This is a genomic window from Thermococcus sp. MAR1 (genome assembly GCF_012027305.1).
Lineage (GTDB): Archaea > Methanobacteriota_B > Thermococci > Thermococcales > Thermococcaceae > Thermococcus.
On sequence record NZ_SNUF01000001.1, the window covers coordinates 985,227 to 1,039,563 of the forward strand.

At 54.0% G+C, this 54,337-nt stretch carries 64 protein-coding genes, 1 tRNA gene and 1 riboswitch (2 of these 66 only partly in view); of the genes, 26 read left to right on the forward strand and 39 right to left on the reverse strand.

The window, feature by feature from the left end; genetic code table 11:
• Positions 1–159, reverse strand: the 5' portion of a protein-coding gene (locus E3E25_RS05615; protein ID WP_167892711.1) for a hypothetical protein. The gene continues 177 nt to the left of window position 1, outside the view; only the first 159 of its 336 coding nucleotides appear in the window; the start codon lies at positions 157–159; its stop codon lies beyond the left edge, outside the window.
• Between the two features lie 125 nt (positions 160–284).
• Between E3E25_RS05615 and E3E25_RS05620 the strand changes: the two genes are divergently transcribed.
• Positions 285–1,124 (forward strand): class I SAM-dependent methyltransferase family protein, encoded by an 840-nt coding sequence (locus tag E3E25_RS05620; RefSeq protein ID WP_167892171.1) that lies wholly within the window; start codon positions 285–287, stop codon positions 1,122–1,124.
• Between the two features lie 315 nt (positions 1,125–1,439).
• The gene (locus E3E25_RS05625; protein ID WP_167892172.1) at positions 1,440–3,341 is read left to right on the forward strand and encodes an aldehyde ferredoxin oxidoreductase family protein; all 1,902 of its coding nucleotides are present in this window, start codon (positions 1,440–1,442) and stop codon (positions 3,339–3,341) included.
• A 294-nt stretch (positions 3,342–3,635) separates the two neighbouring features.
• Here the strand turns inward: E3E25_RS05625 and E3E25_RS05630 are convergent.
• The 23 genes from E3E25_RS05630 to eif1A form a co-directional block, all read right to left on the reverse strand.
• Positions 3,636–3,722: transfer RNA gene (locus E3E25_RS05630), tRNA-Ser, on the reverse strand.
• A 16-nt stretch (positions 3,723–3,738) separates the two neighbouring features.
• A complete protein-coding gene (rpsJ, locus tag E3E25_RS05635) occupies positions 3,739–4,047 on the reverse strand; it encodes a 30S ribosomal protein S10 (RefSeq protein WP_055429342.1) in 309 nt (102 codons plus the stop codon).
• Between the two features lie 51 nt (positions 4,048–4,098).
• Positions 4,099–5,385, reverse strand: a complete 1,287-nt coding sequence (tuf, locus tag E3E25_RS05640; RefSeq protein ID WP_167892173.1) for a translation elongation factor EF-1 subunit alpha — start codon at positions 5,383–5,385, stop codon at positions 4,099–4,101.
• Positions 5,386–5,570: 185 nt separating this feature from the next.
• Positions 5,571–6,092 (reverse strand): hypothetical protein, encoded by a 522-nt coding sequence (locus E3E25_RS05645; protein WP_167892174.1) that lies wholly within the window; start codon positions 6,090–6,092, stop codon positions 5,571–5,573.
• Between the two features lie 117 nt (positions 6,093–6,209).
• Positions 6,210–8,408 (reverse strand): elongation factor EF-2, encoded by a 2,199-nt coding sequence (locus E3E25_RS05650; RefSeq protein WP_167892175.1) that lies wholly within the window; start codon positions 8,406–8,408, stop codon positions 6,210–6,212.
• A 135-nt stretch (positions 8,409–8,543) separates the two neighbouring features.
• Positions 8,544–9,620 (reverse strand): HD domain-containing protein, encoded by a 1,077-nt coding sequence (locus tag E3E25_RS05655; protein WP_167892176.1) that lies wholly within the window; start codon positions 9,618–9,620, stop codon positions 8,544–8,546.
• A 58-nt stretch (positions 9,621–9,678) separates the two neighbouring features.
• Positions 9,679–10,455, reverse strand: a complete 777-nt coding sequence (locus tag E3E25_RS05660; protein WP_167892712.1) for an ABC transporter ATP-binding protein — start codon at positions 10,453–10,455, stop codon at positions 9,679–9,681.
• A complete protein-coding gene (locus E3E25_RS05665; RefSeq protein WP_167892177.1) occupies positions 10,455–10,916 on the reverse strand; it encodes a hypothetical protein in 462 nt (153 codons plus the stop codon). The genes E3E25_RS05660 and E3E25_RS05665 overlap by 1 nt, the downstream gene beginning before the upstream one ends.
• Positions 10,913–11,680 carry an MYXO-CTERM sorting domain-containing protein gene (locus E3E25_RS05670; RefSeq protein ID WP_167892178.1) on the reverse strand — a complete coding sequence of 256 codons (768 nt, stop codon included), beginning with the start codon at positions 11,678–11,680 and terminating at the stop codon, positions 10,913–10,915. Before E3E25_RS05670 ends, E3E25_RS05665 begins: the two co-directional genes overlap by 4 nt.
• Before the next feature lie 4 nt (positions 11,681–11,684).
• On the reverse strand, positions 11,685–12,770 hold the full coding sequence (locus E3E25_RS05675; RefSeq protein WP_167892179.1) for a hypothetical protein: 1,086 nt from the start codon (positions 12,768–12,770) through the stop codon (positions 11,685–11,687).
• 4 nt (positions 12,771–12,774) lie between these two features.
• Positions 12,775–13,839, reverse strand: coding sequence for a hypothetical protein (locus E3E25_RS05680; RefSeq protein WP_167892180.1), 1,065 nt, complete (start codon positions 13,837–13,839; stop codon positions 12,775–12,777).
• Between the two features lie 52 nt (positions 13,840–13,891).
• Positions 13,892–14,215 (reverse strand): hypothetical protein, encoded by a 324-nt coding sequence (locus E3E25_RS05685; RefSeq protein ID WP_167892181.1) that lies wholly within the window; start codon positions 14,213–14,215, stop codon positions 13,892–13,894.
• A gap of 322 nt (positions 14,216–14,537) precedes the next feature.
• The gene (locus E3E25_RS05690; protein ID WP_167892182.1) at positions 14,538–14,804 is read right to left on the reverse strand and encodes a type II toxin-antitoxin system RelE/ParE family toxin; all 267 of its coding nucleotides are present in this window, start codon (positions 14,802–14,804) and stop codon (positions 14,538–14,540) included.
• On the reverse strand, positions 14,794–14,979 hold the full coding sequence (locus E3E25_RS05695; protein ID WP_167892183.1) for a hypothetical protein: 186 nt from the start codon (positions 14,977–14,979) through the stop codon (positions 14,794–14,796). The genes E3E25_RS05690 and E3E25_RS05695 overlap by 11 nt, the downstream gene beginning before the upstream one ends.
• Before the next feature lie 52 nt (positions 14,980–15,031).
• Entirely contained in the window at positions 15,032–15,835 is an 804-nt protein-coding gene (locus tag E3E25_RS05700) for a GTP cyclohydrolase IV (protein ID WP_167892713.1), read from the reverse strand.
• A gap of 51 nt (positions 15,836–15,886) precedes the next feature.
• The gene (locus E3E25_RS05705) at positions 15,887–16,660 is read right to left on the reverse strand and encodes a DUF4129 domain-containing protein (protein ID WP_167892184.1); all 774 of its coding nucleotides are present in this window, start codon (positions 16,658–16,660) and stop codon (positions 15,887–15,889) included.
• On the reverse strand, positions 16,648–17,058 hold the full coding sequence (locus E3E25_RS05710; protein WP_167892185.1) for a DUF1699 family protein: 411 nt from the start codon (positions 17,056–17,058) through the stop codon (positions 16,648–16,650). The genes E3E25_RS05705 and E3E25_RS05710 overlap by 13 nt, the downstream gene beginning before the upstream one ends.
• A gap of 4 nt (positions 17,059–17,062) precedes the next feature.
• The gene (locus E3E25_RS05715) at positions 17,063–18,310 is read right to left on the reverse strand and encodes a DUF530 family protein (RefSeq protein ID WP_167892186.1); all 1,248 of its coding nucleotides are present in this window, start codon (positions 18,308–18,310) and stop codon (positions 17,063–17,065) included.
• Positions 18,307–19,464 carry a DNA topoisomerase IV subunit A gene (locus E3E25_RS05720; RefSeq protein WP_167892187.1) on the reverse strand — a complete coding sequence of 386 codons (1,158 nt, stop codon included), beginning with the start codon at positions 19,462–19,464 and terminating at the stop codon, positions 18,307–18,309. The genes E3E25_RS05715 and E3E25_RS05720 overlap by 4 nt, the downstream gene beginning before the upstream one ends.
• A complete protein-coding gene (gene top6B / locus E3E25_RS05725) occupies positions 19,457–21,151 on the reverse strand; it encodes a DNA topoisomerase VI subunit B (protein ID WP_167892714.1) in 1,695 nt (564 codons plus the stop codon). Before top6B ends, E3E25_RS05720 begins: the two co-directional genes overlap by 8 nt.
• A 2-nt stretch (positions 21,152–21,153) precedes the next feature.
• Positions 21,154–21,852: a KH domain-containing protein gene (locus E3E25_RS05730; RefSeq protein ID WP_167892188.1), complete on the reverse strand. Its 699-nt coding sequence runs from the start codon at positions 21,850–21,852 to the stop codon at positions 21,154–21,156.
• Between the two features lie 11 nt (positions 21,853–21,863).
• Positions 21,864–22,640 carry a serine protein kinase RIO gene (locus E3E25_RS05735; RefSeq protein ID WP_167892189.1) on the reverse strand — a complete coding sequence of 259 codons (777 nt, stop codon included), beginning with the start codon at positions 22,638–22,640 and terminating at the stop codon, positions 21,864–21,866.
• Between the two features lie 21 nt (positions 22,641–22,661).
• On the reverse strand, positions 22,662–23,027 hold the full coding sequence (eif1A, locus tag E3E25_RS05740; protein ID WP_167892715.1) for a translation initiation factor eIF-1A: 366 nt from the start codon (positions 23,025–23,027) through the stop codon (positions 22,662–22,664).
• A 188-nt stretch (positions 23,028–23,215) separates the two neighbouring features.
• On the opposite strand from eif1A, the gene E3E25_RS05745 reads away from it, so the two are divergent.
• The 5 genes from E3E25_RS05745 to E3E25_RS05765 are packed head-to-tail and all read left to right on the forward strand — an operon-like array spanning position 23,216 to position 26,273.
• Positions 23,216–24,010 (forward strand): metal ABC transporter ATP-binding protein, encoded by a 795-nt coding sequence (locus E3E25_RS05745; RefSeq protein WP_167892716.1) that lies wholly within the window; start codon positions 23,216–23,218, stop codon positions 24,008–24,010.
• Positions 24,007–24,828: a metal ABC transporter permease gene (locus E3E25_RS05750; RefSeq protein WP_167892190.1), complete on the forward strand. Its 822-nt coding sequence runs from the start codon at positions 24,007–24,009 to the stop codon at positions 24,826–24,828. Before E3E25_RS05745 ends, E3E25_RS05750 begins: the two co-directional genes overlap by 4 nt.
• Position 24,829: 1 nt before the next feature.
• Positions 24,830–25,540, forward strand: a complete 711-nt coding sequence (rnhB, locus tag E3E25_RS05755) for a ribonuclease HII (RefSeq protein WP_167892191.1) — start codon at positions 24,830–24,832, stop codon at positions 25,538–25,540.
• Positions 25,541–25,584: 44 nt separating this feature from the next.
• On the forward strand, positions 25,585–25,890 hold the full coding sequence (locus E3E25_RS05760) for a nucleotidyltransferase domain-containing protein (RefSeq protein WP_167892192.1): 306 nt from the start codon (positions 25,585–25,587) through the stop codon (positions 25,888–25,890).
• Positions 25,887–26,273 carry a HEPN domain-containing protein gene (locus E3E25_RS05765; RefSeq protein WP_167892193.1) on the forward strand — a complete coding sequence of 129 codons (387 nt, stop codon included), beginning with the start codon at positions 25,887–25,889 and terminating at the stop codon, positions 26,271–26,273. Before E3E25_RS05760 ends, E3E25_RS05765 begins: the two co-directional genes overlap by 4 nt.
• On the opposite strand, the gene E3E25_RS05770 is transcribed toward E3E25_RS05765, so the two are convergent.
• Complete coding sequence (locus E3E25_RS05770; protein WP_167892194.1) at positions 26,253–26,699, reverse strand: hypothetical protein; 447 nt, start codon at positions 26,697–26,699, stop codon at positions 26,253–26,255. The genes E3E25_RS05765 and E3E25_RS05770 overlap by 21 nt on opposite strands.
• 240 nt (positions 26,700–26,939) lie before the next feature.
• Complete coding sequence (locus tag E3E25_RS05775) at positions 26,940–28,325, reverse strand: dolichyl-phosphate-mannose--protein mannosyltransferase (protein ID WP_167892195.1); 1,386 nt, start codon at positions 28,323–28,325, stop codon at positions 26,940–26,942.
• 59 nt (positions 28,326–28,384) lie between these two features.
• Here E3E25_RS05775 and E3E25_RS05780 point away from each other — a divergent pair, with 59 nt between their 5' ends.
• Positions 28,385–29,536: a methyltransferase domain-containing protein gene (locus tag E3E25_RS05780; protein ID WP_167892196.1), complete on the forward strand. Its 1,152-nt coding sequence runs from the start codon at positions 28,385–28,387 to the stop codon at positions 29,534–29,536.
• On the opposite strand, the gene E3E25_RS05785 is transcribed toward E3E25_RS05780, so the two are convergent.
• Complete coding sequence (locus tag E3E25_RS05785; RefSeq protein ID WP_055429317.1) at positions 29,531–29,734, reverse strand: PCNA-inhibitor; 204 nt, start codon at positions 29,732–29,734, stop codon at positions 29,531–29,533. The genes E3E25_RS05780 and E3E25_RS05785 overlap by 6 nt on opposite strands.
• Positions 29,735–29,895: 161 nt before the next feature.
• On the opposite strand from E3E25_RS05785, the gene glmS reads away from it, so the two are divergent.
• Both glmS and E3E25_RS05795 read left to right on the forward strand, forming a co-directional pair.
• The gene (glmS, locus tag E3E25_RS05790) at positions 29,896–31,704 is read left to right on the forward strand and encodes a glutamine--fructose-6-phosphate transaminase (isomerizing) (RefSeq protein WP_167892197.1); all 1,809 of its coding nucleotides are present in this window, start codon (positions 29,896–29,898) and stop codon (positions 31,702–31,704) included.
• Between the two features lie 10 nt (positions 31,705–31,714).
• Complete coding sequence (locus tag E3E25_RS05795) at positions 31,715–34,579, forward strand: STT3 domain-containing protein (protein WP_167892198.1); 2,865 nt, start codon at positions 31,715–31,717, stop codon at positions 34,577–34,579.
• On the opposite strand, the gene E3E25_RS05800 is transcribed toward E3E25_RS05795, so the two are convergent.
• The 4 genes from E3E25_RS05800 to E3E25_RS05815 are packed head-to-tail and all read right to left on the reverse strand — an operon-like array spanning position 34,576 to position 36,212.
• On the reverse strand, positions 34,576–34,980 hold the full coding sequence (locus E3E25_RS05800; protein WP_167892199.1) for a ParB/RepB/Spo0J family partition protein: 405 nt from the start codon (positions 34,978–34,980) through the stop codon (positions 34,576–34,578). The genes E3E25_RS05795 and E3E25_RS05800 overlap by 4 nt on opposite strands.
• Positions 34,977–35,648 carry a class I SAM-dependent methyltransferase gene (locus E3E25_RS05805; RefSeq protein ID WP_167892200.1) on the reverse strand — a complete coding sequence of 224 codons (672 nt, stop codon included), beginning with the start codon at positions 35,646–35,648 and terminating at the stop codon, positions 34,977–34,979. Before E3E25_RS05805 ends, E3E25_RS05800 begins: the two co-directional genes overlap by 4 nt.
• Before the next feature lies 1 nt (position 35,649).
• A complete protein-coding gene (locus tag E3E25_RS05810) occupies positions 35,650–35,931 on the reverse strand; it encodes an MTH1187 family thiamine-binding protein (protein ID WP_167892201.1) in 282 nt (93 codons plus the stop codon).
• Positions 35,931–36,212: a ubiquitin-like small modifier protein 1 gene (locus tag E3E25_RS05815; RefSeq protein ID WP_167892202.1), complete on the reverse strand. Its 282-nt coding sequence runs from the start codon at positions 36,210–36,212 to the stop codon at positions 35,931–35,933. The genes E3E25_RS05810 and E3E25_RS05815 overlap by 1 nt, the downstream gene beginning before the upstream one ends.
• 66 nt (positions 36,213–36,278) lie before the next feature.
• Here E3E25_RS05815 and E3E25_RS05820 point away from each other — a divergent pair, with 66 nt between their 5' ends.
• On the forward strand, positions 36,279–37,034 hold the full coding sequence (locus E3E25_RS05820; RefSeq protein WP_167892203.1) for a hypothetical protein: 756 nt from the start codon (positions 36,279–36,281) through the stop codon (positions 37,032–37,034).
• On the opposite strand, the gene E3E25_RS05825 is transcribed toward E3E25_RS05820, so the two are convergent.
• Positions 36,988–37,671, reverse strand: a complete 684-nt coding sequence (locus E3E25_RS05825; protein ID WP_167892717.1) for an adenylate kinase — start codon at positions 37,669–37,671, stop codon at positions 36,988–36,990. The two genes, E3E25_RS05820 and E3E25_RS05825, sit on opposite strands and share 47 nt — an antisense overlap.
• Positions 37,672–37,727: 56 nt before the next feature.
• Between E3E25_RS05825 and E3E25_RS05830 the strand changes: the two genes are divergently transcribed.
• Positions 37,728–38,174, forward strand: coding sequence for a single- stranded DNA-binding family protein (locus tag E3E25_RS05830; protein ID WP_167892204.1), 447 nt, complete (start codon positions 37,728–37,730; stop codon positions 38,172–38,174).
• Here the strand turns inward: E3E25_RS05830 and trmY are convergent.
• Both trmY and pyk read right to left on the reverse strand, forming a co-directional pair.
• Positions 38,158–38,769 (reverse strand): tRNA (pseudouridine(54)-N(1))-methyltransferase TrmY, encoded by a 612-nt coding sequence (gene trmY / locus E3E25_RS05835; protein ID WP_167892205.1) that lies wholly within the window; start codon positions 38,767–38,769, stop codon positions 38,158–38,160. The two genes, E3E25_RS05830 and trmY, sit on opposite strands and share 17 nt — an antisense overlap.
• Before the next feature lie 27 nt (positions 38,770–38,796).
• Positions 38,797–40,233 (reverse strand): pyruvate kinase, encoded by a 1,437-nt coding sequence (gene pyk / locus E3E25_RS05840; protein ID WP_167892206.1) that lies wholly within the window; start codon positions 40,231–40,233, stop codon positions 38,797–38,799.
• Positions 40,234–40,330: 97 nt separating this feature from the next.
• On the opposite strand from pyk, the gene E3E25_RS05845 reads away from it, so the two are divergent.
• On the forward strand, positions 40,331–40,792 hold the full coding sequence (locus tag E3E25_RS05845; protein WP_167892207.1) for a peroxiredoxin: 462 nt from the start codon (positions 40,331–40,333) through the stop codon (positions 40,790–40,792).
• A gap of 45 nt (positions 40,793–40,837) precedes the next feature.
• Here the strand turns inward: E3E25_RS05845 and E3E25_RS05850 are convergent, their stop codons facing one another.
• The 3 genes from E3E25_RS05850 to E3E25_RS05860 form a co-directional block, all read right to left on the reverse strand.
• Positions 40,838–41,296 (reverse strand): hypothetical protein, encoded by a 459-nt coding sequence (locus E3E25_RS05850; RefSeq protein ID WP_167892208.1) that lies wholly within the window; start codon positions 41,294–41,296, stop codon positions 40,838–40,840.
• A gap of 298 nt (positions 41,297–41,594) precedes the next feature.
• Entirely contained in the window at positions 41,595–42,641 is a 1,047-nt protein-coding gene (locus E3E25_RS05855) for a radical SAM protein (protein ID WP_167892209.1), read from the reverse strand.
• 45 nt (positions 42,642–42,686) lie between these two features.
• On the reverse strand, positions 42,687–43,376 hold the full coding sequence (locus E3E25_RS05860) for a peptidase M54 (RefSeq protein ID WP_167892210.1): 690 nt from the start codon (positions 43,374–43,376) through the stop codon (positions 42,687–42,689).
• 93 nt (positions 43,377–43,469) lie between these two features.
• Positions 43,470–43,544, forward strand: a riboswitch (Fluoride riboswitch).
• 24 nt (positions 43,545–43,568) lie between these two features.
• Between E3E25_RS05860 and E3E25_RS05865 the strand changes: the two genes are divergently transcribed.
• From E3E25_RS05865 to E3E25_RS05915, 11 genes are all read left to right on the forward strand, one after another.
• On the forward strand, positions 43,569–44,435 hold the full coding sequence (locus tag E3E25_RS05865; protein WP_167892211.1) for a hypothetical protein: 867 nt from the start codon (positions 43,569–43,571) through the stop codon (positions 44,433–44,435).
• Positions 44,436–44,444: 9 nt separating this feature from the next.
• Entirely contained in the window at positions 44,445–45,134 is a 690-nt protein-coding gene (locus tag E3E25_RS05870; RefSeq protein WP_167892718.1) for a DUF6062 family protein, read from the forward strand.
• Positions 45,125–45,427 carry a hypothetical protein gene (locus E3E25_RS05875; RefSeq protein WP_167892212.1) on the forward strand — a complete coding sequence of 101 codons (303 nt, stop codon included), beginning with the start codon at positions 45,125–45,127 and terminating at the stop codon, positions 45,425–45,427. The genes E3E25_RS05870 and E3E25_RS05875 overlap by 10 nt, the downstream gene beginning before the upstream one ends.
• Complete coding sequence (locus E3E25_RS05880; protein WP_167892213.1) at positions 45,424–45,849, forward strand: hypothetical protein; 426 nt, start codon at positions 45,424–45,426, stop codon at positions 45,847–45,849. The genes E3E25_RS05875 and E3E25_RS05880 overlap by 4 nt, the downstream gene beginning before the upstream one ends.
• A 125-nt stretch (positions 45,850–45,974) precedes the next feature.
• Entirely contained in the window at positions 45,975–46,346 is a 372-nt protein-coding gene (crcB, locus tag E3E25_RS05885) for a fluoride efflux transporter CrcB (protein ID WP_167892214.1), read from the forward strand.
• A gap of 4 nt (positions 46,347–46,350) precedes the next feature.
• Entirely contained in the window at positions 46,351–46,731 is a 381-nt protein-coding gene (locus E3E25_RS05890) for a DUF190 domain-containing protein (protein ID WP_167892215.1), read from the forward strand.
• 55 nt (positions 46,732–46,786) lie between these two features.
• Entirely contained in the window at positions 46,787–47,998 is a 1,212-nt protein-coding gene (gene coaBC / locus E3E25_RS05895) for a bifunctional phosphopantothenoylcysteine decarboxylase/phosphopantothenate--cysteine ligase CoaBC (protein ID WP_167892216.1), read from the forward strand.
• Positions 47,999–48,056: 58 nt separating this feature from the next.
• A complete protein-coding gene (locus E3E25_RS05900; protein WP_167892217.1) occupies positions 48,057–48,869 on the forward strand; it encodes a mechanosensitive ion channel family protein in 813 nt (270 codons plus the stop codon).
• Positions 48,870–48,962: 93 nt separating this feature from the next.
• A complete protein-coding gene (locus E3E25_RS05905) occupies positions 48,963–49,685 on the forward strand; it encodes a MinD/ParA family protein (RefSeq protein ID WP_167892218.1) in 723 nt (240 codons plus the stop codon).
• Between the two features lie 51 nt (positions 49,686–49,736).
• Positions 49,737–50,417 carry an aspartate/glutamate racemase family protein gene (locus E3E25_RS05910; protein ID WP_167892719.1) on the forward strand — a complete coding sequence of 227 codons (681 nt, stop codon included), beginning with the start codon at positions 49,737–49,739 and terminating at the stop codon, positions 50,415–50,417.
• A 40-nt stretch (positions 50,418–50,457) separates the two neighbouring features.
• Positions 50,458–50,751, forward strand: coding sequence for a MazG nucleotide pyrophosphohydrolase domain-containing protein (locus E3E25_RS05915; protein ID WP_167892720.1), 294 nt, complete (start codon positions 50,458–50,460; stop codon positions 50,749–50,751).
• 126 nt (positions 50,752–50,877) lie between these two features.
• On the opposite strand, the gene E3E25_RS05920 is transcribed toward E3E25_RS05915, so the two are convergent.
• Entirely contained in the window at positions 50,878–51,015 is a 138-nt protein-coding gene (locus tag E3E25_RS05920; protein ID WP_167892219.1) for a hypothetical protein, read from the reverse strand.
• Positions 51,016–51,079: 64 nt separating this feature from the next.
• Here E3E25_RS05920 and E3E25_RS05925 point away from each other — a divergent pair, with 64 nt between their 5' ends.
• Both E3E25_RS05925 and E3E25_RS05930 read left to right on the forward strand, forming a co-directional pair.
• A complete protein-coding gene (locus E3E25_RS05925; protein ID WP_167892220.1) occupies positions 51,080–52,498 on the forward strand; it encodes a TldD/PmbA family protein in 1,419 nt (472 codons plus the stop codon).
• A 10-nt stretch (positions 52,499–52,508) separates the two neighbouring features.
• The gene (locus E3E25_RS05930; protein ID WP_167892221.1) at positions 52,509–53,831 is read left to right on the forward strand and encodes a TldD/PmbA family protein; all 1,323 of its coding nucleotides are present in this window, start codon (positions 52,509–52,511) and stop codon (positions 53,829–53,831) included.
• A gap of 107 nt (positions 53,832–53,938) precedes the next feature.
• Here the strand turns inward: E3E25_RS05930 and E3E25_RS05935 are convergent, their stop codons facing one another.
• Positions 53,939–54,337: the end of an MFS transporter gene (locus E3E25_RS05935; RefSeq protein ID WP_167892222.1), read on the reverse strand. It continues 801 nt past the right edge of the window; only the last 399 of its 1,200 coding nucleotides appear in the window; the start codon falls outside the window, past its right edge; its stop codon occupies positions 53,939–53,941.

Here is a 54,337-nt window from a genome sequence, read left to right on the forward strand (position 1 = left end):
GAGGGTGAGCTTCGAGCCCTTCACCTCCGGACGGGCCTTCATTAAAAGCTGCCTGTAGTCCTCGTACGCCTCCCGGCTCAGTTTCTGCTCAAGAAGGGCGGGTTTTTCACGTGACTTAAACAGGCGGGAAAACCAACTACTTGAGGACTCATCATCCATACTCCTCATCGACCTCCTAGCGTTCTCGCTTTAAATTCGTTCTCCAGGTTTTTAAGGCTTTCTCCTCGCTTTTTGCCGAAATGACTGGAGAAGGCTTTTTAAAGTTTTATGGCTGAGTAAGCCCGATGACGAAGACGCAACTGATAAAGCCCCGCATCAGGGAGATGCTGTCGAAAGAGCTCCCGGAAGAGCTAGTCGAGATGCTCCCAAAGCACTGGGTCCGAATAGGCGACGTTCTGATTCTGCCGCTCAGGTCTGATCTTGAGCCATACAAGCACCGCATAGCGGAGGTTTACGCAGAAGTTCTCGGCGTCAAGACCGTCCTCAGGAAGGGCCGCATAGGCGGCGAGTTCAGGGAGACCAACTATGAGATACTCTACGGAAACGATACTGTGACGGTCCACGTAGAGAACGGGATAAGGTACAAGCTCGACGTGGCAAAGATAATGTTCTCTCCGGCCAACGTCAAGGAGCGCGTTAGGATGGCAAGGGTGGCCAAACCAGGGGAGCTGGTTGTTGACATGTTCGCCGGAATCGGACACCTGAGCCTGCCGATGGCCGTCCACGGAAAGGCCCGAGTGATAGCAATAGAGAAGAGCCCCTATACATTCCGCTTCCTGGTGGAGAACATCGAGCTGAACAAGGTTCAGGACAGGATGACGGCCTACAACATTGACAACCGCGACTTTCCGGGGGAGAACATAGCGGACAGGGTTCTGATGGGCTACGTTGTTACAACTCATGAGTTCATACCCAAAGCGCTCAGCATAGCGAAGGACGAGGCGGTGATCCACTATCATAACACTGTTCCAGAGAAGCTTATGCCAGAGGAGCCCTTCGAGACGTTCAAAAGGGTGGCGAGGGAGCACGGCTATGAGGCCGAGAAGCTCAATGAGCTGGTCATAAAGCGCTACGCCCCAGGTGTGTGGCACGTCGTCGTTGACGTGAGGGTTTTTAAAAAATAAGTTCCTACCCGCTCCGGTCCCACAGGGGTTCCAGTCATCGCATAGGAAGTTCATGCAGACAGTCATGTGCCTTCTGCATATTTCATGGTCGGAAAGTAGAATCTATGGCACCGAACCAGCGGCAGTCCCTGCGGAACTTAAGCCGATTCCCCATTCAGTTCACCGATGAAGGTTTTTGTGTCATCTCATAAACCTTTGGGCATTCGAGTTGCCTTCAGTTAACAAATGAACTTAACTTAAGATGACTAGTGAAACGCTTTCTTTTGCGAAGGCCTTATATCCTCCAACCCGAAAATCTTTCGAGGTGATTCTGATATGGAGGCGAAAGGTGGTTACTGGGGCAAGATTCTAAGGGTCAACCTGACGACCCACGAGGTCAAGGTGGAGCCCCTGCCCGAGGAGTTCCCAAGGAAGTACCTCGGCGGTGTTGGCTTTGGAGCCAGACTCCTCTACGACGAGGTTCCAGCCGGGGCAGACCCCCTCGGACCGGAGAACAAGATGATAATCACCCCCGGCCTGTTCGTTGCCACTGGAATCGGAACCGGTTCAAAGACGGCGTTCAACTTCAAGAGCCCGCTCACCGGTGCCTACGGCCGCTCGATGGCCGGAGCCAAGATGGGTGAAGAACTGAAGAAGGCCGGCTACGACGTTTTGATAATAGAAGGCCAGAGCGAGGAACCGGTTCTCTTAGTCATAGAGGACGACGAGGTTAAGATCGTTCCAGCCGAGGGCTACTGGGGATTAACTACCGGTGAGGCCAGGAAGAAGGCCAAGGAAGAGTATCCAGGCTTTGCCACAGCTTTCATCGGCCCGGCTGGAGAGAACCTCAGCAGAATAGCGACGATAGAGACCGACGACAGGCAGGCCGGTAGGGGCGGCCCCGGTGCCGTCCTTGGAAGCAAGAAGCTCAAGGGAATTCTCGTCAAGGGAACTAAGAAGATACCTATTGCCGAGCCAGAGAAGCTCCGCGGGCTCATCAAGGAGTGGGCCATGGTCTTTAAGGACCACCCGGCTACGAAGGCAGACATGGACTACGGAAGCGGTGAGTTCCTCGACTGGATGAACAGGGAAAGGGGAACCTTCCCGGTCAGGAACTGGCAGATGGGCTTCTTCAAGAAGGCCTACGAGAAGGCCAAGGAGGAAGGCAGGGAGCACATCGGAATCGACCCCTACTTCTGGGCGCCGAAATACCGCGTTGGAAGGAAGCCGTGCCCGCTCTGTAACAAGCCGTGCAGCCAGTACATCAAGGTAGAGAGCGAAAAGTGGGGCACCTTCATGACGGATGGACCAGAATACGAGACCCTCTACTCCTTCGGCGGTGTGCTTGAGTTAGACGACTTCGAGACGGTGGCTTACCTCAACTATCTGGCGGACGAACTTGGTCTCGACACCATCTCAGCGGGTGTCACCATCGCCTGGGCAATGGAAGCCTACGAGAGAGGGCTCCTCACCAAGGAGGAAACGGATGGCCTTGAGCTGACCTTCGGAAACGGTGAGGCAGCGGTTGAGGCCCTCAAGAAGATGGCCTACCGCGAGGGCAACCTCGGAGAGCTTTTGGCGGATGGTGTCAAGAGGGCCAGCGAGAGGCTCGGCAAGGGCAGCGAGAAGTTCGCCATGCACGTCAAGGGTATGGAGCCGCCGGCGTATGACGTTAGGGGAATTAAGGGAATGGCGCTGGCCTTTGCAGTCAACGTCCGCGGTGCAGATCATCTCACCAGCGGTGCCTACGGAACCGAGCTTGTAGGAAAGTGGTGGAAGTTCGAGGGCGTCGACAGGACCAGGGGCGAGAACAAGGGGTTCGAGATAGCGTTCCACGAGAACCTCATGGCTGTCTACGACGCCACCGGCGTCTGTAAGTTCTCAAGGCACATGTACTTCCTTGAGGGCTTCCCGCCTCTCGTCGAGGCCGTAACTGGAATGAACATCGGTGAAGCAGAGCTGATGGTCATCGGTGAGAGGATAATGAACATAGCGAGGGCCTTCAACGTCAGGGAAGGCTTCACCAGAAAGGACGATACCTTACCGTACAGGATTATGTGGGAGCCGATTCCGGAAGGAGTTAGCAAGGGCCTACACGTCCCGCCGTGGGAGCTCGACAGGATGCTCGATGAGTACTACCAGGCTCGTGGATGGAGCAGAGACGGAATCCCGACAAAGGCCAAGCTCATGGCCCTGGATTTGCCAGACATCTCCGAGGACATTGGGGCCGGGGTTTAAACCCCTTCTTCTACTTTTCTGTTTACGCATAAACAAAACTCCGCCCACATTCTCCCGTTGTTTATCAGCCAACTATAGGGCCCACACTCAGGGCTTTGCCCATCAAAATTCTATCAAAAGAGGCCCTTTCTCATAAAACAGCCGGGAAAGGTTAGCGTGCACTCTAAAACTCGCCCGCCTTGTGGAGGGTGGAACGCTATAAACTGCCAGTTATGAAGGATAAACCCTCTGAAAACAAGCAACTTTGAACTTGCACGCCAACTTTGATCAAACTTTGCGCAGGCAAAGTTTGATTGGCGCCGGGGCAGGGATTTGAACCCTGGCGGGCAAACGCCCACGGACTCTCCAGGCCCGCGCCTTCCCAGGCTAGGCTACCCCGGCGCAAAAAGGGGGAGAATCATGAGATGAGCTCGATCTCGATGGTGACGTCCTCGGGGACGCGGATGCGCATGATCTGGCGCATGGCCCTTTCGTCGGCCTCGATGTCGACGAGCCTCTTGTGAACGCGGAGCTCAAACTTGTCGAAGGTTGCGGTGCCCTCGCCGTCCGGGCTCTTCCTGGTGGTGATCCTTATCCTCTTGGTCGGGAGCGGTATGGGTCCGCTCATCCTGACGCCGGTCCTCTCGGCTATCTGCTTGATCTGGTCGGTGACCTCGTTGAGGGCCTTAATGTTGGTGCTTGCGAGCTTAATCCTTGCCTTCTGCATTTCAGTCCCTCCTAAGGCTTAAGGAAGTAAAGGAAAGGTCAAAGAAGGCCTTCACTCGGCCTTCTGGATGGAGATAACCATACCGGCAGCGACAGTCTGGCCCATGTCACGGATGGCGAACCTGCCCATCTGCGGGATCTCCTTGACCGGCTCGATGACCATCGGCTTGGTCGGCCTGAGGACGACGATGGCGGAGTCACCGGTCTTGATGAACTGCGGGTTCTCCTCGACGATGTTGCCGGTCCTCGGGTCGAGCTTGGCGAGGAGCTGCTCGAACCTGACGGCGACCTGGAGGGTGTGCGCGTGGAGGACCGGGGTGTAGCCGACGGTGATAGCTGTTGGGTGGTTGAGGACGATGATCTGGGCCTTGAAGGTGTCCTTCGGCCTGACAACGGTCGGCGGGTTGGTGGTGTGTCCAGCAACGTCACCGCGCTTTATGTCGTTCTTACCAACGCCACGGACGTTGAATCCGATGTTGTCACCCGGAAGGGCCTCCTGCATGGCCTCGTGGTGCATCTCGATGGACTTAACCTCACCCTGGATCGGCTTGTGGAAGATGGTGCTGGCCGGCTCGAAGATGACGACGTCGCCGACGCGGAGGACACCGGTCTCGACACGGCCGACCGGGACGGTACCGACACCCTTAATGGAGTAGACGTCCTGGATCGGGATGCGGAGCGGCTTGTCGGTCGGCTTCGGCGGCTCGGGGATCTGGTCGAGGGCGTCGATGAGGGTCGGGCCGTTGTACCAGGGCATGTTGTCGCTCTTCTTGACGACGTTGTCGCCCTCCCAAGCGCTGATCGGGATGATCGGGAAGTCCTTGTAGCCAAGCATCATGAGGAGCTTCTTGACCTGCTCAGCGACCTGCTTGAACTTCTTCTCGTCGTAGTTGACCATGTCCATCTTGTTGATGGCGACGATGATGTGGCCGATACCGAGGGTCCTGGCAAGGAAGGCGTGCTCCTTGGTCTGCGGCATGACACCGTCGGTGGCAGCGACGACGAGAACGGCAGCGTCAGCCTGGCTGGCACCGGTGATCATGTTCTTAACGAAGTCCCTGTGGCCCGGAGCGTCGATGATGGTGATGTACCTGTGCGGGGTCTCGAACTTGGTGTGGGCGACGTCGATGGTGATACCCCTCTCGCGCTCCTCCTTGAGCCTGTCCATGACCCAGGCGAACTTGAAGGACTTGCCCTTCTCACCCATCTCCTCGAACTTCTTGATGATGTTCTCCGGTATGTTGGCGGTGTCGAAGAGCAGCCTTCCGATGGTGGTGCTCTTTCCGTGGTCGACGTGGCCTATAAAGACGATGTTAACGTGCGGCTTCTCCTTAGCCATTTTCATACACCTCCATATTTTGGTCTAGTCTCGTTGACTAGGATGGCTTTTTAAATCTTTCGAACCTCGGCCCCCTCGGGCGGGAAACCCGCCTTTTTTCGGGGAGGCCTCATGAGTTCCGTGCTTAACTTACGAAGCGGGTTTAAAAAGTTAACTACGGGGGTTTGAACAGGAAAATGTAAACCTCAGCCCCCCTTCAGCCTGCATTTCCTGAGGTAGTCCCAGAGGGTGTAGTAGATGGTGAACCTCTCCTCTCTCCTGCTGTCAAGGTCATACACCGTGAGAACCAGCCCGCACTCCCTCGTGCCGTTTTCAAGGGTATAACAAATTTCCCTGTAGGCATTCTCCGAGGGACCGGTGCTCGAGGTGTACATGACCTCCACCAAGCGACCGTCCTTTCGCACTAGGACGAGGCGCTGGTAGGTCCTGCCGTATCCATCATTCGAGAGGAAACTCCTCTCCGCCACCACCGTTTCTATCCCGTCAGACTTGTTCACGCTCACATTCCAGCTTTCATAGTTGATACCCCTGACGAACTCGAAAGGTGCAGTTCCAGCTTTGCACTCCACCTTCTCCTGTGGTGTTGATGGTCCCCACCAGAAATAGGAGTAGTGCTCGTAGAACACCATCCCCGGCCACGGGACGAACAGTAAAATCCCAATGACCACCAGGATTCCAACGGAGAGCGCCTTCCTTTGTGCCCCCATGAAGCCGATATTATCGTTAGAAATTAAAGGGTTTTCGGAGGAGGCGTTGAATTAAGTGGCACGGTATCTCAAGCCCATGAGACTAGAAAGTAAGTAGAAGGGAAGGGCAGAAAGCCCTCACTGCTGCGGGCAGACGTCCTGCTCCTTCGGCGGGTTCGGGTCGAGGCCCTTCCTCTGGCGTATCTGCCTGATGATGTTCACAGCGAGCTCTCCCGGAACGCGCTTAAAGCCAGCGTGCTCGGTGCTCCAGAGGGCCCTTCCGCTGGTGGCGCCACGTATAGCACCGGCGAATCCGAACATCTCCGCGACCGGGGCCTCGGCGATGATGATCATGACTTCGCCTTCCTGCCTCATGTCGATGAGCTGGCCGCGCCTCTGGTTGATCTCCCTGCTGACGGCACCCATGTACTCGTAGGGCACGTTGATGATGACCTTCTGGTACGGCTCGTAGAGGATCGGCTGGGCCTTCATCATGGCACACTGGATTGCACCCCTGATGGCCGGGTAGATCTGGGCCGGGCCGCGGTGGACGTTGTCCTCGTGGATCTTGGCGTCGTGCAGGCGAACCATGACCTTCATGACAGGCTCCCTGGCGAGCGGGCCCTCGTCCATAGCCTGGTGGAATCCATCAACGAGGAGATCCATGACCTCGTTGAGGTACTGGATACCCTTGGTGTTGTCGAGGAACAGGTTGCCGTTGTATATGTCCACGATGCCCTTGGCGACTTCGTAGTCCATGCCGAGCTCGGCGAGCTTCTTGGCAACCTCCTTCGGGTTCTTGGGCCTGCCCTCGGGGATGAGGCCCTCGCGGATGGCCTGGTATATCTCATCCGGAAGCGGCTCGACGGTGATGTAGAACCTGTTGTGCTTGTTCGGGCTCTTTCCTTCGACTATCGGGCTCATCTTGCTGACGCTCTCGCGGTAGACGACGATCGGCGGGGACACGTCGACGTCGAGCTTCCAGTCCTCCTTGAGCTTGACGAGCTTGACCTCAAGGTGGAGCTCACCCATACCGCTGAGTAGGTGCTGGCCGGTCTCCTCGTCGATCTTGACGTGGAGGGTAGGATCTTCCTTGGCGAGCTGGCGGAGGGCCTCGATGAGCTTCGGAAGGTCCTTGACGTTCTTGGCCTCTATGGCCACGGTAACGACCGGCTCGCTGGTGTAGTGGAGGGCCTCAAACGGCTCGATCTGCTCCTGGGCGACGGTCTCACCTGCCATGGCGTCGCGGAGACCCGTTACAGCGACGATGTTTCCTGCAGGAACGGCCTCCATGTTGACCCTCTCGGGGCCCATGTAGATACCGACCTGCTGGATTCTTGCTTTCCTCTTGGCGTTGATGAGGTAGACCTCCTGGCCGGTCTTCACGGTACCGCTCCATACACGGCCGGTTGAAACCTCACCGGCGTGCTTGTCGAGGATGATCTTGGTAACGACCATGACCATCTTGCCCTTCGGGTCACACTTGAGCATGGCCTGGCCGACCTCGCTCTCAACGTCACCCCTCCAGAGGTGCGGGATCCTGTACTTCTGGGCCTCGAGCGGGTTCGGAAGGTGCTTGACGACCATATCGAGAACGACGACGTGGAGCGGAGCCTTCTTCCTTAGGGTCTTGAGGTCTCCGCTGTTGGTGAGCTCGACGATGTCCTTGAAGGAAACGCCGGTCTTCTTCATGTACGGAACGCTGAGGGCCCAGTTGTAGTAAGCTGAACCAAAGGCAACGCTACCGTCCTCAACCTTGACCATCCACTGGCTCTTGAACTCGTCCGGGGCGTACTTCTTGATGAGCCTGTTGACGTCGGTGATTATCTTGGCGAACCTCTGGAGTATCTCGTTCGGGCCGAGCTTGAGCTCCTTGATGAGCCTGTCGACCTTGTTGATGAAGAGAACCGGCTTGACGTACTCGCGAAGAGCCTGCCTGAGAACGGTCTCGGTCTGGGGCATGACTCCCTCGACGGCATCAACGACGATGATGGCACCGTCGATGGCTCTCATCGCCCTCGTAACGTCACCACCGAAGTCAACGTGACCGGGAGTGTCGATGAGGTTGATGAGGTAGTCCTGACCCTCGTAGTTGTGAACCATCGAAACGTTGGCCGCGTTGATGGTGATACCCCTCGCCTGCTCCTGCTCGTCGAAGTCAAGGACGAGCTGCTTTCCGGCGAGTTCCTCGCTTATCATTCCGGCACCGGCGAGCAGGTTGTCGCTCAGCGTCGTCTTACCGTGGTCAATATGAGCGGCAATACCCATGTTCCTGATCCTCTCGGGCTGGGTCATGAGCTCCTTGATCTTCGCAACCATCTCTTCCCTTCTTCCCATTTACACCACCTTCTAACCTGATGAGCTTGTTCACCACTCACTTAAAAGGTGCGGTTATAAAGCTTTTCCCGGTGGAGAAGCGGCAGCACGGGAATGCGTTCAAACTACTTAAGGGTTTTGGATGAAAAATCACGTTCAATCAAGGAAGGTCTTCAGAAACCTTTCAACCCGCTCCCTCACGTCGGCCCTCGCATAGATCCCCCAGCGCCAGTGAGCGTCCTTCAGTTCAACGAGGGAACGAACGAGAGGTGAAACCTCGCTGAGACGCTTCAGCCCGTTCTCCGTCTCGACGAAGGCGTTTTTCTCCTCGAACTTGGGCTTTGGGGGGTAATCCACCAGGACTAAGTGGCCAAACTCGGCTTCAAGTTCTCCCCGCAGCTCTTCAACTGCCCCCTCACCGGGGTCTCTGTTCGTGTAGAGAACACGCTTGTAGAGCCTCCTGTCGTCCATGGCCTTGACGAGCTCGCGAACTTCGTCCTTCTCGCTCCTCCTGAGCCTCGCTACGAGGTCAACCTCGTCCATGGTGCGTATCTCCTCGAAGGAAATCCCCTCCAGTTCGACCGCCTTGACGAGCATTGCGCTGGCGATCCTCGAAACGTGGTGCCCGTAAACGGTGGAATACATCATACTCCTAGCCAGGAGGAGGCTCTGTGCGGCCATGATGCCCTTCTCCCCGATTATCAGCCTCTCACCATCGTAGTGCAGGTTCCTCACGAGCCTGTCCAGGTCGACCAGACCGTAGGCCACGCCGGTATAGTACGCATCGCGCACCAGATAGTCCATCCTGTCGGAATCAATGTCTCCGCTAACGAGGGGGTGTTTGAGGAACCTCAGGAACTCCGTGAGTGAGTACTGCTCCCTCACTACGTCGCCGATTTCGCCGTGCCTTATGAACCACTTCGTGTTCTCCTCGTGTCTGGGATAGAGTGCCTCAAGGGTGTGGCTGAGGGGGTAGTGCCCGAGGTCGTGCAGTAAAGCCGCGTAAACTGCGCCTTCCTCGATTTCGGGGTTGTGTTCGGCGATTCGCTTTGCCAGATAGAAAGTTCCCAGCGAGTGCTCGAAGCGGGTGTGCCGGGCGGAGGGGTAGGCGAGAAAAGCCAAGCCGAGCTGGGTTATCCGTCTGAGCCTTTGAAACTCCTGTGTATCCACAAGCCTAACCGCAAACTCGTCAAGCTCGATGTGGCCATGTATTGGGTCGTGGACGAGCTTCATAATGTCCCCCAGGAAAAGACGAAGGGGAAAAGTTTAATAAATCTAATCCCCAAAAATATCAACGGGCAGAGGCTTCCACTTCAAGTGGTTCACCTCCGCTTGGAGTTTGCCGACCCTCCTGCCCTAGAGAGGGGGCATCTTCGCTCCCTCTCCTTTTCGAACGTCCAACCTTGGGTTTGAAGAGCTTCTCGACCTCTTCCTGAACCTCCTCCGCTTTTCCGCTCAGGACGAGCTTTCCGTTGCCTATGACAACCACCCAGTCCACTATCGGAATCAGCGGCTCCCAGATGTGGCTTATGACAACGAAGTTGGTCTTTTTCATCCCCTCGATTATCTCAATAACCCTCTCCATGCTGTCGAAGTCTATGTTCGCCAGGGGCTCGTCGAGGAATATCAGCTCGGGCTTCCCTACGAAGGCCTGTGCAAGGGAGAGCCTCTTGAGCATTCCCGATGAGTAGCCGCTTATCCTCTTGTCAAGGAAGCTTTTGACCTCAAATAGCTCCGCAACCCTCTCGACTTCTTCCTCACCGAACCCTTTGCTCTCAGCGAAGAGAGTCAGCCATTCCCTGCCCGTAGTGAACTGCGGAAAAGCCGGCGGGTCGTAGGCAACGCCGAAGCGGGCCTTAAGTCGTCCATTGTTCCAGGGGACTTCACCGAAGACCCTTATCTCTCCGGCGCTTGGACGATAAACGCCGGTAGCGAGCTTGAGGAAGGTGCTCTTTCCGCCGCCGTTGGGGCCGAGGATCAGGGTGATTCCCTCAGGAATGTCCACGGTAACGCCGTCGAGCGCCTTGATGCTCCCGAAGTGTTTCTTCAGGTCTCTCGCCTCGATTATCACCTGTCCCACCTCCACACAATGAGTGCCAGGAGGATTGCAAAAGCGGAGCCGCTGATGTAGAGGGCGTTTTGGACAGGTTTGGTTGGGTAGTTTTTGATGAAACGGAAGGAGCAGGTTAGCTTGTCCGTGCCGTTGTTAATTATAAGGTAGTCCCCCTCGTGCGGAAGAATAAACTGGTACCTGGCATGGCCGTAGACGGCGTGTTTGTCCACCTGTTCTCCGGTTATGACGTCGTACACTTCGACGATTCCATTGCCGTTGCAGGAAGCCTCAACGAGGGAGCTGGTGGGGATATGGGCTGTTACAGTACTGAGGCTGGTAACGTTCCCCTGACGTTCCACCGGCTGAAGAAACACCGGGCCGATTGAGCCGACCTGGTTTTCATAGGAACTGTAAACCCAGAGCGAGCCAATGGTGAGCAGGAGCATCGCAGACAGCAGGGCCGCCCAGAACCTCACACCACATCCCTCCTTCTGATGAGAACCCACGAGAGGGCAAAGAGCGCCAGCGGGACGAGAAGGCCCCAGCCGATGTAGTGTACGGTGAAAGGCGTGAAGTCACTACTTCCACTGCGATGGAGTGCGTTGATGAAGAGCACCGGCGGGACGTTGGAAAGGCCGGTAACCCTGGGCGCGTATATGACAGCAAATCCCACCATAAAGGCAAGAAACGCGTTTGGGGAGGCCAGTGAGACAAAGGTCGCAACCGCCACCAGGTAAAGCACGAGGAAGATTACCAGAACCAGTGCATCGCTTAGGAAGTTTGAGGTTATCTGGGGGAGGTACTTCAGTATGCTTGCGTAAGTGGTCACGCTAACGTAGGCGAAGGGCAGCAGTATCATGGTGAATCCGTAGATTAAGAGCGAGAGAAGCTTGACCCCGAAGAGTTCACCGTTGGAGTAAGGAAGCGAGTAAATCGAACGCGCAACGCCGCTGTCCCTGTCGTAGCGGAACGTTAAAGCGCCGAGGAGCAGAACGAGAAAGCCCATCAGTGTCCAGACGTCGTCGAGGGAAAGGAGGATTTGAATACTCGACGCCACCTCCTTTGCCCGGAGAGGCCCAAAGAGTTCAATTTCGGTTCCAGAGACAAACCCCATGCTTGAATTAACACCCATAATGGACTGCTTCATGGCCATCCCTACCAGGAGTATTCCGAACAGTAAGAGAACGTTCTTCACAACGTCATTCATTTCCCAGCGGAAGATTACACACCGACGTTCCATGGAGTCACCTCCTTTTTCTTAGTGAAGCCCATACCACGGCGATTCCCAGGAAAACCAGTGTGATGTAGAAAATGTAGCCCACCGCGGTCTGAGGTCTTGTGTATTTCACCTCATCAACAGCTCCAAAATCCGCGTTGGTGTCATGGAGGACAAGGCCGAATTTCCAGGAGCGGTTCTTTTTCGCAATCATCCGATATCCCGATAGCTGGTCCTCAAACACTGCCCATTTCACACCAATTGCACGAAAATCGGCGTAGGGAGCAGTACCTGTGGTTGCGGGATATAGGGCAATGCCGCTGGAGGGATCGTAGATTATCCCTGCACTTGGCCCGCCGAACGACACGTCAATTAGTGTATACTCCCTTTTTTCGTCAATTCTCTGGGACAGCTTGAAGTCCCCCATGGTTAGTGCAATTGAAATCAGGGGCGGACCGAATTTTCCGTAGTACGTCATCGCCGATTCGTTGAGGGTACCTGCCCCCCATACCGTTACGTTCGTACTTCCCAGGAGGGAAAACGTTTCATTTGCTTCGGGGAGATTGTTGGGGTTTATCCAGAGGAACGTGTGCCCGTAATAGTTGCCGTCCATATCAAAAACCGCGCCATCACTCCGCCGTATCATATAGTCGCCGGAGAGCGTGAGGTTGTTCAACTTAACCTCAAGCCACGCGCAGTCGAGAAATCCTACATCATGGCTCGGGATGAGCTTCTCAGATATAACGTCCCTGCGGTTCCAGAAGACAGGGTATTTAGTGCCATTCAGAAAGATAGAGAGGATCGTCACGTTTTCCATCATAATTGTCGCCCGTACTCGTAAATACCCATTGTTTTCATCCAAAATATCGAATCGGACTGTGGTATTGTTGTTTGCGAATACCCTGAATAAAGTGCCGTTGACCTCGATGAAGATTTCGGCAGTGTGTATTTGGTTTGGGAGTGCTCCCGTGACTAAATCAATGTATGGGTCGTACCTCTGGGCGATGTACTCAATGTAAACTCCCGGCTTGACCCAGTATGGGGTTCCTGCAATCATTGGAACATTCAAAAGCACCAGCATGACGAGAACCGTGCCATTTAATACCCGTTTCACCCTCCTACACCCCCGACCATCTCAGTTTCAATATTAGAGCCCCCACCAGTACTGCAATGCTTGCATAGAACATCCATTCAAGCTCCGTTTTGGGGTGCGAGTAGTGGATATTTTCCTCCGAACTCTCAACTTTTGTTGTGAAGTTCGCCAATACGAGTCCCGTGAGGTAGAATTTATCACCCTTAACTTCAACCTGGTACAGAGAGTACTCATCGACAAAACTTGCACTTAGAATTCCCAGTGCCCAGAAATCAGGTGCCTCCTGAAACGTTGAAAGAAGAATTCCTCTGGAGGCATCGAACCTGAAAATCATCGCAGAGTACGGGTTGTTCTCAATCAGAAAGTCCTTCCTCAGGTATTGGGTTAGGTTGTATGAATAGGGTGTCGTGATCACGAGCTTGGTGGGAGGTTCGATTGTTATGTTCCGGGCCTTGAAAACATTATCATTATCAATTTGAACACCCTTTATTTTTGTGCGGTGAGGGTGGATTGAAAAAGGGGAACCATTGATAATGGGGCTCATGGGATCGTCCCAGAGCATCGTATGGCCGTAAACGGTGCCGTCTTTTATCACCATACTGTCATTAACCCGTATCCTGTACTTTCCGGCTATTGTGAGCTCCCTGAGATGGAAAATATACCATTTCCAGTCTTCGAATCCAGGGTAATGGCTCTTCATGACCTTCATGGATATGACCTTTGATTCGTTCCAGAATGAGGGGGGAGAAATGTCCGGGGGTAGAAAGGCGCTCACGTTAACATTTTTAAGGATTATTTCCGCCGTAACGTCTACGAACCGGCCATCTCCTCTCAGGTGGAACTTCAGTGTTGTTGATCCGTAGGTTTTGGCTATGTAAAGCACACCCGAGTAGTTGTAGATTAGGATGGATGTTGTTATCCACTCCTGCCTGTCTCCCTGTGAAAGGCGATAATCAACATATGGGGCATAGTATGTTGCTTCATAGGTGAGGGAAGCGTTGCCCGCCCAGTATGGGATTGCTAGGGCATACTGGTCCACGCCCAAGATTAACAGCATAGACATTAGAATTGAAAGAGTTACCTTTGTCATCGTGATCACCTAGAGTTAAACATTTAGGGGTGAAATAGGGAAGAAAAAGAAATCAAACATAAGGCCATCCAGCAGACGATGTAACCGTGTGTGAGCCATCGATGTACACTATAGTCTCAGCACCATTTGGCTCGGCTATGACCCTAACCTTTGTCAATATGTGTCCTGGATATGCTCCTCCTCCACCGCGTCTGTAGGTAACCTCATAGTTGGTGTACGGATGCTGAACGTCATACTTGACTCCTATCTCCGTCCATGAGTAACCATATGAGTCGCTGTTGTACCCTCTAACTGAAGTAACAGCCCATGTAGTCGCTGCCGCGAACCCTGCCGCCACTACCAGCAGACCGAACAGTATTGCCACAAGCTTCTTCATGGTACCGACCCTCCTGCCCGGGAGAGGTTAATACGCCCCATTGGGCAATTGGTTATACTCCCATCATCATATTTAACTTTTACTTCGAAGTTTAATTATAAATTTCAAAAAAAATCGGGAACGTCCCTGCAGGCCATTACATTGTACAAACATATAGGCAGATACGTCAAAACTAACAACCCAGTTATGCAGGTATTAACGAAATAATTTAACAAAAGGTCACAGAATTGTGCAAAAACTTCGGGGAGAGTAAAGAGAATAAAGGACATCGAGTCTCAAACCTCAGCTCCACGTCTCGGCTATGACACTGTGTTCTTAGATCTTATGAATAAACGTTCTCCCTCTTCCCAATCTTTAGAACTCTGACGGTTCTCTCATCTTTTTGATATTCAAAGATAACTCTATATTCACCAACGCGAAGGCGGTAAACGTTTTCATATCCCCTGAGCTTCTGAACATCGAGATGGGCGAGTGGAAAGAAGGCCAGCTTAGATATCCTGTCTTTAATAACCTCTCTTTCTTCTGCAGGTATGTCCATGAGTTCCTTCAGAGCCTTCCTACTTATTAAGACCCTGTTCTCAAAGCCCATTCTTTACCACGTCCCACTCAAGAAACTCATCGTCCTTGCGTTCCTCGATGGCCTTCTTCTCCCACTCCTCCGGTTCGGTCTCTTCAATAAGCTGAAGGTTAGCCTCAACGAGTTCTTTCAGGAACTTCTCTATCTCCTCTATACGGTGCAAAATCTCACTGAGAGTGGCTTCCATTCTCTCACCCAGTATATTGCTTGAGGTTCAAATAATTAAAATTTTCGAACCTTCAGCTCCACGTCTCCGCTATCACGTCGTGCTTGTGGATGCTCTCGTTGCTGACAACCCTAACGTGGATCTTTCCTTTAAACCTCTCCTTTGCCTTGGCGAATATTTCCCTCGCCACATCTTCCACAAACTTAGGGTTAGCGAACATTCCCTGCACGACAGCGTTTTCATCGACGGTCTTAAGGAGCGTGTAGGTCGGATGACTGAAGGAGCTCTCGACCACGTCAATCATATCCTCAAGGGCTATCTCCTCATCAAAGGCCGTTCTCACCTCAAGCTCGCCTATCGCGCGCTGTATGTGGGTCTTTCCGTTGTTGTTGGCCATCGCGTGGGGACAGGCGGTGTTGCCGACCACCTTGACGCGGAGAACCTTCTCAAAGGAGCCGTTCTCGTTTTTTATAATGGCCACCTCGACGTCGTAGGGCTCGTAGGTGATCTTTTTGCTCGCGGGAGTCTCGCGCGGTATTATGAGGTGGGTTCTTATCCAGACCTCCGCGCGTTTGTGCGGATGCTTGTTTTCGAGCCTTCCGATTATCGCCCTTCCAAGTTCTTCAAGTGAGGTGTGGGCCTCCATGACCTCTTCCTCAACGGCCTCGCTCATGGCTTCCGTTATGCTCTCGACCAGCCTGCTCATGTGTATCCCCTTCTTCTCCTCCGGGACGTCGATGGTTATCTCGAACACTGGAAGGAAAGTGTACACCCGTCCTTTCCAGTTTATTCTCGCCACGGTGCGCAGGTTGGTTATCCCAACGCGGTGAAGGCGCTCCATTATCTCTGGCCTTTCCTCCTGGGTCTCGACGAGCATGAGCATCACCTTTAACTTTTTAGGGGCTTCTAATTCGACTGCTTTTTAAACCTACCTAAGCAGCTCCATGAGCCTGTCATAACTCCTCCTGGCGGCGGCGACATCGGCCTCGTCCAGCCTGCCGGCATATTTGGCCTTCTCAAATATCCTCGTGAGGATGTCGATGTCTTCGAGGTCAGGAAAGATTTCCCTCAGCTTTTCTTCGTGCTCCCAATGTGTCCAGCTCTTCTGATAGGGGTAGCCCCTCATGACGAGGCCGGCCACGACGTTCTTGTACATCTTTATTACCCTCTCCGCAGGGGTGCCCTCTATGGAGTCGTACGTCATCTGGGGCTCGAACCTGACCTCAAAGGGAACCCTTCTCGGTTTCTTACGCCTCTTCACCGTGAGGAGGAACAGGATGAAGACGACGAAGGGGATGGAGTAGAATATCCCTGGAAGCTCTCTTAGAATAACGACGAAGTCGCCGGAGGTGACGTTGTACCAGACCCCGGAGAGGGTTTCCCCTACTTTGCCCCCGTTCACGAGCTCTTCCGGCTTCTTTTCGAGGATCAGCTTAATGACGACCAAGAGGGAGAGTAGCGTTATGATACCAGCCAGAACGTTGCCCCTCTTGGTTCCCCGCATTCCCCCTTCAAAGTTCCCCTCAAGGAGCATCTTCAGCACATAGCCAGCCGCCGCAAACAGGAAGAGGTTCGCGAAGAAAAATACCCACTCGAAGTTGAAGACAGTAGTCCCTCCATGAACGGCCGTCCTGCCAAGGAGCGTGGAAACTAGGATAAAAGACGCAAAAAGGGCCACGTAAATGCTCTTCATCCTCTCCATCGCCGGACACCCAGCTGCTCAATCATGTAGTAAACCGTCCGGAGAGGGATGCCCATCCTGGCGCTTATCTCCTTGGGGGGAACGCCGTTCATTATGAGGTTTTGGACCTCCCTAACGGTTCCCTCATCGTACTTCCTGGGCCGTCCCCTGGGGTAGCCCTCCGGAACGAGCTCTATGCCCATCTGGGCGAGGGCTTTGATGGCCTTTTTCGAGACCTTGGGGTAGAGGCTCGGCGGACAGCTTATCCGCCTTACGTTGGGGGCGCGTTCGAGTATCCTTACGAGTATCTCCTTTGTCGGGCGGAGGTTTACATAAACCTCGGTAACCTCGTCGCTCAGAACCTCGTTGAGCTTCCTTATGAGCTCGGAATTGTTCTTGGCCTTAACCTCCACCCGCATAAACTCACCCCTGAAGGAGGGCCAAAAACTGCTTGGCCTTATCGCTCTTAGGCATAAACTTCTCAAACTTCTTCGTGTCGGCAAAGAGGGCCTTGTGAAGGCCGGAAATCACGAACTTCCTTATGGCCTCTTCAAGCTCGCTCCTCGGAACGCCGAGAAGCTCGGCGACTTTATCCTCGCTGTACTCGCTCATTCCGTAGAGGAGAACCGCGCCGAGCAGGTAGTTGGGAACGGTTGTTATGTCCTTCCTCTTCCCGACGAGGGCGCTTTCCATCTCGCACTTCCTTATGATGAGCATGCTCCCATGACCCGTCCTAAAGTTCGGCTCGCTCCTGAAGGGAAGGTCGAATATCGAGTAATGGCAGTCTATGCAGAGCTTTATGTTTGGATAAAGGCCAAGGGTTTCCCTCTCGTTCTCAGAGGTGAGGAAGTAGTAGCGGAATAGGTCGAGGCCGAGTTTTTCTGCGCCCTTTTCAGGATCAAGGACAGAATAGGCCAGGGAGAGGTTATCAACGGTGTAGTGGTTGTTTATGAGCACCCCCTTGGTCTTGACGAAACTCAGCACGCGCCAGCGGAAGCGCCTCCCGTAGCGCTTTCTCAGCTCGCCCTCTATGTCCGCATCTGCGGGAAGGTCGAGGCGGGCCTTTTTGAGCCTGTTGTTCTCCCAGTACTCGACTTCTATCCTAAGCCCACGCGTCCTAACGGTTCCCTTCTCGCGGAGCTTGCCCTTTATGAACTTGAAGGACTCCCTGACCGCTATGCTCTCTCGGGCGAGGAGCCTCAGAACGTCACCAGAGTAGGCCAGGTGGGGCAGCACCTCTATTCTGCCTATCTGAACGTCCCTCGGAACGGCCTCAACATCCTCAACGTTCTCCCTCGTGAGCTCCTTAAGGGTTATCGGCTTCCGTCCAAGGAAAAAAGTGTAGTTGGCGGAGATTAGGGCAAGGGCCATCTTGTGGGCGGTTATCGCCGCGCGGAGCCTCTCAAGGGCAAGGACCCTGTTGCGCTTCTTCTTGTAAATCCACTGGATGTGCGGGTCGCGGTCGCGCTTGCCCATGCCCCGCACCGCGGGGGTTGTCTCACCAACGCGCCTCGAAAGGTCCTCCTCAAGCTCCTGAAGGAGGGAAAGGTTCTCCCTCAAACGGTAAGAAATGGACGGGAGGTCGAAAGTCTCAAATAACCCGTCCATGTCTATCCCGATATCGTCCAGTATCTTGTTAACCTGTGCGACGAGCTCTTCAGTCGTCGTCATGGCAGGAGCTCACCGTTGTTTATCTTTTCGGGGAGGTACTTCTTCGCGACGAACTCGAGGCTCTTGTTTGCTAAAGCCTGTTGTTCTATCCTGACCCCCATCTTAATCGCCATCTTGAGCTGCCTCTGCCACTCCCTGTTCTGGAACCACGGGTACTCCATCTCCTCCAGGATTCTCTTGTAATCCGCCGTCGGGCCGCCCTTCTTGTTCGGCGGGATTCCCTTGAGCTTTTCAGTGACGTTCTTCAGCCCATAGCGCTCTATGTCGTCCATGGTCATTCCAACGAACTTCGCCTCCGGTGTTGCGAGCTTGTCGCTGAGGTAGGCGAGGTTGATGGAGCCCTGCTTTATGGTGGAGTAGATGTACCAACCGTAGGGGTCGCCATCGGTGAAGACTATTATCGGAAGACCTTCCTCGTAGTGGAGCCTGTGAATGAGCCTCCTGACACCGCGCGAGGCCTGTCCCTGGGTGGCTATGATTAAAGCTTTCTCCTTCTTCGGGAACTTTTCCTCGATGAGACGGTCGGCCATAGCGGCGGTCTCGACGACCAGGGCGTAGTCAACGTTGACCTCCACAAAGTGCAGGTGCTCGACCGTTCCTGGAACCGCCCAGCCTCCCATGCCGAGCTTGCTCGTGTTGAACTCGTCCTCACCGTCGCGTATGACTATGTCGCCGTAGATGTAGCCGCGCCTGTCGGCCGTGAGGTGCATCTCTTCCCTGAGAACGCCGAGCATCCTTTCGAGGTCTTCGATGATGGGGTCGCTCTCGCGCTGGTCTTCGAAGGTGTTCTCCTTGGTCCCGGGGATGGTGTGCTTGTTGGCGTAGTAGGCTTCACGAAGGCTCGCGTGCTTGCCCTCGCTTACGAGACGCTTCACGTAGGCCATTATGAGCAGGGTCTGCATGAACTTTCTTGCGTGAGCCACGTTGAGGAAGTATCTCCTTGAGAGCTTGTCGCCCATCCTGATGACGCGCCTCTTCTCGTCGAAGTAGACGTTGTTCAGCCCACGCATCGGGATGTCAAAGTAGGGGTTCTTTCCGGCCTTTATGTCCTCAAGGATTCTCTTCCCGTACTCCTCAAGCCTGGTGAGAACTTTGGTTGGGTCGTAGGAAAAGCGCTCCCTGGGCTTCTCCCTCTTCACCTTGGATTTAGGCATTCTCGCTCACCTCGCTAAGCTCACCCTCTTTGGCCTTGAAGTGGCTCTCTATGAAAGTCAGGAAGTAGCTCTTAACGGCGTCCTCCTCCTCTCCCGTCAGGACGCTTAGGGCCCTCGCTATCTCGGGCACGTACTTCTCAAAGGTTTTCTTCCTCTTGACCTGGTAGAGCTTCCTGTGCTTGCCGCTGAGGTAAGTCTGAAGCCTCCTGGCGGCGTCCATTATGGCCAGCCTTATCTCATTCTGGATTTCCTCGACGTTAGCTATGCTCTGCTTCCCCGTGCCGGTGTAGGGCACGTGAACGCTGATGACGTTTATCATGAGCACTACCGGCGCGCGGTCGAGGTCGTCCACCTTATAGCGCTTCCAGTCTATCGAGCGTGCCGCGAGCGTCGTCACACATGAGCCTGCATCGAAGAGGAGAGGAACGCGGTTGGCATAGCGGAGAAGCTCAAAGCCAGCCGGAATCTCACCGCCGTACGCCAATCCAACCTCAACCTGGAAAGGAATACCCCCCGAGTAGACCTTCGGCGGTCTCGTCACTGCCGTCACGAACTCCGGCTTGAGGATTCCCCTCAGACCTTTCTCAATGTTCTCCTCGCCTATCGGCCTGAGGCCATGAGTCGGGGGAGCCAAGAACTTCATGTACTTGAAGGCCTCGACTATCTCCTCCGCCTCGTGCCAGGTGAGCTTTTCCGGCGGCTTCTCCATCATCTTAGCGACCTGCTTGACGACCTTCGTGTAGCCCCTGAAGGAGCGGAGAACGGCCTTAACCTCGCCTTTCATGAGCCTCTCGTAGAGTTGCTCCTGGACGTTCTTGTCCTCCTCCGTCTTTATGAGCCTCAGCGCGGCAATGTACTCTATCAGCTCGTCTATCTTCTTGTCGCTTATCCTCGAAAACTCACCGACGAGGAAGCGCTTCACGGTGTTCCTCCTCGTTTTCTTGGCCATCCTGTAAACGTCGTCGGTGAGGACGCCGCGCGGGTGGGGCTTCATCTCGACCGGGGGCTTTGGAACCTCTTCGCTCGACCTCGGAAAGACTATGAGCTTCCCATCGGGCTCTATGAGCTCTATGTGGGCGTGTGGATTAGCTATGGCGGTGAGCTTGAGGTACCAGTAAACGCCCTGTTTGGAGCGGATGTACTTGACGTTCTTGACCTCTAGCTCTATCCTCGTCCCGCGCCAGCCCTTCGGGTTGGGGTGCTTCTCCTTTTTGACTATTTTACCCTCGTTCTTGTCAACGTCTATCTTCACCCAGGCCTCGATGGTTTTATCGCCGCCGGTGGAGGTGATGACGCGCGTTGCCTTTCCGCTCGTTATCTGGGCGAACATGACGGCACCGCTTATACCTATGCCCTGCTGGCCACGGCTCTGTATGTTCCTGTGCGCCTTGGTTCCGGCCAGCATCTTTCCAAAGACGTGGGTTATGTACTTCTCGGGTATTCCGGGGCCGTTGTCCTCAACGATAACCTTGTAGTGCTCCCTTCCAAGCTCCTCTATCTCAACGCGGATGTAGGGGGGAATTCCCGCCTCCTCGCAGGCATCGAGGGAGTTTGTAACGGCCTCGTGGACGACCGTGGTAAGGGAGCGTATCTTGCCCGTGTAGCCAAGCATGGCCGCGTTTCGCCTGAAGAACTCGCTGACGCTCTGAATCTTGAACTCCTTAAACAGTTGACTTGCTTCGGCCATCTTCATTCCTCCTCGTTATTCTCCAGTTCGCCGCCAAGGGCCTCGTAATAGCTCATGCTCTCCAGTTCAAGGTCTTTCTTTCTCCTTTCAAGGTACTTGTAGACAACACCGTGCGGGGAGCCCTTGGCGAGCTTCTCTATTGCAGTCTTGGCAACCTCAACCTGAATCGGGTTGCCGATTATCGCGACAGTCTTACCGTAGACGCTCACATCAGCACCGCTCATCTCCTCGATTATCTCGCGTGTTCTCCCTTTCCTACCGATTATCCTTCCCCTAACCCTTGGCAGGGCGTTCTTGTCATTACCGATGACGACATCGGTGAGGTTAACTACCTCAAGGACTTCGCCCTCGTTGAAGAGCCGGAAGGCCCTCTCGGGCGAGAAACCCCTCCCGATGGCCATAACGACATCGCGCGCCTTCCAGACGGCGAGCGGGTCGTCGGTCTCCTTCGTGGCGGCGATGAACACCTCGCCGGTCTCGCTGTCTATCTCTATCTTGGTTTTAGTTCTCCTCTCGATTTCCCTCTTGGTCTGTCCCTTCTTTCCTATGACAACCGCCACACGCTCCTTCGGAATCCTCACGAACTCCTCCTGCTCACCCTCGGCCGCGTAGGTTATCTCCTCCTCATGCTCCTCTCTCAGAGGCCGACCGTCCTTGTCAAGGCGCTCGTACTTCTTAAGGAGCCTCTCAAACTCGTCCATAATCTCACCCTCTAAACCCCAACCAACTCACGGAACTTCTCATCAAAATCATCAACATCAACACCTTTCCTACCGAAGTAATTGATGACGTTGCGCAGGTCACGCTTAAGTAGCTCCAGGCTCATACGGTTCCTCCTCACGGTTGCCTGGGACCAGTCTATAACCACAGGCCCGCCGTGGAGCAGTATGTTGTACTCGCTGAGGTCGCCGTGGACCATATCTCCCCTCTTCCAGAGCCTCTCAATGACCCTAATCGCGAAGTCGTAGAGCTCCTCGAAGTCGCTGAGCTCAAGTTCGCGCTCCACATCCTTGAGCCTCGGGGCGGGCATTTCATCGCCCACGAACTCCATCACCAAGACGTTGTTTCGGAAGATTATCGGCTCGGGGACCCGAACCGCATACTTAATAGCCCGCTGGAGGTTCTTGAACTCTCTTCTCGTCCACACGAAGACGAGCTTGCGCATATCCTTGGGCAGGTAGCCGATTCTAGGATCAGCGGCAAGGTACTCCCATATCCTACGGAATTCAGTGGTGTAAGTGCGGTATATCTTCACTGCCACCCTCTTTCCCTCGGCATCCGCGCCAGCGAAGACGTTAGCCTCTTTCCCCGTGCTTATTACTCCGTAGAGGACCTCTATTTTACCCCTCCTGTGCAGATAGGCAAGGGTTTCCTTTGTCGTCCTGTCAAAGACTTCGTTGGCTATCTTGTAGAGCTCGCTGTCCTTCTCGCGCCTCTCCCTGAGGCCGAGCATGTACTCGATCTCTCGTTCGATGAACTCCTCGCGCATCGCTATCACTCGGGATTACGCTCAGAAGAGCATATCTCCACCGGTGAGGAAGTCCTGGCTTATCTTGCCCTTCCTTAGGAGCCAGTCGACCTGGGTTCTGGTGTAGCGGTAGACGATGTCGCCCCTCTCGTCTGTCTGAACCGGCCAGGGCTGAACGATGACCACATCACCAACGCGCATCCACATGCGCCTCTTCAGCTTACCGGGAATTCTACATCTCCTGAGCTTGCCGTCCTCGCAGCGGACGTCCATCCATCCCGAGCCGAGGGCCTGTTCTATCACTCCGAAGAGCTGTCCTTCCTTTGGCAGGGGAACACGGATAACCTCGTCACCTTGAACCTGACGGTTCTTTTTCTTTCCACTTCTTCCACCTTTGTGGTACACCATGACAATCACCTCCAGCGAGTAGGCTCCGGCCCTTATAAACCTGAGCCTTGCAAAAATTTTCTAATGAGAGTACAGGTCTGTGCTTTTAAAATTTTTGCACTGCCTGCCATGTGGCTACCCATCTCTGTCCAGTATGGACACATGAAAGTTTAAAAACGCACCGCTTAAATTGAAGTTCGGAGATGCCCATGGCAGCGATAAAAGCAGAGAACCTCACCATAACCTACGATGGAGTACCCGCGGTGGAGGAAGTCACGTTCGAGATAGAGAGGGGTGAGACTCTACTCCTGCTCGGCCCCAACGGGGCAGGAAAAACAACCCTCATCAAGACGATAGCCTGTTTCCACAGGGAATATTCAGGGGAACTCAGGGTCTTTGACAGACCGCCCTGCGAGGCGAGGGAGCTTATAGGCTACGTACCCCAGAGCCACAACCTGAACGAGAGAGTCCCGCTAACCGCCCTCGAAGTCGTCGCCATGGGCGGGGTCTACAGGAAGGGCTTCATTCACTTCAAGATACCCCGGGGAATACTTGAGAAGGCCGAGGAGGTCCTCAACTTCGTTGGTCTGGCAGGTTTGGCCGGCAGGCTCTTCCGTGAGCTCAGCGGCGGCCAAAAGCAGCGCGTTTTGCTCGCCCGGGCGCTCATTAGCGATCCGGAGATTCTCATTCTGGATGAACCGTTGTCCGCCCTCGATCCCAGTGCCAGAGCCGAAGTGGCCGGGGTTCTGGACAAGATAAAAAGGGAGAGGGGCATAACCATGGTGATAACCACCCACGACATAAACCCCCTGATCGAGCTCGGAGATAAGGTAATGCTCCTCAACAAACGACTGATTGCCTTTGGAAAACCCGCCGAGGTTTTAAGAGATAGCGTAATCAAGTCTGTCTACGGCCCCCTGGCGAGGGTCGTGCCGGTTGAAGGCAAGCTGTTCTGCATAACCGGCGACACTCACCTCCACAGACATGGGGGTGGGGGCAGGTGATTCCGGAGTATCTGATACGGGCTCTCCTGGCCAGCATCATGGTCAGCGTCCTCCTCGGAATGCTCAGTCCACTCATCAACACCAAGGGACTTGCCTTCCTGACTCACGCCATTTTCCACGCCCTTCTCCTTGGTGCTGTTCTGGGAATGATATTCGGCCTCCTGCTCGACAACCTATCCATGGTGATGCTCGTCGCCCTCGTCGTAACGGTGGCAGTTGTGCTAATCATAGCCCACCTCGAGAAGCTCGGCTTCTCCCCGGATTCCGCCGTTGGAATAGTGGCAAGCTTTGTGGCGGGACTCACCGTTCTGGGATTCGGCGTTCTGTACAAGGTCATGGCCGGAAAGCCCTATTTCCCGCTCAGCGAGAGTATAGTATCGTACCTCACCGGTGAGATATTTCTAATAACCCTCAATGACCTCACCATCCTCGTGTTCGGGGGAGCGCTTCTCTTCTTCGTCATGCTCTTTCTCTACCGCGACTTCCTCTATCTGAGCTTTGACCCCGATGGGCTGGAGAGCTATGGCGGCAACACCCGTGCGTACCTGATGATCCTCTACGTCCTCGTCGGTGCGATTGGAGCGCTAATAGTCCAGACCGTTGGCCTGATAACGCTCCAAGTTGTCGCCGTCCTTCCGGGAGCGATAGCTCTCATGGTGAGGAGCGACCTCCGGAAGGTCATAGGCGTCAGCCTCTTCCTGACCCTGGGAATACAGCTATCCTCCGTAGTCCTTGCATACTTCACGGATATACCACCGAGCGGCCTGGCAACGATAATGTTGGGCATCATCTACGGCGTCCTTCTCTTCAGGAGGTGAGATGTTGGGAAAAAGGCTTGGTGGAATCGACGAGGCAGGAAGGGGGCCTGTCATAGGCCCCATGGTAATAGCGGCAGTGGTTGTTGACGAGAAAAACGTTCCCAAGCTCGAAGAGCTCGGCGTTAAGGACTCCAAAAAGCTGACACCGAAGAAAAGGGAGAGACTGTTCGCTGAAATAATTACACTTTTAGACGATTATGTAATTCTGGAATTATGGCCGGAGGAGATAGACTCCCGCGCTGGAACGCTCAACGAGTTCGAGGTGGAGAACTTCGTTAAGGCCCTCAACTCGCTCAAGGTTAAGCCCGACGTGATATACATCGACGCCGCCGACGTGAAGGAGAAGCGCTTCGGAGAGGAGATAAGAGCAAAGCTGAACTTCGAGGCGGAGATAATAGCAGAGCACAAGGCAGACGACAAGTTCGTGCCGGTCTCTGCGGCTTCGATAATAGCAAAGGTGACCCGCGACAGGGCGATAGAAAAGCTGAAGGGGGAGTACGGTGAGATTGGAAGCGGCTATCCCAGCGACCCGAGGACGAGGACGTTCCTCGAAAACTACTACCGCGAGCACGGCGAGTTCCCGCCGATAGTCAGGCGGAGCTGGAAGACGCTGAGGAAGATAGAGGGGAGGTTGAGGACAGAGTTAGAGGTCAGAAAACCGAAGAAGAAAGGACAGGTCAGCCTGGAGGAGTTTCTGAAAGGGCAACCGTAGATGACAGCACAAAGGATAAATATCAGGAAGACGTTAAAGGAATCATGCTTGAAGAAATCAGGGAAACGATTGCCCGGGAAGTTGAAAAGGCAGGCCTGGCCCTTGTGGAAGTTATACTGTTTGGTTCCCGTGCGAGGGGAGACTTTCGGGAGGATTCCGACTGGGACATCCTCGTGGTGATCAAAGAGCCACTTGACAGGAAGAAATACCGCGAGCTGTGGAGGGGGATATACGAGAGCCTTGACGTCCCTGCGGACATATTGATAGTATCGGAGGACGAATTTGAAAGGCTCAAAGACATGAAGGGCTACATCTACTACTACGCCACCAAGGAAGGGATCAAGGTATGAGGGAAGACTCCCGGGAATGGTTCCATAAGGGGGACGAGGACTTAAAAGCTGCCAAGATACTTTACAGGGAGGGTTTATACGCCCTATCCTGCTTTCACTCCCAGCAGGCCATTGAGAAATATTTGAAGGCCTTCCTTGTCGAGAAGGGGCAAGAGATATCCAAAACACACAACTTGAAGTTCCTGATCAACGAATGCAGGGAGATTGACCCGGCCTTTGCCGAGCTCCTAAAAAGAGGGGTGCACTACCTAACTGAATATGCTGTTGAAGTCAGATATCCTGGCATTTATGTGCCAGAAAAAGAGGACGCGGAGGAAGCCCTGAAGCTTGCCGAGTTCTCAAGGGAGTTCATCGCAGGGAAGCTAAGAGTTCAGTCCCTTTAAGAACTCCCGCGCCTCCTCAAACTCCCCCTTCCTCAACAGGAGGGCAACCGTGGAATACACCCCAAGGAGTTCGAGGTTTTTCTCCTCGATGAGTTTTTCTATCTCGGCTTCAAGTTCTTTGAGTGCTTTCTCGACGGCCTTTTGGGAGTAGTCCGCATACTTGAGCCCGTTCAGAACGCCGAGGAGCTTCTGGACTTCGAGTTTAATATCATCATGGACACTCTCGACGGCTTTCTTCGTCTCCGGGAATTTCGGTTTTTCTGGTTCTATCTTCTTCCCGCTGATCTCGGCGAGGAACTGACGGAACTCCTTAATGTTGAGTGCTGACCAGATCATCGGGTTCTCTTTGCCCAGATCGTGGGTGCTTACTCTGTCCCCATGGATCTCTTTCTTTATTTTCTTGGAGAGCTTCAGAACTTTCCACATGTATTGCTCTACTTCTTCCGGGGAACTGGCGTTCAACAAAGCCAAGGCGCATCAGCGTTTCAAGGTAGGGGCATATCCTTCTCCCTTCGACACCTACATATGTGATATCTCACTCAGCCTCTCCCGGCCCTCGGCCATGGCGGCGAGTATTGAGAAGTAAACCTTCAGTTCCCTGGGTTTATGGGAGAGAACGATGTGGGGTTCATCATAGAAAAAGCCGTCAGGGATAAAAACTCGTTCTCACCTCCCCAGTCTCAACCTTATTCTGTCCTTTACCTCGAACAGCCACTCAATGTACAGCCATAGAGAGTCCGTGAATGCCTCCCAGCGTAGGAGCTCCTTCAGCGCAACTCCCATGACTATGGCTGCCGGCGGGACGAGGACGGTCGCGTAGAAGCTGAACTGGGTCGTCCCCCCGAGGAGGTACTGGAGGACAAAGAACCCAACCGTGCTCCAGAACACCCCGTAGGGAATCAACAGCTTACCCCGCCTCCGGTACAGCCAGGGAAGGGCGAGTATGAACAGAACCATGCTGAGGAGCAGGAACGGGTCCGTCTGGGCGAATATGTTGGGGTTGTAGTGGAATGGGAAGGCCTTCCTGTTTATGAACCACTCCCAGACCGGCGAAGCCGCAGGATGGCCGCCCTTGTTCGAGAGGTGCCAGCGGAAGCTGCCCAAAAAATCATCCAACCATTTTTCAAATCCAACAACCTTAACTGCTATCAAATTGGGGAGAAGAAATCCCAGGGCTGGGAAGACGGCTATGGTGAGCAGAAAGCCCGTCAGCTTCCGTTCGCCCTTGAAAGCCTTTACCAGGAGCACGGGATAACCGAACACCCCGCTGAGCTTGGCGGCAGCGGCAAGGCCGACAGCAAAGGCCGAAGATTTTTTCCGCTCATAGACCAGCAACGTTGTGAACAATGCCACGAAGAGGGCCACGTGGATGTCCAGCATGGCCGTTACGGCGGTAGCTTCGAGGGTCGGGTCCGCGACGGTGAAGATGAGGGCTATGAGCGCCGCGAGGTAGCTGCCGCTTATCCTGTACGTTGCGAGAACGACCAGAACGCCTATCAGGACGAAGGCGATTATTCCCGGCAGGCGCCAGTTTATGGGCTTGTCCTCGACGAGCATGCCGAGCATTATGATGTCCTTCCCCAGGAAGGGGTGCTCGGTGTTGAGGTAGTTCTGGATGTTCTCCTTGTCTGGATACCTGTAGCCGGGGACTACGTAGTAGGCATCCGCAGGTATCTCTGCGGACAGGGCGTTGAGGAAGCCGTCCACTTTATCCACCGGTATCTCGAAGTAAACGCCCGGAAACTTGAGATACTCCATCTCGTAGGTTGCGTTGTACCGGAGGGCTATCTTCTCAACGTCGTACTGGTATTTTATCCGAACGCTTGTGTTTGAGAAGATGACGTTTATTCCAGCCGAGTTCGTCGTTTCGTTCACGTAGTGAAGATCAACCCCAAGCCTGTGGAGAACGTTTCTGCTGGCAGGGACGTACCAGACCTCGTCCCCGATGTAGTCCCTTAGGTCAGAACGGGATGCGAAGTCGTAGAGATACCAGAATGAACCGAGCAGTATGACGGCTGAAATCGCGATGAAGAGGACTCTCCTCCAGTCCATTTTACCACCGGGTAGATTAGCGCGGCAACGTTTTTAAGCCTCTCCCCTTAGGCGGAAACATGCTCGAAGGGATTACCGAGGAAAAAATTAGAGAAGCCGTGGACATGATAAAGCGAGGTTTAGACGAGAGGAAGCTCCGCGCCAAGCTCGGTGAGGACTGGGAGCTCATAGCCGAGATAGCCCGGGCCAGAATAAGGGCAAGGGACAAGTTCTCCAGAGAAGATCTCTGGATGGATCTGGAAGGCCTGCGCTACGCCACTCACGAGGTCGTGGCAAAATACCGCGCCGAACGTCTGAGGGAGTTTGGCGTCAAAAGCGTTGCCGATGTTTCCTGCGGGATAGGGATACAGCTCATATTCTACGCGATGAAGGTCGAGAAGGCATATGGAATCGACATCGACCCCCTAAAGGTGGAGTTCGCGCGGAGGAACGCCGAGCGCTATGGGGTTCACAACATCGAGTTCATAAACGCCGATTCACTCAGTGAAAATACCGTCGAGAAGGTTGATGCTGAGGTAATATTCTCGGATCCAGCTCGACCCCCCGAAATGCCCGAGAGGAAACTGGAAGACCTCCTGCCGAGTCCCCTGGAGGTATACGAAGCCTACAAATCCAAAACTGACGCCTTCATCTTCGACCTACCTCCCCAGATGAGGCGCGAGAGGGTTCCCTGGGAGGGAGAGTTCGAGTACATAGACCTCTTCGGTGCACTCAACAGGCTGACCTTCTACACCGAACCTCTTGCAAGGGCAGAGAGGAGCGCCGTTATCCTGCCCGCTGGGGTGAGGCTTGAGAGCAATCCTGATCTGGAGAACATAGTTGAGTGGACAGAAAGGCCCGGCCAGTACCTCTACGAGATTCCCCAGAGCGTTGATTACGCCGACCTGATAAACGAGCTGTTCTACCTGCTCCCGGCCGGAACAAAGATGCTCCTCCGCGAGAAGAGGCGCGTTCTGGCGACGGGCAACGAGGAAGTCAGAAGCCCCTACCTCAAGAGAACCTACGCCGTTGTGGGCATCGTGCCTTTCCATCCGGTCAGGATAAACGACTTTCTCAGGAAGGATGGCTTTGGAAGGGCAACGCTCAGGATAAGCGTGCCCGAAGGCGAGTACTGGAAGGTCAGGAAAAGGATAGAGGCAAACCTGAAGGGCGATAGAAGGGCTTTCGTCTTCCAGTTCGGAAAGATGGCGATAATAGCGGAGGGACTATAGTTCCTCGATTCTGGCGTTCCGTATCTTTTTTGAACCGATACGGAGCCTTTTGAAATAGTCCAGGTGCTCGTCGGGCAGAAAAGAGTCAAGGCTGGTTGATTTTAGCCGTTTCTTCTTTTTACGCGGCCCTGCCCGTTCATCCCCCGCAGCAGCCCGCCGGGACGCGGGCCTCAGGAACTCGTCGAGCTTCCTGTCCATTACCCCACCCACATTCCGTATACCCTCAGGTATAAAGGTTTTTCCACCAATCGAAGGCTGAACCAAAGGGTATATCAACGGGCACCGAGAGAGCGCAGTTGAGAAACGCTTTTAACTTTTAAGGTTTATCCGGGAAAAGAGTAAATAGGTGGGTGGTTGCCGTGTGTGGAATTATCGGGTACATAGGGGACAGGCCGGCATGTGAGGTCATCGTTAAGGGCCTTAAAAGACTCGAATACCGCGGGTATGATTCGGCTGGAATCGTGACGGCCGACGGAGGACGGCTTTACATAAAGAAGGGCGCCGGGAGAATAGACGAACTCGCTGAGAAACTCAGCTTTCTCGAAATGCCCGGCAAGAGAGGAATCGGGCACACCCGCTGGGCCACCCACGGGATTCCAAACGACATTAACGCCCATCCCCAGAGGGACTGCACCGGCAGGATTGCCCTCGTCCACAACGGTATAATCGAGAACTTTGCGGAGCTGAAGGAGGAGTTGATTAAAAAAGGCCACACCTTTGAGAGCGACACCGACACCGAGGTTATAGCTCACCTTATAGAAGACGAACTCAAATCAGGTGGGAGTTTTGAGGAAGCAATGAGGAGGGCACTCCTCAGGCTCAAAGGCTCATTCGCGCTCGGCATAATATACACCGAAGAGCCGGACAGGCTGTACTTCGTGAGGAACGAGAGCCCCCTAGTGCTTGGGATTGGGGAGGGAGAGAACTTCGCCGCGAGCGACGTTCCGGCGTTCCTTGAGTACACGAACCATGTCGTGTTTCTGGACGACAGGGAGTACGCAGTCATAACCCGGGATTCATGGGTGGTTAAGAACCTCGATACAGGTGAGAGGATTGAAAAGCCCGTCCACGAGATAGAGTGGAACCTCGAGATGGCAGAAAAGGCTGGTTATCCCCACTTCATGCTCAAGGAGATATACGAACAGCCCAGAGCTATAAGGGACGCCCTCCACGGAAACGCCGGGATAATCCGCTCGGTGGCAGAGGAGGTGGCCAGATACGAGAAGATATTCATAGTGGCCATGGGCACTTCGTATCACGCCAGCTTAGTTGCCAAGTACCTCTTCCAGAGGCTCGCCAAGAAGGTTCCAATCGTTGAGGATGCCAGCGAGTTCCGCTACGAGTTCGAAGGCCTGGTGGATGAGAACACCCTAGTCATAGCCATAACCCAGAGCGGGGAAACGGCAGATACCCTCGCGGCCATGAAGCTGGCCAAAAGGAAGGGCGCAAAGGTTCTCGCGATAGTCAACGTTGTCGGGAGCATGGCGACCAGAATAGCCGACTTCACTCTCTACACCCACGCTGGGCCTGAGATAGGCGTCGCAGCAACAAAAACCTACACTACCCAGCTGACGGTCCTCACGATGCTCGCCATCGAGCTGGCGAGGGTTCTTGGAACCGCCGGGGAGAAAGAGCTCAAGAGACTGGAGGAAGAGCTCAGCACCGTCCCGGAACTTGTGGGGAAAGTTCTCAAGCACGATGAATCACTGAGGGAGCTTGCCGAGGAACTCAAGGAAAAGAAGGATTTCTTCTACATCGGCAGGGGCATAAGCGTTCCAACGGCCCTTGAAGGGGCACTCAAGCTCAAGGAGATAAGCTACATCCACGCGGAGGGATTAAGCGCAGGCGAGCTGAAGCACGGACCTCTCGCCCTGCTTGAGGACGGCGTCCCGGTCGTCGCGATAGCACCCGGCGGAAAGACCTTCGACAAGATGGTCTCAAACATCGAGGAATCCAAAGCCAGGGGAGCGTACATAATAAGCCTCGGCGATAAAGGTGAACTGAAAAGGGTCTCCGACGTTTTCATCGAGATGCCCCGGATGGACGAGCTCCTCACGCCGATAGTTTATGTTGTTCCCCTTCAGATACTCTCGTATCACCTGGCGGTCTTGAGGGGCAACGACCCCGATAAGCCGAGAAATCTGGCCAAGTCCGTAACTGTCGAATGAGGTGGTTTAGATGGTAAAAACGAAAGTTAAGGAAAAACGAAAGAAGAAAGGGGAGAAAACTTCCCTCCCCGAGTACTATCAGAAGTTCAAGACCTACGGAATCCCCCTGATAGTCCTCATACTGGCCTACGTTGGCTTCAAGATAAGAAACGTCACCTCAAACTACAAGACCTTCCTTGACCCGGATACCTTCTTCCACTACGAGATGTACAGGATAGCCATCAACGAGTGGATTCCCAAATATTTTGCCTACGCTGATCCTCCAACCGGGATAAAGGCGAGTGGTTACCTCGGCCTCTACACCATTCAGGCAGTGTTCTACAAAATCGTCTCCCTCTTCGGCTACAATACGCTGGGAGCGTTCAAGCTCTGGCCGCCGTTCGTCGGGGCGATGACCATCATAGCAGCGTATCTCCTCGGAAGGAAGCTCCACTCCAACTGGGCCGGCCTCTGGACGGCAGCGTTCATGATGTTCTCCTACGCCAACTTCAGCAAGACCTATTCAGGCAACAACCGTGGTGAAGGGCCCTTCATGATGTTCTTCCTCTTCGCGGTCTTTCTGCTCATGGTATATCTCGATGAGAAGAGCTGGAACTGGAAAAAAGTCACCAGCGGGGCGCTGTTCCTCCTGATGAGTGTCCTCTACATGGCCGCATGGACTGGAAGCACTTTCGGTATTGGAATACTGCTGCTCTTTGCGGGCGTTACCTCGGTTGTGTTCTTCATTTTCGGGAAGATGGACGCTCTAAAAGGATTCGTCAGAGACTTTTTCCCGCTCTACGGCGTTTCCTTACTGGTTGGACTGGGCCTGTCTTATACAAGATTCATCGGCATAAAGTGGTTCCTGATCTTCGCCATTGAAGCATTCGTAGCCCTCAGCGTTCTCGTTGCAATAATGCTCTACGGCGAGCGGGCTGGATTGAACTACTCGGACAAGAAACACAGATTGGGTACCGTCACCGTTATCGCGGTCCTAGGAATACTGGCGGTCTACGGTTACTTCGGAAGGGATTTGATGAAGTTCTTGGGAAGTGCTACCCAGTCAAATCCCCTCTATCAAACGGTGGCAGAGCTTGCGAAGACAGACTGGAACACCATAAAGACATACTACAGCGTCAAAACCAAAGACGCCCTAATCTTCGTCCTTTCAGCGGTGGGCTTTATCATAGTCGCCGCGAGGTTCGTGAGGAAGCTCCTCAAGAACGACCTGACAGGCCACAAGGAGATATTCCTTGTCACATATTATATCGGCTCTCTGTATCTGCTACTCCTAGCGGTTCGTTTCGTGTTCCAAGCTTCGGGAGCCATACTCCTGCTGGCCGGCGTTGCCATAGGAGAGATCTTCCTCTTCGTTGAAGAGATGAAGGAGAGCATGACTACCAAGGCACTCTACGCCGTTCTTCTGATGCTCCTATTCCTGCCGTTGCCGGTCATCGGAGCCCAGTATATGAACAGCATAGCCACCAACACCGCGAAGAGCCAGGGTTCAGTTCCCTCCGAGTGGGTCAACTCCCTAACCTGGCTCAAGGAGAACAGCAACCCCCTAGACAGCGCCACCAGCTGGTGGGACTATGGCTACTGGATTGAGTCCAGTCTGCTCAGCCACAGACGCTCGGCAACGGACGGCGGTCACGCCTACGACAGGCGTTACATAGTTGCTGACTTCTTCTCCCACTACGGCAACGAGAGCGAGCAGGATTTCGAAGCCTGGGAGCTGAACTACCTCATCGTCTGGCAGCAGGACATCTACAAGTTCAACGCCATAAGCTACCTCGGAGGCGCGATAACATACGGTGAATACCGGAGCAACCCGATGTTCCAGGTCATACCCATGCAGTACATACAGTACGTCAACGAGAGCGGAAAGACCGTGGTGTACATCAACACCGGAAAGTACTCCTATCAGCCGGCTTTCACCATAGACCTCACCAAGGGGAGGGTCATACAGGGAAGGGGGGACATACCCTACGTCCTCTACGTCTTCCAGGGCTACGGGCTTCTGGCGTACCAGAAGATAGCCTTCAGCAACTTCGTGAGGCTGGCGTTCCAGATACCGTTCTCCTTCGAACCGTGGGACGCCCAGATGCTCTTTGCCAACTTCAAGCCGGTCTACAATTCCGGTGGAGTGTCGACCTACGAGTTCAGGCCCTTCGCCGTTTACAGGATCGACAAATTCGAGAACGGTACGTGGAAGGCCTTCTACAGCACGCTCGGTGGTGGAAAACTCCCGCTGGGAGAACAGAAGCTGAGGCTCTGGATATCTGCCTTCGGAAGGGACGTCAAAGACGCAACCCTCATCTTTGAGGCCTACAACGGCAGCGTGCTGGTGAAGAGGGAAATCCTAGCCGAGGGCATCAGCATGAACCACCTCAACGAGACTCCCATTGAGGTCAACGTTACCATACCCAACGCCACCAAGTACCGCTTCGTTCTGGTTCAGAACGGTCCGGTTGGAGTCATCGACGGACCGGTTTACGTCGATGGAAAGGATGTCAACCCGAGCTACGTTCTTGGCGAGGGCAAGAGCGGAGAGCTCAAGCTCACCGCCGCGTTCAGGGAGGAGCGTACTGTTGACCTCTACCTCCGGGCGAGCATTGTCTACTACGTCGCACCCAACGGCAAGGACATCTACCAGGAGAAGTTCTACCTCGAACCCCACCAGGACATCGTAACCTACGTGCCTGTCAAGGGCGGAATAAGCGTCAACGCGGGGGACAACGAGATAACCGCCCAGGCATCGATGCCCGACGGCGTCTTTGAGGGCTACATTCAGAAGCTCTACCAGAAGTACGGTGAGGACAGGGTCGTCGTGGTCAGGAAGAGGGTGGAGCCAATCTTCATTACAAAGAAGGAGTACGTGGTGTGGGAGGGCTAATCCCTCACTATTTTAATATCTTCGAGCCTTTTTAGTCCCTCTTTTTCCGTTGTTTTGATAACGCCCGGCACAAAACTGCCCCTGGGCCGGATTATGATCGCCTCAACGCTCTCAAATCCCAGCTTCTTCAGGGCGAAGGCCCTGTGGTGGCCATCTAGGAGGTAGTACTTGCCCGCGTAGGGTATGACTATAATCGGCGCATCATAGCCGTGCTTTATCTCCTGGAGAACGACCAGGAGCTTTACCTCGCTCAGCGCTGCTTGGGTGGGTACAACGTTGGCGAGGGGTATAAACGCGGCCTCAAGTTCAAATTTAATGCCGTAAATTGCTTCGTATTCCCGTTTTATCCGCTCGGCCCGTTTCCACGCTTCTTCGCGGGTTATCAGCCTTATCCGTTTCAAGGCTTCACGCCCCTGACCGCTATAAAAGCCGCAATGTCCTTGCAACGTCTATGAAACTTCCTGTCAACCCTCTCGGCCAGTGTGAAGAAGGGCCAGAACGACGGGAAGTATATCACTCCCGCGCTTTCTACATCAACGAACCCCTCATTCCTGAGCAGGCCTTCAAGCTCGGTGGGGGTGTAAAAGCGGGCGTATCTGTAAGCGGTCTCCACGAACAGGCTCTTCAGCCGTTTGAAGAAGAACCACGCACTCCGTCCGTTCATCGTCGCTATAAGAACCTCTCCACCGGGCTTCAGAACGCGGTTTATCTCGGCCACTGCTTTCTCGGGCTCATGAAGGAACTCGAACATCGTGACGCTCAGCACGAGGTCAAAACTTTCGTCGGGAAAGGGGAGGGAGTAGGCGTCTCCTTTTATGCAGCTCAGCCCCTTGGAGCGTGCCACCCCAAGCATGCCCTCACTGGCATCCAGGCCGATCACGTCGAAGCCCCTCTTCTTCAGTTCGAGTGTGTAGTTGCCCGTCCCGCAGCCGAGGTCGAGGGCCTTTCCTGATTTCGACTGCAGCATGGAAAAGACGAGCCACTTCTCAATCCTGTCAACATACATTCCGGTTTTTGTTCTGTACCAGTCATCGTATCTGCCGGCTATTCTGTCGAAGTACTCCGCCATCTCACACCCTCATCTTGCCCTCTATTGTCAGGGGCTTATCGGTTCTATCGTCTATTCTAAGGCTTATGACGACCCTCTCTGCCCCCGCTTTGAGGATAGCCTCGTGACAGGCTTTCACCAGCTCAAGGATTTCCTCCACCGAACCCTCAACGACCGTTCCCATCGGACAGAGCTTGTATTTAAGGCCGCTCCTCCTGATGACCTCCAGTACGGGCTCCAGGTACTCTCCCACGCTCGGAGTTTCCGTTCCCAGTGGGAACAGGCACAGTTCGGCAACCGCCATCACCCTCCCCCCGCTGGCGGGAATATGTGAACCTCATCATCTTCTTTAAGTTCAGTGTCGAGCCCATTTAGGTGAAGAACGTTGTGGCCATTGACGAGTATCATTCCGTCAACGGGCTTGTCCTCGTTAACGCGCTCCGTTTCAAGGAGCTGTTTTTTAATCTCTGGGCTGTAGTGTTTCGAGAGATACTCGATGAGCTCGCGCACGGTTTTTACCCCGTGAACCTCTACTTCCTTCCTTCCGACCATCTCCCTAAACGTGGCGTAGAATTTAATCCGCATGGAACCACCAGGTATATCTGCATGGGAAACCCTTAAAGTGATTTCGTCGTATTTAGTAACGGAGTGTTGGAATTGCTGACGGTAAATCCACCGGACTACTACCCAATCATTGACAAACTGTTCGCGGGAAAGATTAGGGAGGCCGTTGAGGCCTTTGGAGCATCGCTGGAGGAGCTCACGGTCTTCGTCCAGCCGGAGGATAGGATTCTAAACCTCATATTCTTCCTGAAGGTTCGAGGGCTTCAGAGGTTCCTCTCCATGGAGGTGGACCCCTTCGTCTACGGCCTCCTTGAGAAACTTGCCTCCGATGCCACGGAAACCTTCGGGAAGGTCTACGGGGTCAGGTTTGCGATATCGGGCTTCAAGGTGGTGGATGAACACCCCCTGGAGGAACACCCAGAGAGGGCCGCCAGGCTAGTAGTCAACGGCCCTGATGATATGAGGGAGGTTCTAGAACGCCTCGGAAAGGGCCTCATGATAACCCTGCGTGAGTGGAATGTGCAGTTCTCAGCCCTCGCGGTGACAGTGCCCATTGAGGAGCCCCATATCCTCACGATAGTCCTCAAGATGGAGTACCCCGTTCCCCCAGAGGAAAAGGAAGTGCTAGAGAAGAAGCTGAGAGACAAAACGAGAACATATATCAAAACCTTGACGAAGAGGCTCATTCCCGTTGAGGTCAAGATACTCGACCCAGAGGATAAAACCCTCGCATCGATCCTAAAGAGAAAGGTCGAGATCGAGAAGGAGGCTGAGGAGCTGGCAGAAAGCGCTGAGGTCAAGGAGCTGATGAACCTCCTTGGGAAGGGGACTCCCGGTTCCTGATGTAGTCCAAGAGGGGCCTTATCCTCTCCCAGACCTCGTTTATCCCGCCGTGCCCGTCTATTCTAACGTACACTCCCTGCTTTTTGTAGAACTTGATGATCGGCTCCATATTCCGCACGTAGAGGTCGTAGCGCCTTCCAATTATCTCCGGCCGGTCGTCCTCTCTCTGCACCAGTTTTCCACCGCAGATGTCGCATTTTCCGGGAACTTTTGGGGGCCTGTATCTCAGGTGGTACACGGCACCGCACCTCGAACATATCCTCCTGCCAGAGATTCTCTCGATGCTCTCCTCCTTGGATATGGATATTTCTATGGCGACGTCTATGCTCATACCGTGGTCGTAGAGGTAGTTTTCGAGAGCCAGAACCTGTTCCGCAGTTCTTGGATAACCGTCTATGATGAAGTTTCTCCTGTCGCGCCTCAGCCGGGAGATTATCAGAGTGTTTACGACGGTGTCCGGTATCAGCTCCCCGCGCGCAAGGTACTTCTGCAGCTCCTTGCCGAGAGAGCTTCCGCGCTCTATCTCGGCACGTATCATATCCCCTGAGGAGACGTACGTCAGGCCGTAGCGCTCGGTTATGGTCCTTGAGTGGGTGGACTTGCCGCTTCCCGGAGGCCCGAATATGAGGATGTTCATTTTTCTCACCGTTAGTTATTTATTTCCCAAAGGATAAAACACTTATGGTGGTGGCCATGAGGCTGAGTACGGGATTCGTTCGTGCCTCTGGCTACGCCTATAAGGTGAGGCGCGTTCTCTTCGCACTGACGCGGAAGAAAGTCGACCCGAGAGAGGTCGTCAGGGCAGCGGGGGAGCTGAACCAGAAAATCTTCGAGAAGCTCCAGGAGCTCGGCGTTGAGAAGAGCGACGTCGTCAGGATAACGGTGCCGTTCAGTATTGAGGATGGGACTATCAAGTGGGACTACGAGGGGCTGAGCATTGAAGTCTACAGAAAGAGCGAGGAGGAAAAGCTCGCGATGGCCATGGAGGAAATCGAGGAGCGGGAGAAAGAGCTGGAGAGGCAGATAAAGGAGCTTGAGGAGCTGGCACTGCGGCTCAGGGAGACTAGCGAAAAGATAGTGGAGAAGCTGGAGGAGCTCAAGCAGGAGCACACCTCGCTGAAGCTCAGGGCGGAGGAGTGAGGGAGTCGAGGAATATGTTCACGTAGGCGACCACGTGGGATGCAAGGTAGCTCTTCCTTCCAACGCTTATTTTTTGTGCTATTCCTGCTAGAAATGCCTCGTCTTCTTCCATTAACCCTTCATGGTCGCCGAGAACGAAGGCGACGTTCTGGGGAAAGCTCACGTCGGTTATCGGCCTCCCCTCCTCGTGGAGGTAGTAGAGGGTGGAGCCCTTGAGGGTTCTTCTAATGATATCCTCAAAGGTCATGTTGCTCACGTAGATGCCCGGAAGAACTTCGGTCTCTTTGCTCGGCCCCTTCAAGCCTTCAGCGGCTTTAAGGGCACGGATTATCAGCTTGGCGGTGCTGAGTTCATCGGGGTTGAGAGTCTTGGGCCTCATCTCCCGACCCTCAAACCTTATCGCCTTCGGCGGGTTTGGCGGGCCATAGAGACTCAGCCACACCCTGACGTTTTTTCTGAAACCGTGGGATAGAAGAAAAGCGGAGTTTAGGAACCTGCACAAAAGGTCTATTCTGCCGCTTGTGCCCGGGAGATCCTTGAGTTTGAAATCCGGAACGGTATGGGCTTTGTTGGCCTTAATTATGAACGTTCTCACTCCAATCACCTAAAAAGATAAAGGGCATCAAACCGTGAATATCCTTATGGTGTTCGTTCCAACGGTCTTTCCTATCGGCGTCCCCTTGGTCAGAAGAACGGGGTCGTTCTCTTTGACCAGCCCCAGCCCGCGTATGAGACGCAGTATCTCCTCCTCGCTGGTCTCAGTGACGATGAAGGGGTAGACACCGTACGAGAACATCAGACTCCTTGCAACGTGTTCGTCGGTGGCGAATGCCAGAACCCACTGCTTCGGCTTGAAGCGCGATATGAGCCTTGCCGTCTCTCCGGTTCTAGTTGGGGTGAGTATGTACTTGATGTCCATCGAGTTAAGCGCCTCTATGATGCTCCTGGCTATCGTGTCCTTTATCGTGCCCTTCTTCGGGCCCTTCTCACTCCAGCGGGTCATCTTCCATTCGATAATACGCGCGGACCACTGGGAGTCCCTGTATGCCTCTATCGTCTTGGCTATTCTTGCCATCATCCTAACCGCATCGACGGGATACTTTCCAACGGCAGTTTCCTCTGAAAGCATCACAGCGTCCGTTCCGTCGAGGATCGCGTTTGCCACATCGGTGACCTCAGCCCTCGTTGGCAGCTTCTCATCAGTCATACTCTCCAGCATCTGGGTGGCGGTTATCACGGGTTTTCCGGCAACGTTGGCCTTGTGTATGAGCTTCTTCTGAAGGACGGGGAGCTTCTCGATGGGCATTTCAACACCGAGGTCGCCCCTGGCTATCATTATCCCATCGGCGGCACAGAGTATGTCGTCAAAGTTCTTCACGGCGTCCGGCCTTTCTATCTTTGCGATTATGAAGAGACTCCCCTTCCGCTCCTCCACAAATCTCCTAACCTTGAGAACATCATAGGCCGAGCCGACGAAGCTTATACCGACGGCGTCAATGCCATGTTCAATCGCGAATTCGATGAACTCCAAATCCCTGTCGGTCACGGCGTCTATCGCCATCCTCGCCTTCGGCACGTTGATGCCCTTGTGGGAGAAGAGGGTTCCCCCCACGAGAACCTTGCAGATAACGTCCTGACCCCGAACGTCCTCCACCCTTAACGCTATGAATCCATCACTCAGGTATATGACGTCCCCTTTAGACACCATTTTTGGAAACTCTTTGAACTCCACTGGTATCTCACTCTCGGTCCCAACGACGTCCCTCGTCGTCAGAACCACCGTCTGCCACCGCCTCAGCGGTACGGAGCCGTTGAGTATCTCCCCAACTCGGATTTTGACCCCGGGAAGGTCTCCGAGGATCGCCACCGGACGGTTGAGCCTCTCAGAGACCTCCCTCACCATCTCGACAGTCTTTGCGTGCTGTTCAAGGTCGCCGTGGGCGAAGTTTATCCTCGCGACGCTTAATCCAGCCCTTATCATAGCCTCGATGGTCTTTCTGTTCATCGAGGAGGGACCTATCGTGGCAACTATCTTAGTTTTGTGAGACGGAAGCTTCATGTTCCCACCTAATGGAACAATTCAATCCATTCCTAAATAATCTTATCCCACGCAAACGTTTATGAGTTAGGATGTCCTAATTGGAAGGGGTGATACAATGAATCTGATGGAAGTTAGGGTTCTCGATGAAGAGGGAAAGGAAGTTTCGCTCCAAGAGGTTCTGAGTGGTAAGTGGACTGTTCTCTACGTCTATCCCAAGGACAACACGCCGGGTTGCACCACTGAGGCAAAGGAGTTCACGGAACTCCTTCCTGAGTTCGAAAAGCTGGGCTTTCAGGTGATAGGTGTCTCGAAGGACTCCGTGAAGAGCCACATGAAATTCAAAGAGAAGCACGGGCTGAAAGTCATGTTACTTAGCGACCCTGAGGCGAAGCTGATAAGGGCCCTCGGGGCCTGGGGCAAGAAGAAGCGCTACGGGAAAGAGTACGAGGGGGTGATAAGGAGCACGTTCATATTCGACCCGAACGGCGAAATCGTCTGGAAAAAACTCAACGTCCGGGCAAAAGGGCACGCGGCAAAGGTTCTGGAGGAAGCGAAAAAGCTGGTCAGCGGTTCATAGAAGGAACGCTTCAGACCAAAAACAAAAAAAGTGAAAGGCTCGGGCTCATTTCATAAGAACGAAGCCCACTATGTTCCCGTCATAGGCTAGGAAAACCTTAACGCCGTTGGGGGTTTCGTAGGCGGCATAAATGCTCAGCTGAGTGAGGTCGTAATCGCCAACGACCTTTCCGATGTGATCACCCTCGTAGACAAGTTTCTGGACGGTTATGCCGCGATTGTTTGTGAACTCCTCAACCGTGACCTGGGCAAGATAGTCAGCTACCTCGACAGGGTCAACGTCCACCCCGGTTAGGTTGGCCGACTTCACACCGAGGCCCATATAGGGAGTCCCATCTCCGGCCATCATTCCACCGTTTCCGTGCCCCATGCCCCGGGCATAGGTCATAGCCGCACTCCTCTCAACTTCCGGATTCGGTCCCGGAGTGCCCTGATAGGCCGCAACGGCCCCAAATATCAGGCCGAACACGGCCAGTGCCATAAATCCAGCCAGCAACTTCTTCATGTCATATCACCTCTACATACGTAACTGTAATATTGCATATGTGTGATTCTTTATAAACTTTGCGGTTCCGGAAACCATAAAACCGGTCATGCCGCGTTTGAGGTGTGAGATTACAGATAACAACAGCTAATAACAGCAATCCCATCGGGGGAGCTGGAGGGGATGCTCAGGAAGATGGCGAGGGTTTTTATCAGCGTGGAGGAGACGGAGCCGCTTCACGGTATGCCCGGTACAGACTCACCATCGAGGGGGTAGGGAAAAGGTTCATTGAGACGCTCAGGCTCGCCAGGCCCGGTGATTACCCCACGAGGGCGTTTCTAAAGCCTAACTTCTCAACCATCTCGGAGGCTTTCTGCATTTCATCCTCCTTAAGCTCCCTGTTGATCTCAGGATGCCTATCCGCCCTGTATTCCGGCCGGTACTGAAACATAACGTTTACCCTGACGTCCTTTCCGAGATTTTCGGCTATCCATTTCAGTATTGGCCGCGTGCAGCATTCGAGGTGTCCCGGGATCACGAGGTGCCTTATTAGGAACTCCGCTCCAAGGTGCTTCCTAGCGAGGAGGAAATTCCTCGTCACGACTTCCCAGTATCTTGAAACCCCTGAGTACTTCTTGGCGCAGACGTTGTTTCCCCATTTAAAATCGGCGAGATAAACGTCAACCACACCGTCGAGGAGCCTCATGGTCTCCTCGCTCATATACATGTTAGAGTTCCAGACGACGGGAATCGGAACGGTCACGTGCCTCAGGGTCTCAAGGATGAAGGGCAGATTCGGTGTCGGTTCGCCGCCGACGAAGTTAACGTTCCTGGCTCCCCTCCGAAAAGCCTCCTCGATTTTTAGAGCCATGAACTCAGGTGGATGTTCAATCCCAACGCGGTACTGACTTATGTCCCAGTTCTGGCAGAAAACGCACCGGAAGTTGCAACCGGAGAAGAAGACGGTGTAGGACGGCACCAGCTCAGGTTCCTCCCCATAGTGGAGGAAGTCGCTCGCAACGAGGCTCTCTCGGACGCGACAGTAACCGATGCTCTTCCTCCTGTCAACGCGGCACTTTATCTCGCAGAGGGTACATGATTCCAGAATCCTGTTGGCGATGAACGCCTTGAGGTCGAGAAGGCTCTTCTCAGGAACCTCGGTGAGGTCGTTGTCCTCCAGCCTGTCCATCCCCTCGGCGTGAGCGCTCCAGAGGTCGTCGAGCGGAGCATCCTCGCTAAAGCTCACCGCAACCTTTCTCGCGTTGAAAAATATCGGCTCGACTTCCCCAGCGAGGATCGAGAAATAGCGGGGTAGGGCCTTCCTCGCCCTTCCGGGTTCGTACCTATAAAATCTCCCGCGCCACATCATATTGCCGTACGTCTAAAACCCCTAAAACGTTTGCCTCACCGCTTAATCCCTGAGGTTGAGGTCGGACCACTCAACGGCCCTCCTGAGGCTGATGAAGCAAGAATCGCAGTAGCCGAGCATCCTAGAGTCCCATTCCTCCATGCTAGAGGGCGAGTTCATGACGCAGTTGTTGGTGCAGTGACCGAGGCCAAAGCTGTGGCCGACCTCGTGGAGAACCCCCTTGAGGAGGCGGTTCTTGAAGAGCTGGAGCTTGGACCTCAGAAGCTCTCTATCTCCATTCTCTCCAGGCTTCTTCAGGAGCTCCGAGAGCTCGGGGGGTTCAAAAGGCCTCATCGAGAGCACCATGATCCTGAGGCCAATCCGCGTTTCGTGTATTCCAAGAAACTTTTCGAAGAAATCGAAGTAGGGATTGCGAGAGACTAGAGGGAAGGTCGTCAGGGCAAATATCTTGTTCATCTTGATGTCTGGCCGCTCCTCTATCTCGTTGAGAAGCTTGGCGTGGAGGACATCGACCAGAGCCTCAAGGGGATAAACTCTGACCTTACCTTCCGGGGTGTTCAGGCTTATCAGGTACCCTGGCTCAAGCTTGAGCTTCCCAATGTACAGAAAACGCAGGGGGATATCGCTCTCCTCGAAGAAATGATTGGCCTCCTCAAATACGTTAAACACGACCTCCCTTATGACCTCCTCCTTCACGAAGTTCCCGACGTATGTGAAGGCTATGAACTCCATGATTTCATCACAAATGAAAGGCCGTTTTATGCTTATTAAATTTTTAGGTTATTAGGTAATTGCACCACAAACGTTTTTAAACGCCTTTCAGATGGTCTTTTGGGCGATGGCGTCCGCCCGGGCTTCGAGCCGAACCGCCCGCCGAGGGCTGATGACGCCTGTTCTCCGTCAAAACCTTGAGGAGGCGGTAGAATGGGCTCGAAGCTTTATACAATTGGAAGGTTCGTTAACGCTGATTCGCTCATCAGGTACATAGAGGAGAGACGCCATGAGGACGGTGGCTACTGCTTTGTCAGTGTTCTCGATGACACCAACGTCAACGACACGTACTACGCGGTCAAGATTTACGATCTCCTTGGCATGAAGGTTCCGGAGCCAGAAAAGACGGTGGAGTTCCTCGAAAGGGCAATACAGCCCCAGACGGCGGTCGTTGCGATAGCAATGGCAATGGAGGGTCTGGCGATACTGGGTGCAGGGGACGTGGCCAGGGAGCACGTTGGGATAGTGTTCACCAAATACAACCCCCTTGAGGGCAGGTTCGCCGTTGGTCTCGGTGGAAGCGAGGAGTTTGGAACGGCGACGCCGCTGGAGGCAACTTACTGGGTCGTCAAGGCGTTCAAGGCTATAGGCTATGATTTTAGCCCCGACGAGAAGGAAGCCATAAGGACCTTCGTCATGAAGTTCAGGAACGGAAACGGTTACGGCGTTAAGGGGCCAACTACGACGATGACGTATCAGGCACTGCACACGCTCCGCACTTTAGGCTACAGGCCGCCTAAGAGCCCCCACTTCAAGAACTGCGAACTCTGCGGCGAGTGGGGCGGCTTTACGGAGGTTCCATACAGCCTTCCCCCCTACCTTGAGCCTACGTTCTACGCTTCCAGAGGACTTGAACTGCAGGGCGAGAGGCCGGACTGCCCAAGACGGCACATCTGGTTCATACGCCAGCTTCAGAACTCCAACGGCGGCTTCAGACGTTCGCTGGAACTGGGCATCTCGAACTTCCAGAACACATACCGGGCGCTGGCGGTGCTTGACTTCATGAACAGGTTCATCTGAGTGGTGGGCATGGATTTGATTGGCATTTACCTCCGGGATGCAATGGGGGAGGGCTGTCCCGTCTGCAGAATCCTCCGCAAATACGAGGAATCCGAGATAGAGACGATACTCTATGAGCACGTGAACAACCCGGACGTGAGGGAGAAGTTCAAGGAAAGCCTCGGTCTCTGTACCTACCACGCATGGAAAACCCTCAGAAAAGCGTATTCGGAGCCCCTGTTGGGCCCCCTGGGCGTGGCCATAATCTACGAACACATGCTGAGGACGTACATAGCATACCTTGAGGAGGGCACGTTTCCGGAGGAGGGAGAGTGTTTCCTCTGCGGATTGATGGCGGAAAAGGAGAGAAGCACGGTAGACGCGTTTGCGGAAAGGATTGAAGAGCTCCTTCAGGAGTATGAGAACTCGGAATCGGTGCTCTGCAGGAGACACTACAGGATGCTGGTGTCAATCCTTCGGCGGACGAATCCGGATGCTGCGGAGAGGCTTGGGACCGTCCAGCTGGAAAAGTTGCAGATCCTCAAGGAGCGACTCGGCTCGTTCATCGACAAGTTCGACTACCGTGCCGAGGAACCGCCCACAAAGAAGGAAACATCGGCACTGCCCCTGACTATAGAAGCCCTGAAGGGCCTCGAAACTGGGGCAACGGTGAGAAAAACCCAGGATAGAAAAGGTCGGAGGGGCTTTCCGTGGAGATAGAGGTCACAAGCGAGGAGCTGAAGGCCATACGAAAAAACAAGCGCGAGATAGAGAAGAGACTCCGGGACCTGGAGGGGCTGGAGAGGACGCTTAGGGTTCTAAAGCTTCGCCTCCTTCTCGAAAGAAAGGATGGGCTGGAAAAAAAGCTGGCCGAGATGAGGGTCAGCTATGCCGAGCTCGTCGAGTTCGAGGAAACCGCAAAGCGGGACAAGGAGTTCCTTATGGCATTCCGGAAAGAGCTCAGCGAGGAAAACAGGAGGCTTAGAGCGGAGCTGGAGGCCAGAAGAAGATGAAACTCACGGTAAGACCAAAGAAGGGCTGGCGTCGGGTGACGTTCAGGATTCTGGACGAGACCTTTGAGGAAATCATGGAGCTCTGTGAACGCTACGATTTTCGCCCGGAAGAGGCGGTCAGGATAATCCTCCTCCACGGCTACCTCGACGACGACCCGGAAGCCAACGAGACGGCGTTCAAAAGGCTCAAAGAAGAGATAGCCAGGCTCGATGCGGAGCTCTACGAGCTGGAGGGAAAATGGTCTCCCCTAAAGTTCCGCTCGTACTACATCGCCCTGGACAACCAGAACCTCGCGATACAGCTCTCCGCCATGATCGCCGAGAACAAGAGGCTTCGAGAGCGGCTGGGACTTCCAAAGAGGGACTACAGTGAGGTCGAAAAAAAGATACGCTACTACCTCAACTTCGGTGGGAAGGAATGACCACCTCCACTGACCCCGCAGGACTAAAACGCGCTTTCCCGGACTCCTCAGGGTACAAAAATCTTAAGTAGGGATCGTCCGACGCACCCCTGGAACCCAGAAGGCCAAAACGCATGGTGAGAAAAATGAACGTCAGGATAATCACCGCGATAATGCTCGGCGGCGCCCTCGGTGCGCTGGCAAGGTTCTACATCTCGGGAATACTGCCGATTTACAGAGACTTCCCGGTTGGAACGCTCCTTGTGAACAGCATAGCCAGCCTGATCCTCGGCTACCTCTACGGCCTGCTCTTCTGGGGCATAGGAATTTCAACCGAGTGGAGGCTCTTCTTCGGGACTGGCTTCTGCGGTGCTTTGAGCACGTTCTCAACGTTCTCGTATGAGACTTTTTCGCTCCTGCGCGAGAGGGAGTACCTTATAGCGGGCCTCAACATCGCGGCAAACGTTATAATCACGATAGGCCTAATATTCATCGGGTTCATCCTTGCAAGGAGGTGATTTCGTGGTTGAAGTCGAACACTGGAACACGCTTCGCCTTCGCATCTACATCGGTGAGAACGACCGGTTTGATGGGAAACCCCTCTACAAGGCGATAGTGGAAAAGCTCCGCAAGATGGGCATCGCAGGGGCAACGGTGTACCGTGGCATCTACGGCTTTGGAAAGAAGAGCAAGGTTCACTCAGCTGACGTTATGAGGCTCTCAGCGGACCTTCCCATCATAATTGAGGCCGTTGACCGAGGGTATAAAATTGAGAACGCCATAAATGAAGTAAAACCCATGATAAGGGACGGCATGATAACCGTCGAGCCGACCATAGTCGTGTGGGTGGGCACCAAGGAAGAGGTTAGAAAGTTCGAGGATGATGCAGTGAGGGAACTCTGAGTTCCTCCTAAGTATTATATATGAGTTAGTGCTACCCTCTTCTGGAGGTGTCCTCATGCTTCACCACGTTAAGCTTATTCACGCCACCAAAAGCCGGAAGCTTCTCGGGAAGAAAATCGTTCTCGCGATTCCTGGCAGTATAGCCGCCGTCGAGTGCGTAAAACTTGCCAGGGAGCTTATTCGACACGGCGCGGAAGTCCACGCCGTCATGAGTGAGAACGCAACCAAAATAATTCACCCCTACGCCATGGAATTCGCCACCGGAAATCCGGTCGTAACTGAAATCACCGGCTTCATAGAGCACGTTGAGTTGGCTGGAGAGCACGAGAACAAGGCCGACCTGATCCTCGTCTGTCCTGCAACTGCAAACACGATAGGAAAAATCGCCTGCGGCATAGATGACACGCCAGTTACAACCGTTGTGACAACGGCCTTCGCACACACGCCCATAATGATAGCCCCCGCGATGCACTCCACCATGTACGAGCATCCGATAGTCGTTGAGAACATCGAGAAGCTCAAGGGGCTCGGCGTCGAGTTCATAGGCCCCCGCTTTGATGAGGGAAAAGCAAAGGTCGCCTCGATAGACGAGATAGTCTACCGCGTAATCAAAAAGCTCCATCCAAAGACCCTCGAAGGAAAGCGCGTTCTCGTCACTGCCGGTGCAACGCGGGAGTACATAGACCCGATTCGCTACATAACCAACGCGAGTTCTGGAAGAATGGGCGTGGCTATAGCGGAGGAGGCGGAATTCAGGGGGGCAGAGGTAACGCTCATTAGGACTAAGGGAAGCGTTCCCAGCTTCGTAGAGAACCAGGTCGAGGTGGAAACGGTAGAAGATATGCTTGAGGCGATAGAGAATGAGTTAAAGGCCAAGAAATACGACATAGTTGTCTTAGCGGCCGCGGTCAGCGACTTCCGTGTCAGGGAGAAGGCCAGCGTAAAGATAAAGAGCGGAAAGGCATTAACGCTTGAGCTTGAACCTACGCCGAAGATAATAGACCGCGTTAAAGAACTCCAGCCCGGTGTCTTTCTCGTCGGTTTCAAGGCCGAAACCGATGAGGAGAAACTAATCGAAGAAGCCAAGCGTCAGATTGAGCGTGCCGGAAGCGATTTGGTTGTTGCAAACACGCTCAGAGCTTTCGGCAGTGAGGAGAACGAGGTGCTCTTGGTTGGCAGGGACTTCACAAAGAGGCTCCCGAAAATGAGCAAGCGCGAGCTGGCCGAGAGGCTCTTTGATGAAATAATTTCAATCCTTAACCGGTAAGGGAAAAGCTTTTCTACTATTTTCCCGATTCTTTTTGAAAACTATTCGGGGTGATAGTATGGTGGCTTTCGATAAGCCCCTGCCGTACGTAGGGGCCACACCCTTTCAGCTGGCATCAGCATTAATAATACTGATCGTAGGCTACATTGTGGCGAGGGTGCTCGTTGGCGTCTTCAAGAAGAGCCTTAAGAAAACTAAGCTTCCACCGCTCGTTATCGAGTTCCTTGGACGGTTTCTGTCAATTCTCCTCTACGTAGTTGTCATAATAGTCGCCCTCGGCGCAGTGGGTATCTCAGTGTCTCCACTCATCCTCGGTCTATCGGCCGTCATAGGCTTGATCTTGGGCTTTGGCCTGCAGGACACCCTCACGAACCTGGCCGCTGGGGTGTGGATAGCGGCACTGAGACCGATTGACATCGGCGAAGTCGTGGAGGTAGCCGGACAGACCGGGAAGGTCGAGGCGGTTGGGATAATGAGCACAGAGCTTTTGACCCCGGACAACAAGTTCATTACCATACCCAACAAGCTCGTCTGGGGAAGCGTCATAACCAACTACACAAGGATGCCGACGAGGCGCGTTGATGTGGACATAGGAGTTGCCTACGGAACCGACCTTGACAAGGCAATAAAGCTCGCTATGGACCTGATTAAGAACCACCCACAGGTTCTCGACGATCCTGAGCCGAGCGTGGTCATAACGGCACTCGCGGACTCCTCGATAAACCTCCAGCTCCGCGCCTGGGCCAAGACAGAGGACTACTGGGCCGTCAAGGGCGACCTCACGAAGGGCGTCTACGAGCTCTACGCGAAGGAGGGCATAGAGATACCGTTCCCGCAGCTCGATGTCCACATCAGGGAGATGCCCAAGTGATGCATTTCCCTCTTTTTTTAACTTTCAAGAAAGATTTTTGAACTTTGCCGCCCAGTTTTATTATTGTCAGAAGCCGTTACAAAGTGAGCAGGGATGGTGGTCATAGGAATAACAGGTTTTGAAGGCAGCGGTAAGACCGCCCTAACTGCGAACATAGGGGCCTGCCTAGCCATGAGAGGCATTAGAACCCTTCTCGTCGACGCCGACCTGTACTTCCCCAACCTGGCGTTCCAGTTCGGGGTTGCTCCCAAATACACGATTCACGCCTACCTAGAGAACCCAAGGATGGACCTGGAGTGGTTAACGTATCCGTACATGGAAATAAAGAACCTGCATCTTCTCCTGGGTGACCCCAACGCCCCAATACGGCACAAACTATCCTTCAAAAACCTCACGACCCTTATCGAGTATTTCAAACCTGCATACGGTGCCGTTCTCATAGACTTTCCCTCAGGCCTTCCAATAGACGCCCATCCACTCATCTTGGAGCTTGATTATCAGGTGCTCGTCATAGACCCCAGCACCGTGCCCCTGAGGAACCTCCACGACTGGGTGGACTCGGCGATCAGGAAGTTCCTCCACCTGGGAATCGAGGACTTCTGGGTGATTCTCAACAAGCCGCTCATACCAGAAAGGAATTTGGAGGCCCTTGAAAAGTTCGTCTCGGAGGAACTGGAGGTACCTCTTCTAGGTACGGTACCGTACGACCCGCTGATACTGGAGGGAACCTATAACGGCACACCGCTTTGTGCGTGGGGTGACGAGCTGGGTGTGATAACCAGACTTTCCGGTACGTTTGAAGAAATCTTCTTCTAACTCTCCAAAAGGCTCATAAACCCTGAAATGTCCCGTTTCTTGGTGGTTCTTATGAAAAAGATAGGGATAATAGGCGGAACAAGCCCCGAGGCGACGTGTTATTACTACAAGAAATACCTGGAGATAAGCAGGGAAAAGTTCGAGCCCTACGTCTTCCCCGAGCTGATAATCTACTCCATAAACTTCAAGGAGTTCATCCACAACCCGAACGGCTGGGATGGGAGGAAGGAGATACTCATAAAGGCCGCCAAGGCCCTTGAGAACGCTGGAGCCGAGATAATATCGCTTTCAGCCAACACTCCCCACATAGTCTTTCCGGACGTCCAGAAAGCTGTAAACGTCCCGATGGTGAGCATAATAGACGCGCTCATCGAGGAGATGAAGAGGAGGGGCGTTAAGAGAGTTCTCCTCCTTGGGACGAAGACCACCATGACGGCCGACTTCTACAAGGACGCCCTCCGCGAGGCGGGTTTTGAAGTGGTCACACCAAACGAGGAGGAGATGGACGAGCTGAACAGGATAATCACTGAAGAACTCATGTTCGAGAACTTCAGGAGTAAAGACTGGGTGATTGGGCTGATAAACCGCTACATCGAGGGTAAAGGGGTCGAAGGCGTCATCCTCGGCTGCACAGAGCTTCCACTCATAATCAAGTCCGGTGATGTGCCGGCGGAGGTCTTCGACACCGTTGAGATTCACATGAGGAAACTCATCGAAGTGGCAAGCGAGTGATTTTTAAGCCCTTTTCTTCCCCTTCCTCCAGGTGGGAGAAGTGGAGATACGGGAATTCCAGGAGATGATTAGGGAAATCTACTTCCACAAGGACTCGAAGAGGGGAGTGGATAAAACCTTCCTTTGGTTCGTGGAGGAAGTGGGAGAGCTGAGCGAGGCTATAAGGAAGAAGGACAGAGAAGCTATGGAAGAGGAGTTCGCCGACGTTTTAGCCTGGCTCGCAAGTTTGGCGAACCTCCTCGGGGTGGATTTGGAGGAGGCCGCGAAGAAGAAGTATCCGGGAGTGTGCCCCTACTGCGGAAAGAAGCCGTGTGAATGCGAGGAGAAGTTTTAATCTCTTAGTCCCAGCTCTTTCTTAGCCTCCTACCAGGGAACTCCGTTTTCTAGCGTCTCCTTGGAAAGTTTCTCAAGTTCCTAAGCTCTTCTTCACTAACCTCCCCTTCCTCAAGCTCCCGAATCTTTAGCTTAAGAAGCTCTTCTTGTATCTCGTCCAGTTTTTCCTCATAAGCTGGATATCCCGAAGTATGAGGGCAACCTTTATGCTCTCGCTCACCACACCGCCACAACTTAAACCCTCCATCTCTTTTTCGACCACCATCTTAACGAAAAGATTTTTATACTTTCGAACGCACTATTCTATGCAGTAACCCGAGGTGATGTGCATGCATGAACTCGTAGAGTTCGCCGTTGAGAAGGCCCTCGAACTGGGGGCGAGCTACGCCGAGGCGCGGTTCGAGGAGAAGGACGGCACTTCTCTGGCAATGAAGAACGGCAACCCTGAGGGACTGAGCACAATAGCCGAGAGGGGAATCGGCGTAAGGGTTCTGGTCGATGGAGGAATGGGCTTCGCGAGCACGAACGTCCTCACGAAGGAGAGCGTGAGCGAGGCCGTCAAGAAGGCCGTCAAGCTGGCCAAAGCGGCCTCCAAAGTGAGAAATGAGCCAATAGTTTTCAGCGAGGAGGACTTCCACCGCGTCTCCTACAAGGTCAAGATGAAGAAGGACTTCCGCGACGTTTCACCGGAGGAGAAGCTCGAACTCCTCAGGAAAATTGAGGAGGACGTCAAGGCAACGGGCGTGAACGTACCGATGCGCTACCTGGGCTACTCCGACCAGCTCTGGAAGAAGATCTTCATCAACAGCGAAGGCGCCTACGTCAAGAGCAAGATTCCGCGCGTTTCCATAACCTACAACCTCGTGGTTTTTGAAAACGGCCAGATGGAGCAGGCCCCCTTCGTCCAGAGGGCGTTCTCCGGTGGGCTGGAGCTCATCGAGAAGGACGAGCCGTGGAGCTGGGCGGTTAAGGACGTACTGGCATTGAAAAAGCTCATCTATGAGGGGCAGAAGCCACCGGAAGGAAAGGTTGACCTCGTCATAAGTCCAGAAGTGGCAGGAATAGCGGTCCACGAGAGCGTTGGACATCCATACGAGGCAGACAGGATATTCGGAAGGGAGGCAGCCCAAGCCGGGGAGAGCTTCGTAAAGCCGGACATGCTCGGCGAGAGGATTGGAAGCGAGGTCGTCACCGTCATAGAGGACCCGACGATACCGAACAGCTGGGGATTCTACCTATACGATGACGAGGGCGTCAAGGCGAGGCCGCGCTACCTTATCAAGGACGGAATCATCACCGAGTTCCTCACGAACAGGGAATACGCGGCAAAGCTGGGCCAGGGGTCGAACGCCTCAGCCAGAGCCATCAACTACAACCGCGAGCCGATAGTGAGGATGGCCAACACCTACCTCGCGCCCGGTGACTACTCCTTTGAGGAGCTGATCGAGGATATCAAGCTAGGCGTCTACATGGTGTCCTTCAACGAGTGGAACATTGACGACAGGAGATACCAGCAGAGGTACATTGGCAGAGAGGCTTACCTCATCGAGAACGGCGAGATAAAGCACCCCGTCAGGAGGCCGATTCTTGAGATAACGACGAGGGCACTGTGGAGCAGCGTCGATGCCGTTGGCAAAGAGGTCGAGTTCTTCCCGGGAACCTGCGGCAAAGGCGAGCCCGGGCAGGGTGTCCCCGTCTGGATGGGTGGAGCGCATGCAAGGCTCAGGGACATACCGCTCAGGTACTGAGGTGGTAGAGATGTTCGACGTTAATGATTTCATCCTTAAGAAGGCCAAAGAGCTCGGCTTCGGCGACGTCGTTGTTCTGGGCTACGAGATGAACAGGCGTCAGGTCCGCTTCGCCAACAACGAGATAACGGTAGCGAAAAACTGGCACGAGAGAAAGGTTGAGCTGTTCGTCGAGCTTGAGAAGCGCGTCGCGGGGACGAGCATCACCGAGCTGAGCGAGGAGAACATCGAGCGGACCTTGAAAACGCTCCTGAGCAACATGAAGGGCATGTCTCCAAAGGAGGACTACTACGGAATCGCCGAAGGGCCGTTCGAGTACCGAGACATTCCGGAGACCTTCGATAAGGCGATAGTCGAGCTCGATGAGCCAAACGAGTACGTCGAGAGGGCAATCAATGCGGCCCTTGAGGAGGGAGCCAAAAGAGTTGCTGGCGTTCTCTACACAGACCACAACAGGCTCTACCTCACCACGAGCAACGGGGTTGAAGCTTTTGACGAAGGCACCGGGATAGAGATAAGCGTTAGAGCCTTCATCGGAGACCTTGAGAGCGGGCACGGGACGAACTCGGTTCGCGTTCTCAAGAAGTTCGACCCCGAATCAGCTGGAAGAAAGGCCGGTGAGATTGCAAAGCTCGCCCAGAAACCGGAGCAGGGGCCGGAAGGGAAGTTCGACGTCATCTTTGACCCCTTAGCCTTCGCTAACCTGCTGAGCTACATGAGCTTCATGACTTCAGCGTATGCAGCAGAGGCCGGTTTTAGCTTCCTGGTGAACAAGCTCGGCCAGAAGGTCGCCAACGAAATCGTCACGATAAAGGACATTGGAAACCTGCCCAAAGGCTACGGAACGAGGAAGTTCGACGACGAAGGAGTTCCAACGAGGGAAACGACGATAATCGAGAACGGAACCTTCAAGACCTTCCTGCTCAACACGAGCATGGCGAAGAAGTACGGGACTGAAACTACCGCCAACGCGGGCCTTATAATGCCCCACGCGTGGAACATCGTCCTTGAGCCGGGCGACTACTCCAGGGAAGAGCTCTTCAGTGAGGTGAAGAGAGGAATCTACATCACCAACGTCTGGTACACCCGCTTCCAGAACTACGTAGCCGGTGACTTCTCGACCATCCCGAGGGATGGAATATTCCTCGTGGAAAATGGAGAGCTGAGGCCGATAAGGAACATTCGCGTCAGCGACAACTTCGGGAGGATCCTTGAGGGAATCAAGGCCCTCGGAAAGGAGAGCCACCACATCCACTGGTGGGAGGTCAGGACGCCAGTTTCGACACCCTACGTTCTCGTGGAGGACGTTGGCATAACCAGGGCGACGAAGTGATGCTTTCCTTTTCTTTATTGGCCCGCGATGTACATTTTAGTTCGTACCCTATTTTGGGGTACCCACCCTAAATTTTGTTTTTCAGCGGTAGTAATAGGCTGGAAAGACTACTCCGCCAGATGCCTCAGCTCCAGAGGCTTTTTCAGCGGGCCGAGGCTGGCCAGCTTGAAAGCTAAGCCGATGCCGAAAAGAACCACCGCGAACAGCAGTCTGGCCTCACTCAACCCGAAGGTGTCAACTACAAACCCGTAGAGGGCGTAGAAGACGGCCATCACCACCGCTGAGAACATCATGTCGAGGGATAGAACCGTTGCCCTCTTTTCGCTCGGTATCCTGTGCTGGAACTCTACGGAGACGTTGAAGCCAAAGGCAGCGTTGATGACTCCGGCCGTAATCCCGAGAACGACAGCAAAAATCGGGTTCTGGAAGAGCACCGAGAGGGCTGTAAAAACCGGAATCGCGAGGGGTGCTATTTCATAGGCCCTCACGCTCCACTCATTCCCCAG

Coding starts and splice junctions, on each gene's coding strand:
- E3E25_RS05700 (WP_167892713.1), bottom strand. CDS start 15,835: ATGCTCGTCGAGACCCAGGAGGAAAGGCCAGAGATAATGGAGCGCCTT.
- E3E25_RS05865 (WP_167892211.1), top strand. CDS start 43,569: ATGGGCTCGAAGCTTTATACAATTGGAAGGTTCGTTAACGCTGATTCG.
- E3E25_RS05730 (WP_167892188.1), bottom strand. CDS start 21,852: ATGGACGAGTTTGAGAGGCTCCTTAAGAAGTACGAGCGCCTTGACAAG.
- E3E25_RS05695 (WP_167892183.1), bottom strand. CDS start 14,979: ATGGAAGCCACTCTCAGTGAGATTTTGCACCGTATAGAGGAGATAGAG.
- E3E25_RS05710 (WP_167892185.1), bottom strand. CDS start 17,058: ATGCGGGTGGAGGTTAAGGCCAAGAACAATTCCGAGCTCATAAGGAAG.
- E3E25_RS05670 (WP_167892178.1), bottom strand. CDS start 11,680: ATGGAACGTCGGTGTGTAATCTTCCGCTGGGAAATGAATGACGTTGTG.
- tuf (WP_167892173.1), bottom strand. CDS start 5,385: ATGGCTAAGGAGAAGCCGCACGTTAACATCGTCTTTATAGGCCACGTC.
- E3E25_RS05680 (WP_167892180.1), bottom strand. CDS start 13,839: ATGACAAAGGTAACTCTTTCAATTCTAATGTCTATGCTGTTAATCTTG.
- E3E25_RS05625 (WP_167892172.1), top strand. CDS start 1,440: ATGGAGGCGAAAGGTGGTTACTGGGGCAAGATTCTAAGGGTCAACCTG.
- pyk (WP_167892206.1), bottom strand. CDS start 40,233: ATGAAGCTTCCGTCTCACAAAACTAAGATAGTTGCCACGATAGGTCCC.
- E3E25_RS05815 (WP_167892202.1), bottom strand. CDS start 36,212: ATGCGGATTAAATTCTACGCCACGTTTAGGGAGATGGTCGGAAGGAAG.
- E3E25_RS05720 (WP_167892187.1), bottom strand. CDS start 19,464: ATGCCTAAATCCAAGGTGAAGAGGGAGAAGCCCAGGGAGCGCTTTTCC.
- E3E25_RS05655 (WP_167892176.1), bottom strand. CDS start 9,620: ATGAAGCTCGTCCACGACCCAATACATGGCCACATCGAGCTTGACGAG.
- E3E25_RS05900 (WP_167892217.1), top strand. CDS start 48,057: ATGGTGGCTTTCGATAAGCCCCTGCCGTACGTAGGGGCCACACCCTTT.
- rpsJ (WP_055429342.1), bottom strand. CDS start 4,047: ATGCAGAAGGCAAGGATTAAGCTCGCAAGCACCAACATTAAGGCCCTC.
- E3E25_RS05780 (WP_167892196.1), top strand. CDS start 28,385: ATGCTCGAAGGGATTACCGAGGAAAAAATTAGAGAAGCCGTGGACATG.
- E3E25_RS05855 (WP_167892209.1), bottom strand. CDS start 42,641: ATGTGGCGCGGGAGATTTTATAGGTACGAACCCGGAAGGGCGAGGAAG.
- E3E25_RS05805 (WP_167892200.1), bottom strand. CDS start 35,648: ATGGCGGAGTACTTCGACAGAATAGCCGGCAGATACGATGACTGGTAC.
- E3E25_RS05870 (WP_167892718.1), top strand. CDS start 44,445: ATGGATTTGATTGGCATTTACCTCCGGGATGCAATGGGGGAGGGCTGT.
- eif1A (WP_167892715.1), bottom strand. CDS start 23,027: ATGGTGTACCACAAAGGTGGAAGAAGTGGAAAGAAAAAGAACCGTCAG.
- E3E25_RS05880 (WP_167892213.1), top strand. CDS start 45,424: ATGAAACTCACGGTAAGACCAAAGAAGGGCTGGCGTCGGGTGACGTTC.
- E3E25_RS05760 (WP_167892192.1), top strand. CDS start 25,585: ATGCTTGAAGAAATCAGGGAAACGATTGCCCGGGAAGTTGAAAAGGCA.
- E3E25_RS05765 (WP_167892193.1), top strand. CDS start 25,887: ATGAGGGAAGACTCCCGGGAATGGTTCCATAAGGGGGACGAGGACTTA.
- E3E25_RS05825 (WP_167892717.1), bottom strand. CDS start 37,671: ATGAACATCCTCATATTCGGGCCTCCGGGAAGCGGCAAGTCCACCCAC.
- E3E25_RS05785 (WP_055429317.1), bottom strand. CDS start 29,734: ATGGACAGGAAGCTCGACGAGTTCCTGAGGCCCGCGTCCCGGCGGGCT.
- E3E25_RS05795 (WP_167892198.1), top strand. CDS start 31,715: ATGGTAAAAACGAAAGTTAAGGAAAAACGAAAGAAGAAAGGGGAGAAA.
- E3E25_RS05860 (WP_167892210.1), bottom strand. CDS start 43,376: ATGGAGTTCATAGCCTTCACATACGTCGGGAACTTCGTGAAGGAGGAG.
- E3E25_RS05650 (WP_167892175.1), bottom strand. CDS start 8,408: ATGGGAAGAAGGGAAGAGATGGTTGCGAAGATCAAGGAGCTCATGACC.
- top6B (WP_167892714.1), bottom strand. CDS start 21,151: ATGGCCGAAGCAAGTCAACTGTTTAAGGAGTTCAAGATTCAGAGCGTC.
- E3E25_RS05770 (WP_167892194.1), bottom strand. CDS start 26,699: ATGTGGAAAGTTCTGAAGCTCTCCAAGAAAATAAAGAAAGAGATCCAT.
- E3E25_RS05930 (WP_167892221.1), top strand. CDS start 52,509: ATGTTCGACGTTAATGATTTCATCCTTAAGAAGGCCAAAGAGCTCGGC.
- E3E25_RS05830 (WP_167892204.1), top strand. CDS start 37,728: ATGAGGCTGAGTACGGGATTCGTTCGTGCCTCTGGCTACGCCTATAAG.
- E3E25_RS05735 (WP_167892189.1), bottom strand. CDS start 22,640: ATGCGCGAGGAGTTCATCGAACGAGAGATCGAGTACATGCTCGGCCTC.
- crcB (WP_167892214.1), top strand. CDS start 45,975: ATGAACGTCAGGATAATCACCGCGATAATGCTCGGCGGCGCCCTCGGT.
- E3E25_RS05810 (WP_167892201.1), bottom strand. CDS start 35,931: ATGGCGGTTGCCGAACTGTGCCTGTTCCCACTGGGAACGGAAACTCCG.
- coaBC (WP_167892216.1), top strand. CDS start 46,787: ATGCTTCACCACGTTAAGCTTATTCACGCCACCAAAAGCCGGAAGCTT.
- E3E25_RS05715 (WP_167892186.1), bottom strand. CDS start 18,310: ATGACGACGACTGAAGAGCTCGTCGCACAGGTTAACAAGATACTGGAC.
- rnhB (WP_167892191.1), top strand. CDS start 24,830: ATGTTGGGAAAAAGGCTTGGTGGAATCGACGAGGCAGGAAGGGGGCCT.
- E3E25_RS05775 (WP_167892195.1), bottom strand. CDS start 28,325: ATGGACTGGAGGAGAGTCCTCTTCATCGCGATTTCAGCCGTCATACTG.
- E3E25_RS05745 (WP_167892716.1), top strand. CDS start 23,216: ATGGCAGCGATAAAAGCAGAGAACCTCACCATAACCTACGATGGAGTA.
- E3E25_RS05620 (WP_167892171.1), top strand. CDS start 285: ATGACGAAGACGCAACTGATAAAGCCCCGCATCAGGGAGATGCTGTCG.
- E3E25_RS05845 (WP_167892207.1), top strand. CDS start 40,331: ATGAATCTGATGGAAGTTAGGGTTCTCGATGAAGAGGGAAAGGAAGTT.
- E3E25_RS05910 (WP_167892719.1), top strand. CDS start 49,737: ATGAAAAAGATAGGGATAATAGGCGGAACAAGCCCCGAGGCGACGTGT.
- E3E25_RS05645 (WP_167892174.1), bottom strand. CDS start 6,092: ATGGGGGCACAAAGGAAGGCGCTCTCCGTTGGAATCCTGGTGGTCATT.
- E3E25_RS05850 (WP_167892208.1), bottom strand. CDS start 41,296: ATGAAGAAGTTGCTGGCTGGATTTATGGCACTGGCCGTGTTCGGCCTG.
- E3E25_RS05685 (WP_167892181.1), bottom strand. CDS start 14,215: ATGAAGAAGCTTGTGGCAATACTGTTCGGTCTGCTGGTAGTGGCGGCA.
- E3E25_RS05705 (WP_167892184.1), bottom strand. CDS start 16,660: ATGGAGAGGATGAAGAGCATTTACGTGGCCCTTTTTGCGTCTTTTATC.
- E3E25_RS05905 (WP_167892218.1), top strand. CDS start 48,963: ATGGTGGTCATAGGAATAACAGGTTTTGAAGGCAGCGGTAAGACCGCC.
- E3E25_RS05690 (WP_167892182.1), bottom strand. CDS start 14,804: ATGGGCTTTGAGAACAGGGTCTTAATAAGTAGGAAGGCTCTGAAGGAA.
- E3E25_RS05920 (WP_167892219.1), bottom strand. CDS start 51,015: ATGGTGGTCGAAAAAGAGATGGAGGGTTTAAGTTGTGGCGGTGTGGTG.
- E3E25_RS05925 (WP_167892220.1), top strand. CDS start 51,080: ATGCATGAACTCGTAGAGTTCGCCGTTGAGAAGGCCCTCGAACTGGGG.